General features: G+C 60.6%; 54 protein-coding genes and 2 tRNA genes (1 of these 56 running past the window's edge). 26 read left to right on the top strand and 30 right to left on the bottom strand.

Translation table 11 applies throughout. The annotated features are described in order from the left end of the window. Positions 1-141 precede the first annotated feature (141 nt). From PMI35_RS22885 to PMI35_RS22850, 8 genes are all read right to left on the bottom strand, one after another. Entirely contained in the window at positions 142-1101 is a 960-nt protein-coding gene (locus PMI35_RS22885; protein ID WP_008057152.1) for a nucleoside hydrolase, read from the bottom strand. Continuing rightward, on the bottom strand, positions 1101-1505 hold the full coding sequence (rbsD, locus tag PMI35_RS22880; protein WP_008057156.1) for a D-ribose pyranase: 405 nt from the start codon (positions 1503-1505) through the stop codon (positions 1101-1103). The genes PMI35_RS22885 and rbsD overlap by 1 nt, the downstream gene beginning before the upstream one ends. Further along, positions 1502-2419 carry a ribokinase gene (rbsK, locus tag PMI35_RS22875; protein ID WP_008057158.1) on the bottom strand — a complete coding sequence of 306 codons (918 nt, stop codon included), beginning with the start codon at positions 2417-2419 and terminating at the stop codon, positions 1502-1504. The genes rbsD and rbsK overlap by 4 nt, the downstream gene beginning before the upstream one ends. Positions 2420-2460: 41 nt before the next feature. Further along, complete coding sequence (locus tag PMI35_RS22870) at positions 2461-3480, bottom strand: LacI family DNA-binding transcriptional regulator (RefSeq protein ID WP_008057160.1); 1020 nt, start codon at positions 3478-3480, stop codon at positions 2461-2463. Between the two features lie 3 nt (positions 3481-3483). Then, positions 3484-4461, bottom strand: a complete 978-nt coding sequence (locus PMI35_RS22865; RefSeq protein WP_008057161.1) for an ABC transporter permease — start codon at positions 4459-4461, stop codon at positions 3484-3486. Next, the gene (locus PMI35_RS22860; protein WP_008057163.1) at positions 4458-6011 is read right to left on the bottom strand and encodes a sugar ABC transporter ATP-binding protein; all 1554 of its coding nucleotides are present in this window, start codon (positions 6009-6011) and stop codon (positions 4458-4460) included. Before PMI35_RS22860 ends, PMI35_RS22865 begins: the two co-directional genes overlap by 4 nt. 54 nt (positions 6012-6065) lie before the next feature. Further along, the gene (locus tag PMI35_RS22855) at positions 6066-7022 is read right to left on the bottom strand and encodes a sugar ABC transporter substrate-binding protein (protein ID WP_008057164.1); all 957 of its coding nucleotides are present in this window, start codon (positions 7020-7022) and stop codon (positions 6066-6068) included. Positions 7023-7182: 160 nt separating this feature from the next. Next, entirely contained in the window at positions 7183-7614 is a 432-nt protein-coding gene (locus PMI35_RS22850; RefSeq protein WP_008057166.1) for a hypothetical protein, read from the bottom strand. Positions 7615-7939: 325 nt separating this feature from the next. Here PMI35_RS22850 and PMI35_RS22845 point away from each other — a divergent pair, with 325 nt between their 5' ends. The 3 genes from PMI35_RS22845 to PMI35_RS22835 all read left to right on the top strand — a co-directional run bounded on the left by PMI35_RS22845 (position 7940) and on the right by PMI35_RS22835 (position 10145). Then, a complete protein-coding gene (locus tag PMI35_RS22845; RefSeq protein ID WP_008057168.1) occupies positions 7940-9028 on the top strand; it encodes an asparaginase in 1089 nt (362 codons plus the stop codon). A gap of 132 nt (positions 9029-9160) precedes the next feature. Beyond that, the gene (locus tag PMI35_RS22840; protein WP_008057169.1) at positions 9161-9451 is read left to right on the top strand and encodes a DUF1654 domain-containing protein; all 291 of its coding nucleotides are present in this window, start codon (positions 9161-9163) and stop codon (positions 9449-9451) included. Between the two features lie 4 nt (positions 9452-9455). Further along, a complete protein-coding gene (locus PMI35_RS22835) occupies positions 9456-10145 on the top strand; it encodes an endonuclease (RefSeq protein WP_008057171.1) in 690 nt (229 codons plus the stop codon). 75 nt (positions 10146-10220) lie between these two features. Here PMI35_RS22835 and PMI35_RS22830 read toward each other — a convergent pair whose 3' ends face one another. Continuing rightward, a complete protein-coding gene (locus PMI35_RS22830; protein ID WP_008057172.1) occupies positions 10221-10586 on the bottom strand; it encodes an SPOR domain-containing protein in 366 nt (121 codons plus the stop codon). A 251-nt stretch (positions 10587-10837) separates the two neighbouring features. Here PMI35_RS22830 and csrA point away from each other — a divergent pair, with 251 nt between their 5' ends. Next, complete coding sequence (csrA, locus tag PMI35_RS22825) at positions 10838-11029, top strand: carbon storage regulator CsrA (protein ID WP_008057174.1); 192 nt, start codon at positions 10838-10840, stop codon at positions 11027-11029. Positions 11030-11126: 97 nt separating this feature from the next. On the opposite strand, the gene PMI35_RS22820 is transcribed toward csrA, so the two are convergent. Next, on the bottom strand, positions 11127-11582 hold the full coding sequence (locus tag PMI35_RS22820; RefSeq protein WP_008057175.1) for a DUF2214 family protein: 456 nt from the start codon (positions 11580-11582) through the stop codon (positions 11127-11129). A 182-nt stretch (positions 11583-11764) separates the two neighbouring features. Between PMI35_RS22820 and PMI35_RS22815 the strand changes: the two genes are divergently transcribed. After that, positions 11765-12517: a carbonic anhydrase gene (locus PMI35_RS22815; RefSeq protein ID WP_008057176.1), complete on the top strand. Its 753-nt coding sequence runs from the start codon at positions 11765-11767 to the stop codon at positions 12515-12517. A gap of 63 nt (positions 12518-12580) precedes the next feature. On the opposite strand, the gene PMI35_RS22810 is transcribed toward PMI35_RS22815, so the two are convergent. Then, positions 12581-12775: a hypothetical protein gene (locus PMI35_RS22810; protein ID WP_008057177.1), complete on the bottom strand. Its 195-nt coding sequence runs from the start codon at positions 12773-12775 to the stop codon at positions 12581-12583. A 378-nt stretch (positions 12776-13153) separates the two neighbouring features. Here PMI35_RS22810 and PMI35_RS22805 point away from each other — a divergent pair, with 378 nt between their 5' ends. Further along, positions 13154-13450, top strand: coding sequence for a hypothetical protein (locus PMI35_RS22805; RefSeq protein ID WP_008057179.1), 297 nt, complete (start codon positions 13154-13156; stop codon positions 13448-13450). A 46-nt stretch (positions 13451-13496) separates the two neighbouring features. Here PMI35_RS22805 and PMI35_RS22800 read toward each other — a convergent pair whose 3' ends face one another. The 3 genes from PMI35_RS22800 to PMI35_RS22790 form a co-directional block, all read right to left on the bottom strand. Beyond that, the gene (locus PMI35_RS22800; RefSeq protein ID WP_008057180.1) at positions 13497-15458 is read right to left on the bottom strand and encodes a hypothetical protein; all 1962 of its coding nucleotides are present in this window, start codon (positions 15456-15458) and stop codon (positions 13497-13499) included. A gap of 372 nt (positions 15459-15830) precedes the next feature. After that, positions 15831-15907: transfer RNA gene (locus PMI35_RS22795), tRNA-Val, on the bottom strand. Positions 15908-16295: 388 nt separating this feature from the next. After that, a tRNA-Val gene (locus tag PMI35_RS22790) sits at positions 16296-16372 on the bottom strand. Positions 16373-16555: 183 nt separating this feature from the next. Between PMI35_RS22790 and PMI35_RS22785 the strand changes: the two genes are divergently transcribed. Continuing rightward, positions 16556-17839, top strand: a complete 1284-nt coding sequence (locus PMI35_RS22785) for an NAD(P)/FAD-dependent oxidoreductase (RefSeq protein ID WP_008057182.1) — start codon at positions 16556-16558, stop codon at positions 17837-17839. Positions 17840-17900: 61 nt separating this feature from the next. On the opposite strand, the gene PMI35_RS22780 is transcribed toward PMI35_RS22785, so the two are convergent. Both PMI35_RS22780 and PMI35_RS22775 read right to left on the bottom strand, forming a co-directional pair. After that, a complete protein-coding gene (locus tag PMI35_RS22780; RefSeq protein ID WP_008057184.1) occupies positions 17901-18335 on the bottom strand; it encodes a DoxX family protein in 435 nt (144 codons plus the stop codon). A 103-nt stretch (positions 18336-18438) separates the two neighbouring features. Further along, on the bottom strand, positions 18439-19860 hold the full coding sequence (locus tag PMI35_RS22775) for a transglycosylase SLT domain-containing protein (RefSeq protein ID WP_008057186.1): 1422 nt from the start codon (positions 19858-19860) through the stop codon (positions 18439-18441). Positions 19861-20096: 236 nt separating this feature from the next. On the opposite strand from PMI35_RS22775, the gene PMI35_RS22770 reads away from it, so the two are divergent. Then, entirely contained in the window at positions 20097-20903 is an 807-nt protein-coding gene (locus PMI35_RS22770; protein ID WP_008057188.1) for a TatD family hydrolase, read from the top strand. 38 nt (positions 20904-20941) lie between these two features. Here PMI35_RS22770 and PMI35_RS22765 read toward each other — a convergent pair whose 3' ends face one another. Beyond that, positions 20942-22171, bottom strand: a complete 1230-nt coding sequence (locus tag PMI35_RS22765; RefSeq protein WP_008057192.1) for an acyl-CoA dehydrogenase — start codon at positions 22169-22171, stop codon at positions 20942-20944. 154 nt (positions 22172-22325) lie between these two features. Here PMI35_RS22765 and PMI35_RS22760 point away from each other — a divergent pair, with 154 nt between their 5' ends. From PMI35_RS22760 to PMI35_RS22750, 3 genes are all read left to right on the top strand, one after another. Continuing rightward, the gene (locus PMI35_RS22760) at positions 22326-23261 is read left to right on the top strand and encodes a LysR family transcriptional regulator (protein ID WP_008057194.1); all 936 of its coding nucleotides are present in this window, start codon (positions 22326-22328) and stop codon (positions 23259-23261) included. 147 nt (positions 23262-23408) lie between these two features. After that, positions 23409-23807, top strand: a complete 399-nt coding sequence (locus PMI35_RS22755) for a MerR family transcriptional regulator (protein WP_008057197.1) — start codon at positions 23409-23411, stop codon at positions 23805-23807. A gap of 146 nt (positions 23808-23953) precedes the next feature. Then, positions 23954-24853, top strand: a complete 900-nt coding sequence (locus PMI35_RS22750; protein WP_008057198.1) for a hydroxymethylglutaryl-CoA lyase — start codon at positions 23954-23956, stop codon at positions 24851-24853. Positions 24854-25535: 682 nt separating this feature from the next. Here the strand turns inward: PMI35_RS22750 and PMI35_RS22745 are convergent. Beyond that, positions 25536-27233 (bottom strand): AMP-binding protein, encoded by a 1698-nt coding sequence (locus PMI35_RS22745; RefSeq protein ID WP_008057199.1) that lies wholly within the window; start codon positions 27231-27233, stop codon positions 25536-25538. Positions 27234-27425: 192 nt separating this feature from the next. Here PMI35_RS22745 and PMI35_RS22740 point away from each other — a divergent pair, with 192 nt between their 5' ends. The 4 genes from PMI35_RS22740 to PMI35_RS22725 all read left to right on the top strand — a co-directional run bounded on the left by PMI35_RS22740 (position 27426) and on the right by PMI35_RS22725 (position 33106). Further along, a complete protein-coding gene (locus tag PMI35_RS22740) occupies positions 27426-28589 on the top strand; it encodes an isovaleryl-CoA dehydrogenase (RefSeq protein WP_008031893.1) in 1164 nt (387 codons plus the stop codon). 12 nt (positions 28590-28601) lie between these two features. Then, positions 28602-30209, top strand: a complete 1608-nt coding sequence (locus PMI35_RS22735; protein WP_008057200.1) for a carboxyl transferase domain-containing protein — start codon at positions 28602-28604, stop codon at positions 30207-30209. 126 nt (positions 30210-30335) lie between these two features. Then, entirely contained in the window at positions 30336-31151 is an 816-nt protein-coding gene (locus tag PMI35_RS22730) for a gamma-carboxygeranoyl-CoA hydratase (RefSeq protein ID WP_008057202.1), read from the top strand. Beyond that, positions 31151-33106 carry an acetyl/propionyl/methylcrotonyl-CoA carboxylase subunit alpha gene (locus PMI35_RS22725; protein WP_008057204.1) on the top strand — a complete coding sequence of 652 codons (1956 nt, stop codon included), beginning with the start codon at positions 31151-31153 and terminating at the stop codon, positions 33104-33106. The genes PMI35_RS22730 and PMI35_RS22725 overlap by 1 nt, the downstream gene beginning before the upstream one ends. Positions 33107-33145: 39 nt before the next feature. On the opposite strand, the gene PMI35_RS22720 is transcribed toward PMI35_RS22725, so the two are convergent. Beyond that, positions 33146-33784, bottom strand: coding sequence for a LexA family protein (locus tag PMI35_RS22720; protein ID WP_008057206.1), 639 nt, complete (start codon positions 33782-33784; stop codon positions 33146-33148). Positions 33785-33913: 129 nt separating this feature from the next. On the opposite strand from PMI35_RS22720, the gene PMI35_RS22715 reads away from it, so the two are divergent. After that, positions 33914-34255: a DUF6124 family protein gene (locus PMI35_RS22715; protein WP_008057207.1), complete on the top strand. Its 342-nt coding sequence runs from the start codon at positions 33914-33916 to the stop codon at positions 34253-34255. Positions 34256-34663: 408 nt separating this feature from the next. Here the strand turns inward: PMI35_RS22715 and PMI35_RS22710 are convergent, their stop codons facing one another. From PMI35_RS22710 to PMI35_RS22690, 5 genes are read right to left on the bottom strand one after another with little or no spacing between them, the layout of a single operon-like run. Further along, positions 34664-36274, bottom strand: coding sequence for a gamma-glutamyltransferase family protein (locus PMI35_RS22710; protein ID WP_008057209.1), 1611 nt, complete (start codon positions 36272-36274; stop codon positions 34664-34666). A 31-nt stretch (positions 36275-36305) separates the two neighbouring features. Further along, a complete protein-coding gene (locus PMI35_RS22705) occupies positions 36306-37085 on the bottom strand; it encodes an amino acid ABC transporter ATP-binding protein (RefSeq protein ID WP_008057211.1) in 780 nt (259 codons plus the stop codon). Between the two features lies 1 nt (position 37086). Further along, a complete protein-coding gene (locus PMI35_RS22700) occupies positions 37087-37854 on the bottom strand; it encodes an amino acid ABC transporter permease (protein ID WP_008057212.1) in 768 nt (255 codons plus the stop codon). A gap of 11 nt (positions 37855-37865) precedes the next feature. Continuing rightward, positions 37866-38672 (bottom strand): ABC transporter substrate-binding protein, encoded by an 807-nt coding sequence (locus PMI35_RS22695; RefSeq protein WP_008057220.1) that lies wholly within the window; start codon positions 38670-38672, stop codon positions 37866-37868. A gap of 42 nt (positions 38673-38714) precedes the next feature. After that, the gene (locus tag PMI35_RS22690) at positions 38715-39383 is read right to left on the bottom strand and encodes a GntR family transcriptional regulator (RefSeq protein ID WP_032831472.1); all 669 of its coding nucleotides are present in this window, start codon (positions 39381-39383) and stop codon (positions 38715-38717) included. A gap of 318 nt (positions 39384-39701) precedes the next feature. Between PMI35_RS22690 and PMI35_RS22685 the strand changes: the two genes are divergently transcribed. Beyond that, positions 39702-40850 carry a M14 family metallopeptidase gene (locus tag PMI35_RS22685; protein ID WP_032831470.1) on the top strand — a complete coding sequence of 383 codons (1149 nt, stop codon included), beginning with the start codon at positions 39702-39704 and terminating at the stop codon, positions 40848-40850. A 70-nt stretch (positions 40851-40920) separates the two neighbouring features. Here PMI35_RS22685 and PMI35_RS34590 read toward each other — a convergent pair whose 3' ends face one another. The 4 genes from PMI35_RS34590 to PMI35_RS22675 all read right to left on the bottom strand — a co-directional run bounded on the left by PMI35_RS34590 (position 40921) and on the right by PMI35_RS22675 (position 44130). Continuing rightward, positions 40921-41598: a hypothetical protein gene (locus PMI35_RS34590; RefSeq protein ID WP_008057223.1), complete on the bottom strand. Its 678-nt coding sequence runs from the start codon at positions 41596-41598 to the stop codon at positions 40921-40923. Further along, complete coding sequence (locus PMI35_RS34595) at positions 41552-42196, bottom strand: hypothetical protein (RefSeq protein WP_162135906.1); 645 nt, start codon at positions 42194-42196, stop codon at positions 41552-41554. The genes PMI35_RS34590 and PMI35_RS34595 overlap by 47 nt, the downstream gene beginning before the upstream one ends. 315 nt (positions 42197-42511) lie before the next feature. Continuing rightward, a complete protein-coding gene (locus PMI35_RS22680; protein ID WP_008057226.1) occupies positions 42512-43057 on the bottom strand; it encodes a cytochrome b in 546 nt (181 codons plus the stop codon). Then, positions 43054-44130: a catalase family peroxidase gene (locus PMI35_RS22675; RefSeq protein ID WP_008057228.1), complete on the bottom strand. Its 1077-nt coding sequence runs from the start codon at positions 44128-44130 to the stop codon at positions 43054-43056. Before PMI35_RS22675 ends, PMI35_RS22680 begins: the two co-directional genes overlap by 4 nt. Positions 44131-44288: 158 nt before the next feature. Here PMI35_RS22675 and PMI35_RS22670 point away from each other — a divergent pair, with 158 nt between their 5' ends. Both PMI35_RS22670 and PMI35_RS22665 read left to right on the top strand, forming a co-directional pair. Then, positions 44289-44795 (top strand): RNA polymerase sigma factor, encoded by a 507-nt coding sequence (locus PMI35_RS22670; RefSeq protein WP_008057230.1) that lies wholly within the window; start codon positions 44289-44291, stop codon positions 44793-44795. After that, positions 44792-45544, top strand: coding sequence for an anti-sigma factor family protein (locus PMI35_RS22665; protein ID WP_008057232.1), 753 nt, complete (start codon positions 44792-44794; stop codon positions 45542-45544). Before PMI35_RS22670 ends, PMI35_RS22665 begins: the two co-directional genes overlap by 4 nt. A gap of 132 nt (positions 45545-45676) precedes the next feature. Here the strand turns inward: PMI35_RS22665 and PMI35_RS22660 are convergent, their stop codons facing one another. Then, positions 45677-46513, bottom strand: a complete 837-nt coding sequence (locus PMI35_RS22660) for an IclR family transcriptional regulator (protein WP_008057234.1) — start codon at positions 46511-46513, stop codon at positions 45677-45679. Between the two features lie 245 nt (positions 46514-46758). Here PMI35_RS22660 and PMI35_RS22655 point away from each other — a divergent pair, with 245 nt between their 5' ends. The 7 genes from PMI35_RS22655 to PMI35_RS22625 all read left to right on the top strand — a co-directional run bounded on the left by PMI35_RS22655 (position 46759) and on the right by PMI35_RS22625 (position 53430). Further along, positions 46759-47784, top strand: a complete 1026-nt coding sequence (locus PMI35_RS22655) for an ABC transporter ATP-binding protein (protein ID WP_008057235.1) — start codon at positions 46759-46761, stop codon at positions 47782-47784. Next, positions 47781-48650, top strand: a complete 870-nt coding sequence (locus tag PMI35_RS22650; RefSeq protein ID WP_008057237.1) for an ABC transporter permease — start codon at positions 47781-47783, stop codon at positions 48648-48650. The genes PMI35_RS22655 and PMI35_RS22650 overlap by 4 nt, the downstream gene beginning before the upstream one ends. Before the next feature lie 6 nt (positions 48651-48656). Continuing rightward, positions 48657-49451, top strand: coding sequence for an ABC transporter permease (locus PMI35_RS22645; RefSeq protein ID WP_008057238.1), 795 nt, complete (start codon positions 48657-48659; stop codon positions 49449-49451). A gap of 7 nt (positions 49452-49458) precedes the next feature. Continuing rightward, positions 49459-49749, top strand: coding sequence for a (2Fe-2S)-binding protein (locus tag PMI35_RS22640; RefSeq protein WP_008057245.1), 291 nt, complete (start codon positions 49459-49461; stop codon positions 49747-49749). Between the two features lie 154 nt (positions 49750-49903). Then, positions 49904-51259: an FAD/NAD(P)-dependent oxidoreductase gene (locus PMI35_RS22635; protein ID WP_008057246.1), complete on the top strand. Its 1356-nt coding sequence runs from the start codon at positions 49904-49906 to the stop codon at positions 51257-51259. Beyond that, positions 51256-52371 (top strand): NAD(P)/FAD-dependent oxidoreductase, encoded by a 1116-nt coding sequence (locus PMI35_RS22630; protein ID WP_008057247.1) that lies wholly within the window; start codon positions 51256-51258, stop codon positions 52369-52371. Before PMI35_RS22635 ends, PMI35_RS22630 begins: the two co-directional genes overlap by 4 nt. A gap of 18 nt (positions 52372-52389) precedes the next feature. After that, entirely contained in the window at positions 52390-53430 is a 1041-nt protein-coding gene (locus tag PMI35_RS22625) for an ABC transporter substrate-binding protein (protein WP_008057248.1), read from the top strand. Positions 53431-53548: 118 nt separating this feature from the next. Here the strand turns inward: PMI35_RS22625 and PMI35_RS22620 are convergent, their stop codons facing one another. Then, positions 53549-56021: the 3' portion of a translocation/assembly module TamB domain-containing protein gene (locus tag PMI35_RS22620; protein ID WP_032831471.1), read on the bottom strand. It continues 1202 nt past the right edge of the window; only the last 2473 of its 3675 coding nucleotides appear in the window; its start codon lies off the right edge, out of view; it ends in the stop codon at positions 53549-53551.

Consider the following 56021-nt stretch of genomic DNA (forward strand, 5'->3'; position numbering starts at 1 on the left):
GTAAGGGCGAAACCATAAGTGGTCGTTACCGCAGCAATGGATATGTACTCAGACAAAAATCTCCCAAAGGCTTTGACGCGGCATGGATCAACGTTCCCGCTCCTACAGGGGGATGCATTCAATGGCCCTTGGGTTCGAGCGCTATTGCAGGCGCGCCAGGCGCTCGGTCAACAGATCGAAGAAGCCCTGGGCGTCACCGCTTTCAACCCAGAAGGCATTCTTCGGAGCCTTGAGGCTGTCATACCAGTCGACGATGGTCTGGCCAAACGTCGGACCTTCGCGGCTGTCGACCACCACATTGACCGAACGGCCACTGAACAGCGCCGGCTTGAGCAGGTAGGCGATGACCGAGGCGTCATGCACCGGGCCACCGGGAATGCCATAGCGCGCCATGTCACCGCCGATGCATTCCTGCAGGATATCGCCCACCAGTTTGCTGGCCTTGTTGTTCAACGCCGCTATCTTCGCGAGGCGCGCGTCACTGGTGAGGATCTTGTGGGTCACGTCCAGCGGCAGGTAGACCAGGTCCAAGCCACTCTTGAGCACCACCTCGGCCGCGTGCGGATCGGCGAACAGGTTGAATTCGGCCACCGGCGTGATGTTACCGCCGTTGAAGTGCGCACCGCCCATGATCACCACTTGCTTGATGCCCCGGACGACTTGTGGCTCGCGCATCAGCGCCAGGGCAAGGTTGGTCTGCGGCCCCAGCATGGCGATGGTCACGCTATGGGGCGTGGCAGCCAGCAACGTGTCGATCAGGAAGTCGATCGCACTGCCTTCGGCCAGGCCTTGCCTGGGCTCATACACCGCAACACCCGGCAAACCTTCCTCGCCATGGACGTGCTCGGCATAGATAGGCGTGCGCACCAACGGCTTCGACGCCCCGGCGTACACCGGCACCTCTTCGCGATCAGCCCACTCAAGGGCAAGCCGTGCATTGCGCGAGGTTTTGTCCAGGGACACGTTGCCGGCGACGGTGGTCAAGGCGCGCACCTTCAATTCTTGTGGCGACGCCAAGGCAAACAGCAAGGCAATCACATCATCGGCACCCGGATCGGTATCGATGATCAAGTCGATCGGTTGCTCCAACTGGGCGCCCATCAGAACGTCACCCCGGCCACCAGCACGATATTGCAGTAAGGCTGACATTCGCCGGTGCGCACGATCGCCCGCGCCTGTCGACTGAGGAGCTTGAACTGCTCATGGCTGAGCAGTTCGCGCCGCCCCAACGCCCCCTCGGCCTCCAGCGCGTCCAGGGTCGCCAGTGCCGGCGGCCGCTTCTCCAGGATCTCTTGCGCCAGTACATGGCTTTCGACCTGCATTTCGCTGAGCACCACTTTCAGGGTGCTGACGAAATCCGGAATGCCCTGGGTCAAGGCCAGGTCGATCAGTTCGACACCTGGCGGTACCGGCAGGCCCGCATCGCCGATCACCACCTTGTCGCCATGGCCCAGGGAAGCAATCAGCCGCGACAGCGCGACATTGAGCAAAGGGGTCTTTTTCATGGTGTTTTAAACGCCTGTACATCGACCAGAGTGGGAATCGAGGGTTGCGCGCCAGCCCGGGTGACCGACAACGCCGCAGCGACCTGGCCGAATCGTATCGCCTGCGCTTCGCTCATCCCGGCCACCAGGGCCGCGGCGAAACCGCCAACGAAGGTATCGCCGGCCGCCGTGGTGTCGAGCGCCTTCACGCTCGGCGCCGGAAAATGTTCGAAGCCCTTGCCATCGGCAAACAACGATCCCTGGGCGCCGAGGGTGATGATGACCTTGCCGGCCCCCATCTCGATCAGTCGAGTGGCGGCGATCTGCGCCGTCTGCAGCGAGTCCACCGGCAAGCCGCTGAGCGTTGCCGCTTCACTCTCGTTGGGGATCAGGTAGTCGATGGACGCATACCAGTCCTGGGGCAGCGGTCGACTGGCCGGCGCGGGGTTGAGGATCACGGTCTTGCCCAGTTCACGACCGCGCTTGAGTGCATGGCCGACCGTGGCATCCGGCACTTCCAGCTGACAGATGATCACATCCGCCTCCTGCAGCACGGCATCGAAACAGCCGAGCACTGCCGGCGTCAGTGCGCCGTTGGCCCCGGCGACGATCACGATGGCGTTCTGGCTGTTATCGTCGACCACGATCAACGCCACGCCACTGCTACCCTCCACGGCACTGACCGCCCGACAATCGATGCCCTCGTCCAGCAACGCCTGGCGCAACACCTGGCCGTAGGCATCGCTGCCCACGCAGCCCACCATCGACACCTGCGCACCAAGACGCGCGGCCGCCACGGCCTGGTTCGCGCCCTTGCCGCCACAGACGGTCGCGAACGACTGGCCGATCAGGGTTTCTCCACCACGGGGCAGACGCGGTGCCCGGGTCACCAGGTCCATGTTCAAGCTGCCGACTACCACTACTTTTGCTGACATAAATTACTACTCATCAAGACGGTTACAGCGCTGCCTGGGATTTAGCGATATTGGTCGAACACCCCGGCCAACGGCGCGGTCGATTCGCGCATGACGATGCTGGGGGTGACGATCCGTTGTTCGGTCGCCAGGTCCGGCCTGGCAATCCGGCGCAGCAGGACCCCGGCCGCCATTTCGCCTAGCTGCAGGATCGACTGGCCGACGGTGGTCAATGCCGGATAGACATAGCGGCTCATCTGGATGTCGTCGAAGCCGATGACCGACAGGTCCGTCGGCACGCGGATATTGCGCTCGGCGGCGGCACGCAGCACGCCGATGCCGATCATGTCGTTGGCGGCGAAAATCGCGCTGGGGGGATTTTTTTCCAGAAGCAGAGCCGCGGCGCTGTAGCCGCCGGTGCTGGTGAAATCGCTTTCCAGCATGCGCCCGTGCGCCACACGGATGCCCGCCTCTTCAAGGGCCCGGCGAAACCCGGCGAGGCGCATCTGCGCCACGCTGGTGGTCGCCGGGCCGCTGATGGTGGCGATGTCCCGATGCCCCAGCTCCAGCAGATGCCGGGTCGCGAGGTAAGCGCCGTACTCGTGATCGATGCGCACCAGGTCGGCGTCGACGCCTTCGAGCCCACGGTCGACGATCACCATCGGCGTGCGCACGCCCGCCAGGCCCTCGGCCAGCCCGCTGTCACCACCGGCCGAGGCGACGATCAGCCCGTCGATGCGTTTCTCCAGCAGTACCCGCAGGTAGCTGCGCTGCTTGTCCGGGTTGTCGTCCGAATTGCACAGGATCACGCAGTAGCCATTGCGCTCACAGTAATCCTCGATGCCCCGTGCCAGCTCGGCGAAATACGGGTTGAGGCTGTTGGGCACCAGCAGGCCGATGGTCGCCGTGGTCTTGGCCTTGAGGGACCGGGCTACGGCGCTGGGCACGTAGTCGAGGGTCTTGATCGCCGCCTCGACCTTGACCCGCACTTCTTCACTGACCGGCCGGGTCTTGTTCACCACATGGGACACCGTGGTGTAGGAAATCCCCGCCAGTGCTGCTACATCCTTGATCGTTGCCATGACTCAGGTCCGCCGGCTTGCGCGCTGACTGCGATAAGTATCAAGCACCACCGCCACCACGATCACCGCGCCAGTGATGATGCGCTTGGTCGGCTCGGTGGCACCGATCTGCGCCAGACCAGCCGCCAATACCGAAATGATCAGCACGCCGAAGAAAGTGCTGATGACCGAGCCGCGCCCGCCCATCAAACTGGTGCCGCCAATCACCACGGCAGCGATCACTTGCAGTTCCAGGCCGGAGCCGGCATTGGGGTCCGCCGCTTCCAGGCGAGAGATCTGGAACAGCGCGGCAACACCGGCCAGCAACCCCATCAGGCTGAACACCAGGATCTTGTAGGGCTTGGGGTTGATCCCCGCCAGGCGCACCGCTTCCTCGTTAGTGCCGATGCCGATCAGGTAGCGTCCGAACACGGTACGGGTCAACACGGCCTGGGCGATGAAAATGATCAGCAAAGCAATGATGAACGATGGCGAAATCCCGAAGGCGATCGGATTGGACAGCCAGGCAAAGGCGTCGCCGATGTAGGCGGTGCGCGAACCGGTCATCTGGTACGCCACGCCACGGGCCATTTCCAGCACACCCAGGGACACGATGAACGATGGAATACGCCAGGCCACGGTGATCGAACCGGTGACGGTCCCCGCCAGCGCGGCAGCCGCCATGCCGAGCAATGCCGCTGGCAGCACGCTCCAGCCCCAGCCGAGAATCGCCACGCTGACGGTCGACGCGGCCAGCGCCAGCACCGAACCCACCGACAGATCGATGCCGCCGATGATCAGCACGAAGGTCATCCCGACCGCCAGGACCATCAGGTCCGGAATCTGGTTGGCCAGGGTGCTGAAGGTGTTGTAGGAAAGGAAGTGACTGCTCAGCACCGAGAACAGCACGATCATGGCCAGCAAGGCACCGGCCAGCCCCAGATACGTGCCCAGCCCGTAGAAATTGCCGCTGCGTTGGCCGGCCGAAGATGCGGTTTTCATTGAAGATCCCTAGGCGCCGCTGCTTTGAGCTGCGCATCACGTTTTTGGTAGCCGGCGAACGCGGCGGCAAGCAAATCATCCTGGGTCCAGCTGTCGCGCTCGAAGGTGTCGATCAGGCTTCCTGCCGAGAGCACGCCGATGCGGTCGCAGATCAACATCAACTCGCGCAGGTCGCTGGACACCACCACCAACGCCTTGCCCTGGCGCGTCAGCTGGCCGAGCAGCGCGTAAATGTCGAACTTGGCGCCGACATCGATGCCGCGCGTAGGCTCGTCGAACAGCATTACCGAGCAATCACGCTCCAGCCAGCGACCGATGACCACCTTCTGCTGGTTGCCACCGGACAACTCGGACACCAACTGCGCCGGCCCGGAACTGCGGATGCGCATCGCATCGATCTGCCGCTGGGCCAGTTTCGCCTCATCGCCAGGGTTGACCAGGCCGCCGCTGGAAATAGCGGGCATGTTACCCAGCGCAATGTTCGCGCTGATCGATTGTGTCAGCAGCAGGCCCTCGCCCTTGCGGTCTTCGGTGATCAGGGCGATGCCATGCCCCACCGCGTCCACCGGCGAACGGATACTCACCACCTGCGCCGGTGAACCCAGCGCCACCGTACCGCTGTCCGCAGTGTCGGCACCGAAGATCAAGCGCAGCAACTCGGTGCGCCCTGCCCCGATCAAGCCGGAAATGCCGAAGATCTCGCCAGCGCGCACTTCGAAAGACACGTCATGCACCTTGTCGGCACGGCTCAGCCCCTTGACCGTCAATGCCGCCGAGCCAATGTCGCGCGGCCCCATGTCGATGCGCTCGCCCAGTTCGCGCCCGACCATCAGCGTGACCAGTTGCTCACTGTTGTAGTTGGCCATGGGCTCGACACACACCAGGTTGCCGTCACGCAGGACCGCAATGCGCTGGGCCACCCGTGCCAGTTCTTCGAGGCGGTGGGAAATATAGATGATCGACACGCCACGGGCCTGCAGGCGCGTGATCTGCTCGAAGAGCATTTCGACTTCGCGGGCAGTCAGCATCGCGGTCGGCTCATCGAGGATCAGCACGTGGCAATCACCGATCAGGTTGCGCGCGATCTCGACCATCTGCTGATGGCCGATGCCCAGCTCGCCCACCAGCGTGTCGGGGTCGATCGCGTCCAGCCCTACCTGAGCCATTGCTTCGATCGCCGCCAGGCGCAGTTGCTTGCGCTTGATCCAGCCGCCGCTACTGGGCAGCTTGTGCAGGAACAGGTTTTCTGCCACCGACAGGGTCGGCAACAGGTTGAGCTCCTGCATCACCATGCGGATCCCCAGGTCTTCAGCCTGGGTCCGACTGCCCGGGCGGTAATCCTGCCCTTGAAACTGCATCTGGCCGGTGGTCGGCGTGACCAGCCCACCGATGATTTTCGACAGTGTGCTTTTGCCAGCGCCGTTCTCGCCGGTCAGTGCCAGCACCTCGCCGCGCATGAGCGTGAGGTCGATGCCGGCCAGGACGGGCTGCGCGTAAGTCTTGCCAATGCCGCTGACCGAGAGGACAGCGTGCGGGGCGCTAACAGACATAAATCTCTCCATGCGCTCGCCGGGACGGGCGAGCGTCATTGTGTCGCCGGAAAATTACTGTGTAACCAGCTCTACCGGAGTTTCGATCACGCCGTTGGTGCCGCTGTCGACTTTCTCGCCCTTGATGATCTTCAGCGCGGTCTCGATGCCGAATACCGCCTGCTTGGCGGCAAACTGATCGGCGGTGGCCAGGACGCGGCCATCCTTGAGCATCGGTTTGATGGCGTTGATGTTGTCGTAACCGACCACCTGCACCTGGCCGGCCTTGCCCGCGGCACGTACCGCAGACACCACGCCCACCGCCATGCTGTCGTTGCCGGCCAGCAGGGCCTTGATGTTCGGGTATTCGCTGAGCATCGAGGAGGCCACCTGGTTGCCCTTGTTGATTTCCCAGTCGCCCGATTGCACGGACACGACCTTGATCTGCGCCGCCTCCATCGCATCCTTGAAGCCTGCGGTGCGGGCCTGGGCATTGGTGGTGGTGGACACGCCTTCGATGATGCCGACTTCATCACCGGCCTTGAGCTCTTTGGCCAGGTACTCACCGACCAGGCGCGCGCCCTTGCGGTTATCCGGGCCTACGAACGGCACGCTGATGTTCTTGCTCTTGACCACGGCCGGGTCGAGCTGATTGTCGATGTTGATCACGGTGATGCCGGCGTCGACGGCTTTTTTGATCACCGGCACCATGGCCTTGGAATCAGCGGGTGCGATCACCAGCGCATTGACCCTGGAAACGATCATTTGCTCGACGATGCGGATCTGGTTGGCGGTATCGGTCTCGTCCTTGATGCCGTTGGAGATGAGCTCGAACTCGCCGGAGTGGTCTTTCTGGTAAGCCTTGGCGCCGTCTTCCATGGTCAGGAAGAATTCGTTGGCCAGGGACTTCATCACCAGCGCGACCTTGGGCTTTTCAGGCGTCTGGGCGAACGCCGAAGAAACAGGCAGCACGGCGGTTGCACCAGCCAGTATTGCGACAGCAAGAAGACGTCCAGCGAATGGCAGCTTCATGGGTTCACTCCGATCTTATGATTATTGTGAGCAACGTCGAGGCGGCATCCAGGGGTGTCGCAAACGTTTGCGAACCCTGACTATGCGAATCTTGCCGGAATTTGTCAACGACCGTCATACCCCGTTCGCAGGTTGCGCGCATGCCCAACGGCAGGCCCGATCACGCCGAGGTGCTGACAATATTGCCGGAACCGGTCAACTCTTTCGCCAGGCTGGCGGCCACCTGCATCAATGCCGCTGACGTATCGGCAATCTGTGCCTGGATCGACATCACGGCCGTGGCCTTGGCCTCTTCAGACTGATAGGACGCGGCCTGGGCAGCCGCCAGTTGTTGCTGTTGCTCACGCAGTTGCTCTTGCAGTTCCTGCATGCGCTTGAGCAGCAATTGCACCGCAACGCTTTGCTGGCTGCCCGCGCCTTCGGCGCTTTCACCCGCCTGCGCGCCCTGCCCCATGCGGACAGACTTTTCATCTTTTACGGACGCACCGAGCTGTTGCGCCGAAGTCGCGTCGCTCTGGGTGTCGACGGCAGCCGTGGATTTCCCGCCAATAATGATAACCGCTGAATTGTTTAAACCGACCGACAACGACATGTGAACTCCCTGTAGATGATTCTTCACTGAAGCATCGACCTGCCAGCAGGTTTCTTTAATGCCGATATTTAAATGAGAGTCGTAATCCTTTCGGAAAGCCGAATGAAAAATCCACCGAGAGTCGGAAAGCCGGACAAAAGAGCATAATCGCCGATCAACACTGCGTTTAAATAACTAAACAATTCAACAGGTTAAGCGTTTTTTCTGATTCTGGTTGTAACTGGTACGAGTCCTGCTCTTTCTCCAGCACCCCAAAGGTTCAGATCCGTTTGGGGCGCATCTAGATGAACCTGCATCGGCACCGTCACTACTAGAGAGAAAAATAATGACATCTGCTTTGAAAAATCTTATTCCGGGCACCTTGGCCCTCCTGCTGCTCCTGCCCGCCGCCCTTCAGGCAAAAGAAGTCGAAACACAACAGAAACTGGCGAATGTCGTGGTCCTGGCGACCGGCGGCACCATCGCCGGTGCAGGCGCCAGCGCCGCCAATAGCGCCACCTATCAAGCGGCGAAAGTCGGCATCGAACAATTGATCGCCGCGGTTCCGCAGCTCAGCCAACTGGCCAATGTTCGCGGCGAACAGGTCATGCAGATCGCCTCCGAAAGCATCACCAACGACAACCTGCTGCAGTTGGGCCGTCGCGTCGCCGAGCTGGCGGACAGCAAGGACGTCGATGGCATCGTGATCACCCACGGCACCGACACCCTGGAAGAAACCGCCTATTTCCTCAACCTGGTGGAAAAAACCGACAAGCCGATCATTGTCGTGGGCTCCATGCGCCCGGGCACGGCAATGTCGGCCGACGGCATGCTGAACCTGTACAACGCCGTCGCCGTCGCCAGCAGCAAGGACGCGCGCGGCAAAGGCGTGCTGGTGACCATGAACGATGAAATCCAGTCAGGTCGCGATGTCAGCAAAATGATCAACATCAAGACCGAGGCGTTTAAAAGCGCCTGGGGCCCCCTCGGGATGGTGGTCGAAGGCAAATCCTACTGGTTCCGCCTGCCTGCCAAGCGCCACACCATGGACTCGGAATTCGACATCAAGACCATCCAGAGCCTGCCTGACGTCGAAATCGCCTACTCCTACGGCAACGTCGGCGACACCGCTTACAAGGCACTGGCCCAGTCGGGCGCCAAGGCCATCATCCATGCCGGTACCGGCAATGGCTCGGTCTCTTCCCGGGTCGTTCCTGCCTTGCAAGCCCTGCGCAAGGACGGGGTGCAGATCATCCGCTCTTCCCACGTCAATGCCGGTGGTTTTGTCCTGCGTAACGCCGAACAGCCTGACGACAAATACGACTGGGTCGTGGCGCATGACCTGAACCCGCAGAAAGCCCGGATCCTGGCGATGGTCGCGCTGACCAAGACCAATGACAGCAAAGAGCTGCAACGAATGTTCTGGGAATATTGATTCACCCCTCGCCCGACCGACTCCGGTCGGGCACCCTTCGCCTCTCGCCTGACAAAAAAACTCTCATCGCCCTACACCAATCGGCAAAAAACACTGTCAGAGGATTCTCTTGAATTTTAAGCAGTTGCGAAAATGCCTACAGTTAAATACTGTATGCACGTACAGCTTAATAAGGATAATCCTGTGGACACTACCTCCGCCGCACCAGACGCCTATGTACGCATGGGCCTGCGCGTTCAGAAAATCATCAACAGCCCTACCGCCCAAAAAGCCAGGGCCGCCCTGATCTTTCGCCTTCCGGACGAGCCCGTGGACGAGTGGGAACGCCTGCTCGAAGAAATCGACGAGAACGACAACGTTACCCTCGCCTATCGCGACGATGGTGGCGTGCAGATTTTCTGGGTAGTGCCGAAGGAAGACTGAGTCGATGAGTGTCCGTTGTTTTGCTTTGCTGTTCCTGGTGTTTGCCACGGGCGCCCAGGCTGATGCGCCGCGCACGTTCAGCGAAGCCAAGAAAGTCGCCTGGAAGCTGTATGCACCGCAATCCACCGAGTTTTACTGCGGCTGCAAATACACCGGTAACAAGGTGAACCTCGCGGCGTGCGGTTATGTGCCGCGCAAAAACGCCAAGCGCGCCGAACGCATCGAGTGGGAACACATTGTTCCGGCCTGGCAAATCGGGCATCAGCGTCAGTGCTGGCAGGAGGGCGGGCGTAAAAACTGTACGCGATACGACCCGACCTACCAGAAGGCCGAAGCCGACCTGCACAACCTGGTGCCCAGCATCGGCGAGGTCAATGGTGACCGCAGCAACTTCAGTTTCGGCTGGCTGCCGGAGCAATCGGGCCAATACGGTTCGTGCCTGACCCAGGTCGACTTCAAGGCGAAGAAAGTCATGCCCCGCCCTTCCATCCGCGGCATGATCGCCCGGACGTATTTCTACATGAGCAAGCAATATGGCTTGCGCCTGTCGAAACAGGACCAGCAGCTATACCAGGCCTGGGACAAGACCTACCCGGTGCAAGCCTGGGAACGCCAACGCAACCAGAGCGTGGCGTGTGTCATGGGGCGCGGCAACGAGTTCGTCGGCCCGGTCGACATGAAAGCCTGCGGCTAAACGCTCGCTGTAAATAAGAAGGCCTGGGGTTTAAACACCCCAGGCCTTCGTTATTTCAGCCACCTGATAGAGTCTTTATCGAGCCGTCGGGCGCTCCAGCACCAACACTTCAATGTTCTGCTTCTTCGCCTTGATGAGCGCGGCATTCACCTGCGCCTGCTTGGCATCAGCTTCTTCCCTGGAGCTGTAAGGCCCCATCAGGATGCGGGTCTTGCCATTTTCCCTGATCACGTTGGACATGAAGCTATGCTCGATCAGCCAGCCGCTGAGATCGCTGACGGCCTGGGGGGTTTCACCCCGCACTTCGAGATCCCACTGTGGCCCCGCGACCTGTGCCGACGTCGCCGTTGCTGCAGGCTGCGGCCTGGATGCCTCCTCGCGCTTGCCTTCACCGCATCCCGCCAGCGCCAATACCGCAATTGCCAAGACCATTTTGCGCACAGCGTTTCCCTCTGAATGCTTAAAGCGGGGGATTTTAGCATTCATGAATACATCGCGAGTGCCGCAAAATGGGCGCAAAACAACGAGAATGATAGTGGCGGCCTCTGTATAGTTACGCCTTGGGAATTAATGCTGTATCTGCGCGTCAGAAAGAGGCACCCAAACTGTGAGACTTCGCACTAATCTATACATAACACCGACCTCTGCACTGTCCGAATCAGGTGCCCCACGAAGCAATCAAGGAGAAGACCATGCTGATACTCACCCGCAAAGTCGGTGAAAGCATAAACATTGGTGATGACATTACGATCACCATCCTGGGCGTAAGCGGCCAGCAAGTCCGGATTGGCATCAACGCCCCCAAAGACGTTGCAGTGCACCGCGAAGAAATCTATCAGCGTATTCAGGCCGGCCTGACCGCCCCGGAAAAGCCACAAACCTGAATCCTGTCGCAGTCAGTAGCCAGCCCGTTCGCCCCGCAACGACGGCTGGCTAAAGATTCCAGCGCACTATTGCCTGCGCTCCCCCCGCACCCCTCCGTCAGCCAAATGTGATACCGCGCGCCATGCCGCTGGCCGCCACCATCATCAGCAACACCAGCCCCGCTTCAATATGACTGATGCGCGCAAACAGCGTTGCACGCCAGGTATCGATAGCCACGCCACGCGACCGCGCAACCCGCCATTTGATCAACGTCACCATGGGCGCAATTTCCAGTAGCAGGATGAGGACCAACAACGTCATCTTGAGATGGAACAACGGCTGGTGCAGGTAGTAGTCCGTGCCCTTTTCAAAACCGCCAAAGGCGCGCATGCCGCCGGTTACGAGCAGCACAAGGGCAGAAATGCCCCAAATGTTGTCTGCGACCAATACATCGCGAGCCTCTCCCGCGCCGACTGCCAGGCGCCGAAAGGCCGTGCCACGCACCAGGACAGCCCAGAATCCAAGCGCAAAAGCCAAAAGATGAATCGCTGCAAGCAGCCAGTGAGTCAGCATCGGGAAACTCCTGTAAGGACGAAGTCGAATCAGCCTGTCAGTAGTAGTCCATGAACCACGGGTTTGCCCGCAAAACATAATGTTACAGACCTACTAGACTCCATCACTCCAGTGCCGAAGCTCTTCAAGGCACTACCCCAACAGCAGTCATTCCCACCGAATTGACCTGAGTACACAACATCATGTGTGAATCATGTGATTCAAACTCCGCAACAACTATCCATGAGCGTCGTCGTTTCCTGCGCCTTGCCGGATTGGGAGCAGGTGCCCTGCTATTGGCCGGCACCCTGCCGAGTCGAATAATCCAGGCAGCCGAGACAACCTCCGCGCCGCCAAAACCCAAAAACGTCATCAGCCCGGATGAGGCCCTGAAAAGATTGATGGCGGGCAACGAACGCTATGTCAGCGGCAACTCCGAAACCCACGACTTCAAGGACGAACGAGAAGCATTGGTTTCCGGTCAGAATCCTTTCGTGGCGGTGCTGAGTTGCTCTGACTCGCGCATCGCCCCGGAATACGCTTTCGATACCGCACGGGGCGATCTTTTCGCCGTACGCCTGGCCGGCAACTTCGTCACGGACGAAGGTCTTGCAAGCCTTGAATACGGCGTGGCCGTGCTCGGTGCACCGCTGATCCTGGTATTGGGCCATGAGCGCTGCGGTGCCATCGAGGCTGGCGTGAAAGCCGTCAAGGACCACACGGTATTCCCCGGCAAGATCCCTGCCCTTACGGACGCACTCAAACCCGCTATCGAGCAGGTAAGCAGTCAACCAGGCGACCTGGTGGAAAACGCGACCGTGCAAAACATCAAGAACTCGATCGAACGCCTCAAGCAAGCCACGCCCTTGCTGACGGATGCGCTCAGCAAGGGCCAGTTGAAAATAGTGGGGGGCATTTATCGCCTGGCGACAGGTAAAGTCGAGCTGGTTGCCTGAATCATCCAGCTACGGCTGCCACGCCGCCGATGTGAAGAGCCCAGCGCGAAGGCTGGGCTCTGGTTATTTCCTGCATTCCATCATCTTGTCCGCGAGCGCCTTGGCCCTTTCAATCAACAGATTCTGCCGGTCTTCATGCGTGGCCCCGCCGACGACGGGGGCCGTCAGATTGCTTTCGGCAATCAACGCGGCGCAGAAATATTGATCCCACACAGCCTTGTGATCGGATGCCTGTCTGTTCATTTGGTCGGAGATCATATGCGACTCCTTCAGATGAGGTAACACTGCCTATTTTACGCCTCAATCGCCGCTTCAAGGCACGACGCCCACTTGCAGATGCGCCGCTACAGAATCCACCGCAGCAGCACATGGCTGGCAATCCAGGGAGACGCCTCGACCACCGTCCACTCAAGCAAAAGGCAAATGGACAGGTAAGCCGCAAAGAACTTGATCATCGCCCGCCTCCCCATCATCGCTCTCCCGCCTCAATGAACCCACGAAACGCCCGGTTGCCTGTCCTGCTTTGATGCAATTGGCTGCTTGCAGTTCAACCCAAGACGAACTGATTTTCATTCGGTCTTGCCCGAACATCGCTCTTAAATGATAATATTTCTCATGTGAGAATGAGTGGCGGGGATGCCGAAATCAATGAGGGAGCGTTACGAGATCCATTTTGTGGCCAACGGATCCAAGGAAGTCATCATCATCGAACGCTCAAGCATGTGCGACCTTGAAGCCTGGAAGGCGGCCCTGCTGCATCATGGAGAGTGTGTGGGCAGTATGCTCAATACCCGGCGCATCGCTGACGCCATTGAAAAAGCCGCAGGTCGCGACATCAGGAAAGTGCGATGGAACAAGGCCAGCCACACCATCGCCTGGAGCGAGCGCGCCAGATTAGCCAGGAATGTGGTGGGGTTGAAAAATATCGGGTAGCTGCGCAGACAGACGCCACCCCCGAACCCGACGCTGGTGAAATCAATCAGTAGCCGTGCGACTCGCGGTATTTCTGGTACTTGTGATACTCAATCCACTCGACCACATCGTAAGGAAGGTAAAGCTGCTGCCTGGCGCGGGAGATCGCGATGTACACGGCACAGATCCGCTGATCGAACTCATAGGCATCTTTGAACTGCACGTTGGTGAGCAGCCCGCGCGTCAGCAGGACCCGATCGAACTCCATCCCCCCCGCTGCTTCTGCCATCATCAGCATGCAGCTCTTGGCGGAGCTACCAATCATCCTGTTCAACCGAGTTACCCCGGCGACATTGAAACCTTTTTCCAACTCGCTCTCGACCCAAAGAAACGACTCGTCGAATAGGTTCGCCTCACGCACCTGCTGCCAGTCTGCCATCTCGCTAAAATATGAGTGCGCCCCATCCGCGCCGCTCTCGGCACCGTAGTAGTCTGGTTTGAACAGCGCGATGGCAGTGGTCATGAAATCCTTGAGATCCGACTCCGCCTTTTTGTCCGGGAAACTGAATAGACAGCTGGCATGTTGCAGCTCGATCATCCACTTCATCGTGTCCCAGCGAGACGCAGTCAGCACCACGCAGCCCTCGGGCGGCACGAAGCCTTCCGGATAATGCTCGATACCGACATCTGCATCACGAGCACCTTCGAAGGGAACCTTGCTCTTCTCTGAGTGCAGGCAGATCAACGGGTTGACCAGACGCTCGACATTGCGACCTGAGCGAACGGAGTAGCTAACATCGCTTTGCCGCACCACCCGCTTTCTTTTGACTATCTCGCCACTGGCCTGCTGGTACTCATCACCCAACGTAATCAACACCTGGCGCCCCCTCTCGAGGATCTGTAGCAGTGAGGCGGGAACATCCTGACTTTCATCAATGAGGACGTGCGTATAGCGGGCAGGTACCGCGCAACCCGCCAGGCTTGCCCGCTTTATCATCAACAATGTTTCGAACCCGGTCCGACCGCCCCAAGCCGGGCTTGCCTCAAGGTACGACCACAGGCGGCTCGAATACTCAAGAAGCACCCTGGCATCCAGGCTGGACAAGGATTGCTTGAAATGAGGCAGATGCCTGGCCGACAAACTGTGGTCCCTGGAGCGGCAATAGCGCTCGAGCACCCTGAGACAGGCATCAAGTGTCGCCTGCCCATCGTAGCCACGAAAACCGAGGATGTTCAGCTCCTGCGACATTGCCTGCTTGCTCGGTCCCCTGGCCGGCTTACTGGCGGGTTTAGGCCTGGGACCGTGCAACAGGGCTCTCGCAAAGGCCTCGAAGGTTGTGCCCGTGTTCCGATCGCGCGCAGCCCCCATGCGCTCGTTAAGCGTTGCCAGTTTTTCCGGCGTGTGCGCCAGTATCAGTGTCCCACCCGGTCGCAGGCACTCCACCAAGACCCCTATAAGGTGACTTTTGCCTATCCCGGCGTAACCTTGCACATGCAGGTCTTCGTCCAGATTGGCACGAAAGGTTCTGACAAGCTTGTCTTGTGCAGCACTCAACCAACGCTCGCGATGCCTTGGCGTCACCATCTGCTGACTAAAGGGATTGTTGTCACTTTGGTGGCGAATCTTGAAACCGACATCCCACCTGCCATCGGGCAGCAGGTAATCCCGCGCCGAAACTTCATCGGCGAGAAGAAAACGCAGGTCCAGACGTTTGATCGCATTTAGACCGAAGTACAACTTGCGTGGATCGAACAGCCGTTGCGCCTCTGACAACAAACCTGCGGCTGTTGACTGCCGCGAGTCGACCGCCCATGCAATGAGCTTGGCCAGAACCTTCTCTGCCGCATTGGCATTAAGGTCTTTATCCGTCGCCTGGGCCAGATTCTGGATGACCAACATCGCCGCCAGCTCCGGATCCGTCAGCACATCAAGCGCTGTTGCGCCATCGACGAGCAACAAGCCTGCACAGGTTTCATCTGTAATGGGCAAGAACACAGGGCTGGATAAATCAAGATGTTCCGGGTGCATATAACCTCATAGCCAAGACAGCGCACATCAAAAGATCAATCCTGGTCATACTCTTCATTCGATCCAGGGTCATCCTCCGGCGGGGGCTCTCCTGTCCTCGCCTGTCATTCCAGCACCTTTCGCACTGATTTGCTTCTGCAACTCATGAACTGATGTTTCGAGGAGCCGACGCAGGTCCTCGCAGCCGACTGGCAGAACGACAACGGCAATGCACCTGCATCGCCTTGAAGATCGGTATCAGTACGTGGGCGACGATCACCCAGTGTGAGCGAAACCTGAAGCTTGTGAACGCCCTGAAAAAATTCAGGACAACAAAAAAGGGCCCACCTTTCGGTGAGCCCTTCCAGACCGCCCAGCAGAGCGGATTTTGTTTGGTAGGCGCGATTGGACTCGAACCAACGACCCCCACCATGTCAAGGTGGTGCTCTAACCAACTGAGCTACGTGCCTGCTGTGAGGCGGCATTTTACGGAATTCCGGGAGGGTGTCTACTGAAAAGTGAAAAGGGGGCCGATTTAATTTTCCTTCCCTTTTTGGACTGAATGGAAAATAAATCAGCTCCCTTTTTCTCTCCCTTTTTCTCTCGTGCATTCAGTGGGAGAGGTCGGGAACAGCAAGCTGCAAATGCGTATGTCGTCAGAAGTGCTCGCACCAACCTAGGAATGCTTCGTCATTACTGAGGAAGATGAATGGTTTTTTGGCATCCTCTTCGTATTGCACAATGCCCAGTGTGAACGAACCCGATACTTTGTGAACGTTATGCAAAAATTCAAAGCAACAAAAAAGGGCTCACCTTTCGGTGAGCCCTTCCAGACCGCCCAGCAGAGCGGATTTTGTTTGGTAGGCGCGATTGGACTCGAACCAACGACCCCCACCATGTCAAGGTGGTGCTCTAACCAACTGAGCTACGTGCCTGCTGTGAGGCGGCATTCTACGGAATTCCGGGAGGGTGTCAACAGCTTTTTTCGAGCTAACCCTATGAAAATGCGAAATATTTAATTTTTCTGTGGGGAAGAAGATTTTCCGCTGGCTGGCGGCGGTTTTTCAACTCGGGTAGGATCGACGCACTCGTTAAATTTATTAAACAGAGGCTGCAGGATGGCGAACACCCCTTACCCAGAGTCCTATTACGCCGCATCGGCCAATGCGGTACCGCCGCGCCCGTCTTTGCAGGGTGAGGTGGAGACTGATGTCTGCGTGATCGGCGCCGGTTATACCGGGCTGTCCTCGGCCCTGTTCCTGCTGGAGCACGGCTTTCGGGTGACGGTCCTGGAAGCGGCCAGGGTGGGTTTCGGTGCGTCGGGGCGCAATGGCGGCCAGATCGTCAACAGCTACAGCCGCGATATCGATGTGATCGAGCGCAGTGTCGGCCCGCGGCAGGCTCAGTTGCTGGGGCAGATGGCGTTCGAAGGCGGACGGATCATTCGTGATCGGGTGGCCAGGTACAACATCCAATGCGACCTGAAGGACGGCGGCGTGTTTGCCGCCATCACGGCCAAACAGATGGGCCATCTGGAATCCCAGAAGCGCCTATGGGAGCGTTTCGGGCATACGCAGCTGGAGTTGCTGGATCAGCGCCGCATCCGCGAGGTCGTGGCGTGCGATCAATACATCGGTGGCACGCTCGATATGAGCGGCGGGCATGTCCATCCGCTCAACCTGGCGCTGGGCGAAGCGGCGGCCGTGGAGTCGTTGGGCGGCACCATTCATGAGCAGTCGCCGGCAGTGCGCATCGAGCGCGGCGCCAGCCCGGTGGTCCACACACCACAGGGCAAGGTCAGGGCCAAGTTCGTTATCGTGGCGGGCAACGCCTACCTGGGCAATCTGGTGCCGGAGCTGGCGGCCAAGTCGATGCCTTGCGGCACGCAGGTGATCACCACCGAGCCCCTGGGCGATGAGCTGGCGAAAAGCCTGCTGCCCCAGGACTATTGCGTCGAAGACTGCAATTACCTGCTCGACTACTACCGCCTGAGCGGCGACAAGCGCCTGATTTTCGGCGGCGGCGTGGTGTATGGCGCACGGGATCCGGCGAACATCGAAGCGATCATCCGTCCGAAGATGCTCAAGGCGTTCCCGCAGCTCAAGGATGTGAAAATCGACTACGCCTGGACCGGAAATTTCCTGCTGACCCTGTCGCGTCTTCCTCAGGTCGGGCGACTGGGCGACAACATTTATTACTCCCAGGGTTGCAGCGGCCACGGCGTCACCTACACGCACCTGGCGGGCAAGGTCCTGGCCGAAGCATTGCGCGGTCAAGCTGAACGTTTCGACGCCTTTGCCGACCTGCCCCACTACCCCTTCCCGGGCGGACAAATGCTGCGCACCCCGTTTGCTGCACTGGGCGCGTGGTACTACGGATTGCGCGACAAACTCGGGTTCTGATGCGCAAACAAAAATGCCCGTATCTGCTGATACGGGCATTTTTTTGTCTGCTCGCAAACCGTTAGCCGGCGATGGCGCGGTCCGCCGACAGCTTGCCGGCGCCTTCGATCAGCACCGCGATACTGCCGCCCAGCAACGCCAGGGCGAATTCATAGCCGTTGTTGGCCATGAACAGGCCGTTACTGATGTGAACGGTAAAGATCGCCACCAGAGAAAGGAAGGTCAGTCCCAGGGCCGCCGGACGTACCAGCAAGCCGATGATCAAGGCCAGGCCGGCAAAGAACTCGGTACCGCCCGCCAGCGTCGCCATCAGGTAACCCGGTGCCAGGCCGATGCTTTCCATATACTGCGCGGTGCCCGCCAGGCCATAGCCACCGAATGCCCCGAAGAGTTTTTGCGAACCGTGGGCAGCGAAGATGATGCCGACGAAAATCCGCAAAACGGTCAGGCCGTAGCCAGCGCGGGTAAACAATACCTTGTTGATCAGTGAGCTCATGTTGTGTCGTCCCTAGAGAGTGTGTGTTGGTTGGCCGCTATATTAATCAGTAAATCTCATGTTAAAAGCGCAAAAAATCCGCCATAACAATCAGTTTATTCGATCATTTTCGAAGGGCAACTTTTTGCCCCTGGGGCTCCAACGACTCCCGCTCCCGATCGAACGCCAAGTAGTACTTGTTCACGCTATTAACATAGCTGACAGGTCCCATTCCCACCTGCTCCATGGCAATGCGCTCAACCTGAAAAAACCACTGGTTGGGGTTCAGCCCGCGGCGCCGGGCTTCCGCGCGCATCCCCTGTACCCGCTCCGGCCCGATGTTGTAGGCCGCCAGCACAAAGGCCATGCGCTCGCGCTCATTGAGCTTGGGGCTGGCGAAGAACTTGCGGCGAATCATTGCCAGGTACTTGGCCCCGGCCTGCACGTTGGCATCCAGCTCCTGGATGTTGCTCACGCCCACACGTTGCGCCGCTGACGGTGTGATCTGCATCAGCCCGGTCGGCGCACCGCCGCTGCGCGCCGAGGGCTGCAGGCCGGACTCCTTGAACGCCAGCGCCGCCAGGTTCAGCCAGTCCATGTCCTGGGCGCTCGCATGCTTTTGCAGCACCGGCCGCAGCTTTTCCAGACGCTGGCGGTCAGCCTTGGCCAGGGGATAGTGAACCTGGTACTGGCGTCGATAGATGCGCAGAAACGCGGCATCCTGGTCCGACGGCTTTTTATAGCCCGCCAGGAAACGATCGATGCTGGCCCGCAGCATTGACGCGTCGCGGCGCACGAACCAGTACTCTTCGCCTGGCTCGCTGATGAGCACCTGGCGATCGACACGCAATTTCGGCAGGATCTTGCCCCAGCGCTCGGCAATCGGTTGTTCGACGATGGTCAGGTGAAAGATCCCGCCCTGGACCATCTCCAGCACGTCCTCGACCGCCAGGCTCGGGTCGACCCACTCGATCTTCACGGGCGGCAGTTTGTGCAGCGCCAGCTTCTGATTGATTTGGCTGATGGCGTCACCGGCGGCGCTGCCGTTGGGCAACGCCAGGGTTTTACCCGACAGTTGTTCCAGGCGGGTGTAGCGACGCTCGCCCTTGATCCCCACCAGAACCAGCGGAATGTTACTGGCAACCGGTTCACTGCTGCTGACCGCGAAGCCCGGCTGCAGATCCAGCAACTCGCCGGGGGCCACCAGGTCGCCCTCCCCGCGCTGCAACGCGCCGAGCAGTTGATCCTTGGCCCGGGGAATGATCTTGAGGGTGATTTCCTGGCCGTCGCGGGCGTGGCCGTTGAGGTATTGCTCGAAAGCGCGCAAGCGATGGTATTCGACGCCGATGGCCTGGCCCTGGACTTCGCCGGAGCTGTTGCGGCTCTGGTTGACCAGTACGCGCAGCACGCGACTGCTGCGGATGTCCGTCAGGTCACGAACCTTGGCTGCCGGCACGGCTTGCAGCGGCCCGGGCAGCCGCGCTACCGCCGACATCGGCAGCAGCAGCGAGCAACACAGCAGTAGCAAAACCGAGGGACGAATCATCCACTCTCCGCAAAGAATTCAGGTCGACCGCATGAATGGCTTCACGCAATCAAGCGACAGAAACAGAGCGCCCTGAAGCGCTGGCAACGCGCGAAAGACTGGCACAATGATGGCAACGCCACCACCCAATCGTCTTCGCGGCATTAAGAGACAGCGATAACCTGTTGTAGTTCTTGGCTTTTCTTATAAATCCGGCGCTCTGGTATGCTTTGCAGCCCTGGGCCCGAGGTAGCACCATGCAACTCATCGATATTGGCGTCAACCTGACCAACCCCAGTTTTGCCGACAAGCACCAGGCTGTGCTGGACCGCGCCTATGCCGCCGGGGTCTGCCAATTGGTGCTCACCGGCACCAATGTCGAGGGCAGCGAGCAGGCGCTCAAGTTGTGCCAGCAACTGGACGAAACAGCGCAGCGACTGTTCGCCACCGCCGGTGTGCATCCCCATGCGGCCAGCGACTGGAATGCCGACAGCGCAGGTCGCCTGCGCAGCCTGCTGAAGGAAACGAACATCGTGGCGGTGGGTGAATGCGGCCTGGATTTCAACCGCGATTTTTCACCGCGTACGCAACAGGAGAAGGTCCTCGAGGAACACCTGGCGCTGGCGGTCGAACTGCAAATGCCGGTGTTCCTGCACGAACGCGATGCCAGCCAGCGCCTGCTGGAAATCCTCCGTGACTACCGCGATCAATTGCCAGCCGCCGTGGTGCACTGCTTCACCGGCGAAAAGAAAGACCTGTTCAGTTACCTGGACCTGGATTTGCACATCGGCATTACCGGCTGGATTTGCGATGAGCGCCGGGGTACGCATTTGCACCCGCTGGTCAAGGAGATCAAGCGCGGGCGTTTGATGCTGGAGAGCGATGCGCCGTACCTGTTGCCGCGCAGCCTGCGCCCCAAACCAAAAAACGGGCGCAACGAGCCGGCGTACCTGACGGAAGTGTTACGTGAGGTGGCCCTGCACCGCAGCGAAAGCCAGGAAGACCTGGCTGCCCACACTACGGCTTGCGCGCGGGCGTTCTACGGGTTGCCCAGCGTGGATTGAACGCGGGCCCGGATCGGGCCCGCGCAACGCATGCCGTCTTAGTGACTGCTGCGCAACATTTCTTTTGGCACGTACTTGCCGATCTCGAACTTGCCGATCGCCGCGCGGTGCACTTCATCCGGACCGTCAGCCAGGCGCAGGGTGCGTTGCATGGCATACATGTAGGCCAGCGGGAAATCGTTGGACACCCCTGCCCCACCATGGATCTGGATCGCCCGGTCGATCACGCGCAAGGCCACGTTCGGCGCCACCACCTTGATCTGTGCGATCTCACTCTTCGCCACTTTGTTGCCGACGGTGTCCATCATGTACGCCGCCTTGAGTGTCAGCAGGCGAGCCATGTCGATCTCCATCCGCGAATCGGCGATCTTGTCGATGTTACCGCCCAGGCGCGCCAGGGGTTTGCCGAACGCGGTGCGGTTCACCGAGCGTTTGCACATCAGTTCCAGCGCACGCTCTGCCATGCCGATCGAACGCATGCAGTGGTGAATCCGCCCCGGGCCCAGACGACCCTGAGCAATTTCGAAGCCGCGCCCTTCGCCCAACAGGACGTTTTCGTAGGGCACCCGAACATTTTCAAACAGCACTTCGGCGTGACCGTGGGGCGCGTCGTCGTAACCGAACACCGGCAACGGACGCAGGATTTTCACACCGGGGGTATCCACCGGCACCAGAATCATCGAGTGCTGCGCATGGCGCGGCGCGTCGGGATTGCTCAGGCCCATGAAGATCAGGATCTTGCAGCGCGGATCGCAGGCACCGGAGGTCCACCATTTCTTGCCGTTGATCACCCACTCGTCACCGTCGCGCACGGCACGGGCGGCCATGTTGGTGGCGTCGGAGGACGCCACGTCCGGCTCGGTCATGGCGAACGCCGAGCGAATCTCGCCACGCAGCAAGGGTTCGAGCCAGCGTTGTTTCTGTTCTTCGTTGGCGTAGCGCACCAGTACTTCCATGTTGCCGGTGTCCGGTGCCGAGCAGTTGAACGGCTCAGGCCCCAGGAGCGAGCGCCCCATGATTTCCGCCAGCGGAGCGTATTCGAGGTTGGTCAGGCCGGCGCCGAGCTCGGACTCAGGCAGAAACAAATTCCACAGGCCTTCAGCCTTGGCCTTGAGTTTGAGTTCTTCCATGATCGCGGTCGGCTGCCAGCGGTCACCCTCGGCGACCTGGCGCTCGAAAACCGCTTCGGCGGGATAAACATAAGTGTCCATGAACGCGGTCACGCGCTCACGCAGTTCTTGCACCTTGGGCGAATAAGCGAAATCCATGGGCAGCTACCTTCTTGCGGGAGGTTGTTTAGGTCATGCAATCGATGCTAGAACAGCCATGAAAATTTACCTAACCTATTCTCGGCGTGTATAAACATTCATCACCGATATATGATCGACTGATCGAGCCCACCTAAAACAAGAGAGCCGCGTAATGAATCTGAGCAAGGTCGACCTCAACCTTTTCATCGTCTTCGACGCGATCTACACCGAGGCCAACCTGACCCGCGCCGGGCAGATTGTGGGGATTACCCAACCTGCGGTGTCCAACGCGCTGGCCCGCCTGCGCGAGACCTTCAACGATCCATTGTTCGTGCGCACCGCCCAAGGGATGGTGCCAACGCCCATGGCGCAAAACATCATCGGCCCGGTGCGCAACGCGCTTTCGCTGCTGCGCGTTTCGGTGCAGGAAAGCCGCATCTTCAATCCATTGCAGGCGGTCAAGACCTACCGCATCAGCATGACCGACCTCACTGAAGCGGTGATCCTGCCGCCGCTGTTCCAGCGCCTGCGCCGCCTTGCGCCGACGGTGATCATCGAAAGTTTTTTGTCCAAGCGCCGCGAGACCACCAAGGAGCTGGCCGCGGGCCGACTCGACTTCGCCGTGGATGCACCACTCAACACCGACCCGCAGGTGCGCCACGTCAAATTGATGGAAGACCGTTACGTGTGCGCCATGCGCAAGGGGCACCCGCTGGCGGGCAAGGAAAAACTCACCCTCGATGATTATCTGGGCCTGACCCACATCCACATTTCCAGCCGTCGCAGCGGCCTGGGCTATGTCGACCTGGCCCTGGGCAAAATGGGCATCCAGCGCAAGATTGCCCTGCGCTCCCAGCACTACCTGATGGCCTCGCAAGTGCTGCAGCAGACCGACATGGTCATGACCGTGCCGGAACGCTTCGCCCGTCGCAACGATTTGCACGCCTTTTATCTGCCGGTCAACGATGTGCCGCCGGTGGAAACCCACCTCTACTGGCACGAAAGCACCGACCAGGACCCGGCGAACCGCTGGATGCGCGAGCAGATGATCGAGTTGTGCCAGCAGGTGACGGCGCAGGAGAAGAAGCTGGACAAGCAATTGGTTTGAAAAGATCAAAAGATCGCAGCCTGCGGCAGCTCCTACAGGTTGAATGCGTACCCATGTAGGAGCTGCCGCAGGCTGCGATCTTTTCTTGCTTGACGTATACGTCAACCTGCCATTAGCTTAGCGCCATGACCCTTTGCGAGCGCGCCCATGAGCAGCCAGACCTACAGCATTTCCGACCTCGCCCGCGAGCTCGACATCACCACCCGGGCCATTCGCTTCTACGAAGAACAAGGCCTGCTCAGCCCCGAGCGGCGTGGCCAGGAACGCATCTACTCACCCCGCGACAAGGTCAGCCTGAAGCTGATCCTGCGGGGTAAGCGCATCGGCTTTTCCCTGGCCGAGTGCCGCGAGCTGATTGAGCTCTACGATCCCTCCAGCGGTAACACCAAGCAACTGCACAGCATGCTGGCGAAAATCAGCGAGCGCCGGGAACAGCTGGAACAGCAGATGCTGGACATAGAACAGATGAAACTGGAGCTTGATACGGCTGAAGAGCGCTGTGTTCAGGCGCTGGAACAAACCATCAAGAACCAACAGATTCAGTAGATCTACACAATCCCCTGTGGGAGCGAGCCTGCTCGCGATGGCGGTAGCACATTCAAACTGAGGTCGATTGACCCGGCGCCATCGCGAGCAGGCTCGCTCCCACAGGGTTCTCAGCGTATTCAGACAATCAGCACAGGTCGAATCCCATGTCCCTCCCCACCCACGTACGCATTGTCGAAGTCGGCCCCCGCGACGGGCTGCAAAATGAAGCCCAACCCATCAGCGTCGCCGACAAGGTGCAACTGGTCGATGCACTGACGGCGGCGGGCCTTGGCTATATAGAAGTCGGCAGTTTCGTTTCGCCCAAGTGGGTGCCGCAGATGGCGGGCTCTGCCGAGGTGTTCGCGCAGATCCAGCGCAAACCCGGCGTGACCTACGGCGCCCTCGCCCCCAACCTGCGCGGCTTTGAAGATGCCCTGGCCAGCGGCGTCAAGGAAGTCGCAGTGTTCGCCGCGGCGTCGGAAGCGTTTTCCCAGCGCAATATCAACTGCTCGATCAGCGAAAGCCTGGAGCGCTTCGTGCCCATCATGGAAGCTGCCAAACAGCATGGCGTCAGCGTGCGCGGCTACGTGTCCTGTGTGCTGGGCTGCCCCTATGAAGGTGACGTCGCCCCCCAGCAAGTCGCCCGGGTCGCACGGGAGCTTTATGCCATGGGCTGCTACGAGGTGTCGCTGGGCGACACCATCGGCACCGGCACCGCTGGCGCCACGCGCAAGATGTTCGAGGTGGTCTCGGCTGATGTACCACGGGAAAAACTGGCCGGGCACTTCCACGACACCTACGGCCAGGCCATGGCCAACATCTACGCCAGCCTGCTGGAAGGTATCTCGGTGTTCGACAGCTCTATCGCCGGTCTCGGTGGCTGCCCTTACGCCAAGGGCGCCAGTGGCAACGTCGCCACCGAGGACGTGGTCTACCTGCTCAACGGCCTCGGGATCGAAACCGGAATCGACCTGGATGCGCTGATCCAGGCCGGCCAGCAAATTTGTAGCGTGCTGGGACGCCCCACTGGCTCCCGTGTGGCGAAGGCGCGTAGCGCACACTGAGTGTGCGGATGTGTCGGGGTGTTACCGCTGCCGCGGAAAAGTGGGCGGAAGCGAGTAACACGGAAACAAAAAATAGGGTTTTCCCTGAGGCAGAAAACCCTACAAAAACATAAGTGCTTGTTTTTTAAGGATTTTTAAAAGTTGGCACGGCTTCTGCTATATCTATCGCATAACAAGAATAAAAAAATTGCGGCAAACCCAATAAAAACAAGACGTAACGACTCTGACATAACAAAAACAACACGGCAGAGACGCAGCTAACAGATTTTTTTGGAGAGGATGTGCTTTTCAGGGTGCTTTTCGGAGTTACCCGCAACCGGACAGAGAACAATAAAACTACCTTCAGGTAGCTCCAGAACTGGTTGGATCGCTCAGCGAAAAAGTAGATCAGCGCTCAAAAAAATACGTTTGCTCTTGATCCCGGATGGGGATCGACAAAAACAGCGGTAAAGGGCCACGGTCACCAAAAACAACAACAGACCGCCCCTCAATAATAAAAAAAGAGCACGCGCAACGAAAATTAAAGGGGAGCTTCGGCTCCCCTTTGTGCTGTCTGGCATTTGTGTTTCCACCACATCATTCTGTGGGAGCGGGCTTGCCCGCGATGGCGGTGGGTCAGCCGACAAATATATCGGTTGTGCTGCCGTCATCGCGGGCAAGCCCGCTCCCACAGGGTTAATCACTAACCCTGCTTGCTACGCAGCTCCTCGATGCTGATCTCGCGCATCCTGAATTTCTGGATCTTGCCAGTCACGGTCATTGGAAACTCTTCCACGAACTTGAAGTAACGTGGTGTCTTGAAGTGCGCGATGCGCTCCTTGCACCAGGCTTGCAGCTCCTGCTCGGTGGCACTATGGCCGGGGTGGAACTTGATCCAGGCAACGATCTCCTCGCCATAACGCGAGCAAGGAATGCCGATCACCTGCACGTCGGCCACCGCCGGGTGGGTGAAGAAGAACTCTTCCAGTTCGCGTGGATAAATGTTCTCGCCGCCGCGGATGATCATGTCCTTGTTGCGCCCGGCAATGCACACGTAACCCTCGTCATTCATGCTGGCCAGGTCACCGGTGTGCATCCAGCCCGCCTGATCGATGGCCTCCGCCGTGCCTTGCGGGTTATTCCAGTAACCGAGCATCACACTGTAACCGCGCGTACAAAGCTCACCGATGGTGCCACGAGGCACCGGGTTGCCCGCTTCGTCGATGATCTTGCTTTCCAGCTGCGGCTGGGTACGGCCGACGGTGGTCACGCGCAACTCCAGGTCGTCCGAGGGACCGGTCTGCAACGACACCGGGCTGGTTTCCGTCATGCCGTAGGCAATCTGCACTTCGCTCATGTGCATTTCATTGATGACGCGACGCATCACCTCGATCGGGCAAGTCGCCCCGGCCATGATGCCGGTGCGCAGGCTCGACAGGTCGAATTCGGCGCGTTGCGGCTGATCGAGCATGGCGATGAACATGGTCGGTACACCGTAGAGTGCGGTGGCTTTTTCTTCGGCGACGGTGCTGAGGGTCAGCAGCGGATCGAACGCGTCGTTGGGGTAAATCATGGTGCTGCCGTGGGTGATGCAACCGAGGTTGCCCATGACCATGCCGAAGCAGTGGTACAACGGCACCGGGATCACCAGACGGTCGGCGGCGGTCAGGCCCAGGCTTTCGCCGACCATGTAGCCATTATTGAGAATGTTGTAGTGGCTCAGGGTTGCGCCCTTGGGGAAGCCGGTCGTGCCAGAGGTGTACTGGATGTTCACCGCCTGATCGAAGTGCAGGCTGTCCTGCCGCTCCTGCAGTTGCTCGACCGATACGCTGCCCGCCAGCCCGGTCATTTGCGCCCAGGGCAGGAAACCCTTTGGCGGCTGCGCGTCGAGGCTGATCACCCCGCGCAGTTCCGGCAGGCGCTCGCTGTGCAGTTTGCCGACGGATTGCTCTGCCAGTTCCGGCACCAGGCCCTGCAGCATGGCGTGATAGTCGGAGGTCTTGAAAGCGCCGGCGCTGACCAGCCATTGGCAGCCGGACTGCTTCAACACGTATTCGAGTTCGGAACTGCGATAGGCCGGGTTGATGTTGACCAGGATCACGCCGATCTTCGCGGTCGCGACCTGTGTAATGCACCATTGAGCACAGTTTGGCGCCCAGATTCCGAGGCGGTCGCCGGCCTGCAGGCCCAGCGCCAATAGTGCCCGGGCCTGCAGGTCTACTGCATCCGCCAGCTGCCGCCAGGTGTAGCGCAGCTGTTGATGGCGCACCACCAGCGCCTCCCCGGCCGGGTACTGCGCGACCGTATTGTCGAAGGCCTGGCCGATGGTCATCGCCAGCAAGGCTTTGTCCTGGGAACCACGGGTGTAACTGCGTTGCGGGCTTGCACTGGGTTGATCCATGACGACCCCTATTGTCTTTATTGATGGGCTACCGACGCTTTCGCGTTCTATCTTGAACTGCCTCTACTCTCGCTCAAGTTGACGTTAACGTAAAGGGCGATTGACAGCCTTTCGTCACAGGTTTACGTTAACGTAAAGGTGAGAGCCGAACCATTGCCCTCTCCGCCCAACAAAAAAGCCAAAAGGTGACCCATGAGCTACCCATCCCTGAACTTTGCCCTCGGTGAAACCATCGACATGCTGCGCGATCAGGTTCAGTCCTTCGTCGCCAAGGAGATCGCCCCGCGCGCCGCCCAGATCGACATCGACAACCTGTTCCCCGCTGACCTGTGGCGCAAATTCGGCGACATGGGCCTGCTGGGCATTACCGTGCCGGAAGAGTACGGCGGTGCCGGCCTGGGTTACCTGGCGCACGTGGTCGCGATGGAAGAAATCAGCCGTGGCTCGGCCTCTGTGGCCCTGTCCTATGGCGCGCACTCCAACCTCTGCGTCAACCAGATCAACCGCAATGGCAACCACGAACAGAAATCCAAATACCTGCCGAAGCTGATCAGCGGCGAACACATCGGCGCCCTGGCCATGAGTGAGCCGAACGCCGGTTCCGACGTGGTCTCGATGAAGTTGCGTGCCGACAAACGCGGCGATCACTACGTGCTCAACGGCAGCAAGACCTGGATCACCAACGGTCCGGATGCCAACACCTACGTGATCTACGCCAAGACCGACCTGGAAAAAGGCCCCCACGGCATCACCGCCTTCATCGTCGAGCGCGACTGGAAAGGCTTCAGCCGCAGCAACAAGTTCGACAAGCTCGGCATGCGCGGCTCGAACACCTGCGAGCTGTTCTTCGATGACGTGGAAGTGCCAGAAGAGAACATCCTCGGCGTGCTCAACGGCGGCGTGAAGGTGCTGATGAGCGGCCTCGACTACGAGCGCGTCGTCCTCTCCGGCGGCCCGACCGGGATCATGCAGGCCTGCATGGACCTGATCGTGCCGTACATCCACGACCGCAAGCAGTTCGGCCAGAGCATCGGCGAGTTCCAGCTGATCCAGGGCAAGGTCGCCGACATGTACACCCAGCTCAATGCCAGCCGTGCCTATCTGTATGCCGTGGCCCAGGCCTGCGAGCGCGGCGAAACCACGCGCAAGGACGCCGCCGGCGTGATCCTCTACAGCGCCGAGCGCGCCACGCAAATGGCCCTCGACGCGATCCAGATTCTCGGTGGCAATGGCTACATCAACGAGTTCCCGGCCGGTCGCCTGCTGCGTGACGCCAAGCTGTACGAAATCGGCGCGGGCACCAGTGAAATCCGTCGCATGCTGATCGGCCGCGAACTGTTCAACGAAACCCGCTAAACGGAGCTGTCCATGGCTATCCTGCATACCCAGCTCAACCCCCGCTCGGCGGAGTTCGCGACCAACAGCGCGGCGATGCTCAAACAGGTCGACGCCCTGCACACCCTGCTGGCCCAAGTGGCACAAGGTGGCGGCCCGAAAGCCCAAGAACGCCACACCTCCCGGGGCAAACTGCTGCCCCGCGAGCGTATCAATCGTCTGCTCGACCCGGGTTCGCCGTTTCTGGAGATCAGCCAGCTGGCGGCCTACGAGGTGTACGGCGAAGACGTTCCCGCCGCTGGCGTGATTGCCGGGATCGGCCGCGTGGAAGGCGTCGAGTGCATGATCGTCGCCAACGATGCCACGGTGAAAGGTGGCTCGTACTACCCGCTGACCGTGAAAAAGCACCTGCGCGCCCAGACCATCGCCCAGCAGAACCGCCTGCCGTGTATCTACCTGGTGGATTCCGGCGGCGCCAACCTGCCGCGCCAGGATGAAGTGTTTCCGGACCGTGAGCACTTCGGGCGGATCTTCTTCAACCAGGCCAACATGAGCGCCCAGGGCATCCCGCAGATCGCCGTGGTCATGGGCTCTTGCACTGCGGGCGGCGCCTACGTGCCGGCCATGGCCGACGAGGCCATCATGGTGCGCGAGCAAGCGACCATCTTCCTCGCCGGCCCACCGCTGGTGAAAGCCGCCACGGGCGAAGTGGTCAGCGCCGAAGACCTGGGCGGGGCCGATGTGCACTGCAAGATTTCCGGTGTGGCCGACCATTACGCCGAGAGCGATGAACATGCCCTGGCCATCGCCCGCCGCAGCGTCGCCAATCTCAACTGGCGCAAGCTCGGTGAAGTGCAGCAACGCACGCCGATCGCCCCGCTCTATGCCAGCGACGAGCTGTACGGTGTCGTGCCGGCCGATGCCAAGCAACCGTTCGACGTGCGCGAAGTCATCGCGCGACTGGTGGACGGTTCGGTGTTCGACGAGTTCAAGGCCTTGTTCGGGACTACGCTGGTGTGCGGATTTGCTTACCTGCACGGTTACCCGATCGCCATCCTCGCCAACAACGGCATCCTGTTCGCCGAAGCTGCACAGAAAGGCGCGCACTTCATCGAGCTGGCCTGTCAGCGCGGCATCCCGCTGCTGTTCCTGCAGAACATCACCGGCTTCATGGTCGGCCAGAAATACGAAGCCGGCGGCATCGCCAAGCACGGCGCGAAACTGGTGACCGCCGTGGCCTGCGCCAAGGTGCCGAAGTTCACCGTGATCATTGGCGGTAGTTTCGGTGCAGGCAACTACGGCATGTGTGGCCGGGCCTACGATCCGCGCTTCCTGTGGATGTGGCCGAACGCGCGCATTGGCGTGATGGGTGCCGAACAGGCGGCCGGCGTGCTGGTGCAGGTCAAGCGCGAGCAGGCCGAGCGCGGTGGCCAGGTTTTCAGCGCCGAGCAGGAAGCCGAGATCAAGCAACCGATCCTCGACCAGTATGAAGAGCAGGGCCACCCTTACTACTCCAGCGCTCGCTTGTGGGATGACGGCGTCATCGACCCGGCCCAGACCCGCGATGTCCTGGGACTGGCCTTGTCCGCGTCGTTGAACGCGCCAATCGAACCGAGCCGCTTCGGCGTGTTCCGGATGTGATCTCGAACCTGTAGGAGCGAGGCTTGCCCGCGAACAGGCATAACGCGGTGCAACAGGGACACCGCGGTGCTTCCTTCGCGGGCAAGCCTCGCTCCTACAAGGACAGAGTTGTGGAGACGGATGAATATGAGCGACTTCAACACCCTCGAACTGCTGACCGACCCCCGTGGCTTTGCCACGCTGTGGCTCAGCCGTGAAGAAAAGAACAACGCGTTCAATGCCCAGATGATCCGCGAACTGATCCTCGCCCTGGACAAGGTAGCGAGTGATGCGAACCTGCGTTTCCTGCTGGTACGTGGCCGCGGCAAGCACTTCAGCGCGGGCGCCGACCTGGCCTGGATGCAGCAATCGGCCGAACTCGATTACGCCACCAACCTCGACGACGCCCGTGAACTGGCGGAATTGATGTACAACCTCGCCAAGCTGAAAATCCCGACCCTGGCCGTGGTGCAAGGCGCGGCGTTTGGCGGTGCCCTGGGCCTGATCAGTTGCTGTGACATGGCCATCGGCGCCGATGACGCGCAGTTCTGCCTGTCGGAAGTGCGTATCGGCCTGGCGCCGGCCGTAATCAGCCCGTTCGTGGTGCAAGCCATGGGCGAGCGCGCCACGCGACGTTATGCCTTGACCGCCGAGCGTTTCGGCGGGCAACGGGCCCGGGAACTCGGCCTGTTGTCGGAGAGTTACCCGACGGCCGAGCTGGAACAGAAAATCGAGCAATGGATCGACAACCTGCTGCTCAACAGCCCGGCCGCCATGCGCGCCAGCAAGGACTTGCTGCGTGAAGTCGGCGACGGCACGCTGACCCCGTCCCTGCGTCGCTACACCGAGAACGCCATCGCCCGCATCCGCGTCAGTCCCGAAGGCCAGGAAGGCCTGCGCGCCTTTCTGCAAAAACGTCCGCCGAGCTGGCAAGCCGCAACCACCACCAAGGAGCCGCGTTGATGAGCGCACCTGTCCTCACTACCCTGCTGGTGGCCAACCGCGGCGAAATCGCCTGCCGGGTGATGCGCACCGCCAAGGCCCTGGGCCTGACCACCGTGGCCGTCCACAGCGCCACCGACCGCGATGCCCGGCACAGCCGCGAAGCCGATATCCGTGTCGACCTCGGCGGCAGCAAGGCCGCCGACAGTTACCTGCAAATCGACAAGCTGATCGCTGCCGCCAAGGCCAGCGGTGCCCAGGCGATCCATCCCGGCTACGGTTTCCTCTCCGAAAACGCCGGGTTCGCCCGCGCCATCGAAGCCGCCGGCCTGATCTTCCTCGGTCCGCCCGCCTCGGCCATCGACGCCATGGGCAGCAAGTCCGCGGCCAAGGCCTTGATGGAAACCGCCGGCGTGCCGTTGGTACCGGGCTATCACGGTGAAGCCCAGGACCTCGAGACCTTCCGCGATGCCTGCGAACGCATCGGCTACCCGGTGCTGCTCAAGGCCACGGCCGGTGGCGGCGGCAAGGGCATGAAAGTGGTCGAGGACGTCAGCCAACTGGCCGAAGCCCTGGCCTCGGCGCAGCGCGAAGCACAATCGTCGTTCGGCGATTCGCGGATGCTGGTTGAGAAGTACCTGCTCAAACCCCGCCACGTGGAGATCCAGGTGTTCGCCGATCAACACGGCAACTGCCTGTACCTCAACGAGCGCGACTGCTCGATTCAGCGTCGGCACCAGAAAGTCGTCGAAGAAGCGCCAGCGCCCGGCCTGAGCCCTGAACTGCGCCGCGCCATGGGCGAAGCGGCCGTGCGTTCGGCACAGGCCATCGGTTACGTCGGTGCCGGCACCGTGGAATTCCTGCTGGATGCCCGCGGCGAGTTCTTCTTCATGGAGATGAACACGCGCCTGCAGGTCGAACACCCGGTGACCGAAGCCATCACCGGCCTCGACCTGGTGGCCTGGCAGATCCGCGTGGCCCGCGGCGAAGCCTTGCCGATGACCCAGGACCAGGTGCCGCTGAACGGCCACGCGATTGAAGTGCGGCTCTATGCCGAAGACCCGAGTAACGACTTCCTGCCGGCGACCGGTCGCCTGGAGCTGTATCGCGAATCCGCGCCGGGTGCGGGTCGCCGCGTGGACAGCGGCGTCGAGGAAGGCGATGAGATTTCGCCCTTCTACGACCCGATGCTCGGCAAGCTGATTGCCTGGGGCGAGGACCGCGAACAGGCGCGCCTGCGCCTGCTGGCCATGCTCGATGAATTCGCCATTGGCGGGCTCAAGACCAACATCAGTTTCCTGCGGCGCATCATCGGCCATCCGGCGTTTGCCCAGGCCGAGCTCGATACCGGGTTCATTCCCCGTTACCAGGAACAGCTGCTGCCACAGCCTGTGGCGCTCAGCGACGAGTTCTGGCAAGCCGCCGCCCAGGCCTTCGCCCAGAGCCTGCACAGCCCGTCGCGTAGCGATGACCCGAGCTCGCCATGGGCCATCGGCAACGGCCTGCGCGCCGGCTTGCCCGCGCAAATCACCCTGCACCTGAGTTGCGAGGGCCAGGACCGCGCGTTGACGCTGGGCAACCCCCAGTCCCACAGCGCTCGACTCACAGGCGAGTATTTGCTGACCGAGCACGAGGGTGTGCGTCGCCAGCACCGGGCAATCCGCCGTGGCGATTTTGTCTACCTGCAATGGGAAGGCGAACTGCGGCGCATCGAGACCTACGACCCGATCACCGCCGTTGAAGCCAGCCACGCCCATCACGGCGGGCTCACCGCCCCCATGAACGGCAGTATCGTGCGGGTGCTGGTGGAGGCCGGGCAAACGGTCGAGGCCGGGGCACAACTGGTAGTCCTGGAGGCCATGAAGATGGAGCACAGCATCCGCGCACCCCACGCCGGCGTGATCAAGGCGCTGTATTGCCAGGAAGGCGAGATGGTCGGCGAAGGCAGTGCACTGGTCGAACTGGAAGAAGCCTGACAGGCAGGCCGGTCCCGCGCATGGCGCGGGCCGGCCTGGCTAGAACTTGACGGTCGCCTGGACTACCACGCCGATGATTCGGCACTCATCGGTGAACAGGCTTTTCGGATAGGTCGGATTGAGCGGGACCAGGTAACGCTGCCCGCCCTCTTCGCTCAACTTGCGGAAAATCGCTTCGCTGCTGTCGGGCCATTGCGCGATCACCAGCTTGCCCGGCACCGCGTCCACGTCCGGGTCCACCAGGATCAACATGCCCTCGGCAACGCTGGGGCCGCTGGGTGCGGTCATGGCATCGCCAACCACCGTCAGCCAGAACGCCGCGCCTCGGGCATGGTAGTCCGACAGTTCGAAGCGGTACGGCGCCCGCTCTCCATCGCGCACCTGCGCGGTGTCCCGCCAGTCACTGACCGGGTAGCGAAAGTACGGGTTGTACTTTTGCGTCAGGCAAACCTCGTCGTCCTGTTCCTGCGCCGGCTCGCGAATCACCAGCGCCACTTCGAGGAAATCCAGGCCCAGGGCCTGCAGCACCCGATTCATGTCATCGATGCCGGGCTGACGGCGTTTTGTCAGCCAATGCCCGATACCACCCTGGGACATCCCGAGGCGGTCGGCGAGTATTTCCTGAGTGATCTTGAGCTCACTCATCTTGGACTTGACCAACGCTATCCATTTATCCATGTGCGGCACGATACGTGGCGAGCCTCGCCCGACAAAACACAAAATGTAGTATTAATACAATTGTCATAAATACATAACGTATTAGGATGGATTCACGGATCTGAATTTATCACGGAGCACGCCTTGACCATGAATCCACCCAGCAACGACTTGCCCGACATACAAATCGATACGTCCCTCAACTCACCGCAGGGTTCTGCCGCCGCACAGCGAGCGCTGGATTACTACTTGAAACCAGCTGTTGCAGAGGAAGCGGTACAAGCGCATCTCTTTGACGTAAACCGTAACATCGGCATCGAGGAAGCCCTGGTGCATGCTTCGGGGCTGCTGCGTTGTGCGGCCGCCACCGCCTACGAGTCAGCCAACCACCTGCACGGTGCGCATCGGGATTTGGCGCTCTCGACCGTGCATATGATCGACATGGCAAAGGCCATGGTGAACCGCTCCCTGGAGGGCGGCAAGAATGGGTAGGAGGAAGGTGCGGAACAGAAGGACAGGAAAGAGTTTTCCCGACGCGCAGACGAAAACGTTTGACTTGCAAACGAGAATGATTATTATTGCATCAACTGATCGCGAGATCAGTCGATGGACCAGGTGACCTTAGGTCGGTCTCCTGGACTATCTCCTCATCAGGCTAATCACGGTTTTTGACCCGGCTTTTTGCCGGGTCTTTTTTTGCCAGTTTTCTGGCTTATGGCTTCAGGCTAATGAAGTCTTGATGTGTCGCAAATTCGATGGCGCGGATCATATCAAAACAATGTTAGTTGGCAAGAGAAGCCTTAAACCATTGGGGCAAACTAATGGCAAATAGCACTTGAGAATCAATCGCATAATCTCTAAGCTGCGACGGCGTCAGGGAGGACGCCCCCCCTCAGATTATCAATACACGGCTATATGTGAGTCCGCTCGCGGCTCGGTCCCGCCACACAACACGCCGGTGACAGGGTCGCGCAAAATGATTTGCCCACGCCCGTAACTCGTGCGATCGCACACCACCTCGACTTCGTGCCCACGACGAGCCAGTGCCGCCGCCATGTCTCGCGAAGTGTCCTGTTCGATGCCAACCTTCATTTCGCCCAACCACTGCCAGCGCGGCGCATCCAGGGCCGCTTGTGGGTTGAGCCCGAAATCCACCAGGTTCATGACCATCTGCACATGCCCCTGGGGCTGCATGTAGCCGCCCATCACGCCGAAAGGTCCCAGCGCCTGACCGTCCTTGCTGAGAAACCCGGGAATGATGGTGTGGAACGTCTTTTTCCCGGGTGCCAGGCAATTGGCGTGAGCGGGATCGAGGCTGAACTCTTCACCGCGGTTTTGCAGGGCAATACCGCTATCGGGCAACACCACGCCAGACCCAAAACCGTGATAATTGCTCTGGATGAATGAAACCATGTTGCCGTCGGCGTCGGCGGTGGCCAGGTAGACGGTGCCACTGGCATGGGGATCGCCCGGTTTGGGTGCCACCGCGCGGTCGCCGATCTGTGCCCGACGCTGGCTGGCATAGGCGTCGCTGAGCAAATCGTCCACGGCGACCCGCATGTGCTGTGGGTCGGTGATGTAGTGCAGTCCATCGCTATAAGCGAGCTTCATGGCTTCGAGCTGACGGTGCCAGGTCTGTTGGCTGTCACGGTGGTCGAAAGCAAATCCTTCGAGAATCTTCAGCGTCATCAAGGCCACCAGTCCCTGGCCGCTGGGCGGAATCTCCCAGACGTCGACACCGCGGTAATTGACCTTGATCGGCTCGACCCACTGGGCGCGGTAGTCTTGCAAATCGCTGGCGCGCAGATAACCGCCCGTGGCGCGCGAATGGGCGTCCAGGCGTTGCGCCAGCGCCCCGCGATAAAAGCTTTCACAACCGGTGGCCGCCAGTTCACTCAAGGTGCGTGCCTGGGCCGGGTTACGAAACAGTTCGCCTGCGCGCGGTGCGCGGCCGTCAATCAGAAAGGTTTCGAACCAGCTGTCGAGCACGTCGCTGCGATCAGGGGTGAAGTCCTCCAGCGCGGTTTGCCACTGCAACGCAACCACCGGCGACACCGGAAAACCATCGCGCGCCAAGCTGATTGCTGGCTGCAACAGATCGGCAAAGGGCAGGCGACCAAACCGCGTGGACAACTCTGCCCAGGCGGATGGACAACCCGGTACGGTCACAGGCGTCCAGCCATGCAGGGGCATTTTTTCATGACCGGCCGCCTTCACCGCCTCGATGCTCAAGGCTTGCGGGGCTGCACCGTTGGCGTTCAGACCGTGCAGTTTGTCTTGGGTCCAGACCAACGCAAAGGCGTCGCCGCCAATCCCGCAGCCGGTGGGCTCGACCACCGTCAGGGCCGCCGCCGTGGCAATCGCCGCATCGATGGCATTGCCACCGCGACGCATCATTTCAATCCCGGCTTCGGCGGCCAATGGCTGTGAGGCGGCGACCATGCCGCGTTTGGCGAAGACACTTTGACGTTGTGAGGCGTAGGGATACTCATGGGCAGAAAACTTGAACATGGCAGGACTCACACAAATGGGTTGGACGGACTCAAAGCACGCGACTGAGAAACGCTCGGGTACGGGCATGCTTCGGCTGGCTGAAGATCTGTTCGGGCGGCCCCTGCTCGATCAGTTCACCTTGATCGAGCACCACCACCCGGTCGGCCACCTCGCGGGCAAAACCCATCTCGTGGGTGACCACGACCATGGTCATGCCCTCCTCGGCCAGTTCCTTCATCACTTGCAGCACTTCGCCGACTGTCTCCGGGTCCAGGGCGCTGGTGGGCTCGTCGAACAGCATCGCCTGGGGTTTCATCGCCAGCGCCCGGGCAATGGCAACCCGCTGCTGCTGGCCACCGGACAACATCGACGGATAGTGATCGGCTTTCTCCGCCAACCCGACGCGCTTGAGCAGCGCCCTCGCCTGTTCCACCGCCGCCGCACGAGACACGCCCAAGACCTGGATCGGCGCTTCGATGATGTTTTCCAGGGCCGTCATGTGCGGAAACAGGTTGAAGCGCTGGAACACCATGCCGATGTCCCGGCGCTGGCGCGCGATGTTGCGTTCCGAGTCGCGGGCCAGGCTGCCATCGGCCCGGGTGCGGTAGCCCATCGGCCGACCGCCGACACGAATCTGCCCGGACTGGATATCTTCCAGCAGGTTGATGCAGCGGATAAAGGTGGTTTTGCCGGAACCGGAAGCGCCGATCAGCACCACCACTTCACCGCGCCTCACTTGCAGTGAAATGCCCTTGAGAATTTCCAGGTCACCGAAAGACTTGTGAATATCCAGCGCCTCGATGACCAGCTCTTCACTCATGTGTGCCATCTCAACGCCCCCTCAACAGTTTCATGGTGTTGCGCCCGAACATCCGGCTGGCGGCCGGTGCCGGACGATCGGACTGACCGAAGCGTTTTTCCAGCCAGCGCTGGAAGAAGCCCCACAGCGTGGTCAGTGCCAGGAAGTAGATGGCCACGACCAGGTACAACTCGAACACGCGGAAAGTCGCCGAGGTCACCATTTGCGTGCTGAGCAGCAACTCCTGTACCCCGATGACGCTGACCAGCGTGGTGTTTTTCAACATCACGTTGAACTCGTTGCCCAGCGGCGGCACGATCACCCGGAATGCCTGGGGCAGGACGATGCGCCGCATCAACTTGGCGAAGGTCATGCCCAGGGAGCGCCCGGCCTCGTATTGGCCCTTGTCCACCGCACCGATACCGGCACGGATGATCTCGGCCATGTACGCGCCTTCGTTCAGGCCCAGGGCGATGATCGCGGCCTGGATGTTGCCGGGCACGACGATCCAGCCGAGATCCAGGTCCTCAAAGCGGAAAATGCCCCCCGCCGCCAATGCCGTGTACAGGAACACGATCTGCACCAGCAACGGCGTGCCGCGCATCAGCCAGACATAGAAACGCACCGGGTACTGCAACAGCGGGTTACTCGACAGCTTCATCAACGCCGCGATCAGCCCCAGGACGCAACCGAGCAACATCGCCGACACGCTGATCAGGCAGGTCAGCCACAGCCCCGTCAGGTAGACATCGCTGGGCTGCAACAGGTACTGCCAGAACACATCCCAATTGAAATTCATCCGCTTTGCCCTCAGTCCAGTTTGTCACTGTCGACATGCCATTTACTGAGTAGCGCGGCGTAACTGCCGTCGGCGCGCATGCCTTGCAACACCTCGGTCAATGCCACGGTCAGCTGCGGGTCGCTTTTGCGCACGCCGAAGCCGGTGAGGATGCGGTTGAACGCCGGCACCGCCGACTGGAACAGGTCAGGCGCGAGTTGCTGATAGTGGCCGGCGGACTCGACCGTGGTGCCGAAAGCGTCCACCTGATTGATGCGCAAGGCCTGGAACGCATCGGCGTCGACGTTGTACACCACCAGTTTCATCGGCGCCTTGCCGGCGGCTTCGAGCTTTTCGTTTTCCTTGCCCAGCAGCACCCGGATGGTCGAACCGTTACTGACCGCGACCTTGAGTCCGGACAGATCCTCCAGGGTGTTCACCGCTTTCGGGTTGCCCTTGGGCACGACAATGGATTGGCTGGAATACATGAAGTTGACGATGTCGATCACTTCGCGGCGTTCGGGCTTGTCGAACAACTGATCGACGATCATGTCGCACTGCTGCGCCAGCAGCGCCGGAATCAGCCCGGCAAAAGGCGAGATGCGCCACTCGACCTTCTTGTCACCCAGGCGCTGGGCAATTGCCTCCCCCATGTCGACCTGCAGCCCCACCGGTTTCTGCTTCACGTCAAAGGACACCAACGGTGGTGAGTCCATGCCGGAGCAATAGACGATCTTCTCGCTCTTGCTCAATCGCTCGGGTAACTCGGGGGCGGCAAGCGCCCATTGCGAACACAGACTCAAGGTGAACACGGCAACTAACGCGCAAGGCTTGTGCATGGTGCATGACTCCAGTTGGCTGCAACGAAGGGGGTTGTTCTTCTAGGGGTGGGCTTCGAGAAACTGAATGAGTCGCGGGATGGTGCCCTCGATGTGTTCGCACACCACGGCGGCGGCTTTGTCCGGGTCGCCGCAGCGCAATGCTTCAATAATCGAGGCGTGTTCGTCCCGGGCGCTGCGGGGTTTGTCGGCGTGTTGCAGCCACAGGCGCATGTGCGGTTCGATCACCGAATACAGCGCCGAAATCTGCCGCATCAGGCGCGGCCGTTCACTCAGGCTGCACAGGTATTCATGGAAGGCACGATGGCGGCTGACCCACTCGGCGCCGTCCTCGCGGTAGTCGTCCATCTCATCGAGCAGGCGCTCGAGATGGCTGAAATGACGCTCGGTGAGTTTGGTCACGGCCACACGGATCGCGAGACCTTCAAGGGCGCTGCGCATCTCGAACACTTCACGCATTTCCTCGATGTTCAGGCCTCGGACGATGGCGCCGCGATTGGGCCGCAGCGTCACCAGGCCATCGGCATCCAGGCGCCGGAAGGCTTCGCGCACCGGCATGCGGCTCATGCCGATTTCCCCGGCGATGTCCTCGGCAATCAGTCGCTCTCCGGTGCGGTAGCGCCCTTTGCAGATGGCCTCCAGCAGAAAGTTGTAAGCCTCTTCCTCGGCGGTGACAGGTTGGCGCTCGGTATAGGCAGGGGCGAATTTCATCGGGTGCACCTTTTGCATTTTTGTATCCAATTATCCATAAAGCCAAAAAAGCACGTTGCGTGCCAAATTTCGCTTAGCGGCGACAGGTGTTTGATTAGATTGATGTATTGCCATCACAAGGGGGCCTGCTCAAGGCATGAAGCGTCGACGCAAGCGAGTTGAAATGCCCCAATCTGTAACCTTTCGGCCACATTAAGGTGCGCGTGGTAACACGACTGATCGTTATCAGGCGGCTGCCGGGTGAAACGTTTTATCTGCGCTGCCAGCCCTCTTCGCTTGCGTGTAAAGTAGCCGGCATAAAAATCTCAATCAGGAACCCTGACCGTGGCTAAAACTCTCGACATCAGTGCCAATTTCGACAGCGGCAACATCCAGGTCATCGATGTCAGTGACCCGCTCAAACCCCTGCTGGCCATCCGCCCCGATACCAAAAGCAACCATTTCCAATGGTTCCACTTCAAGGCCAGCGGCCTGCATGTCGGCCAGGACCACTGGTTTCGCCTGAACAATGCCAGCCAGTCCTCGTACAACAAGGCTTGGACCGGTTACCAGGCGGTGGCGTCCTACGACCACGTCAACTGGTTTCGTGTGCCGACCATTTTCGAGGGTGACTGCCTGCGTTTCAGCCTCGAAGCCGAACAGACCCACGCCTGGTTCGCCTACTTCGAACCCTACAGCCGCGGCCGCCACGACTGGCTGATCGAGCAGGCACTGACCAAGGCCGGCACCGAACTGCTGGCCACCGGCAAGAGCGTCGAAGGGCGTGACATCCAGCTGCTGCGCAAAGGTACCGGTGCCGAAGGCCAGCGCAAGGTGTGGATCATTGCCCAGCAACATCCCGGCGAACACATGGCGGAGTGGTTCATGGAGGGTGTGATCGAGCGCCTGGAGAAACACGACGACCCGGTGCTGAACAAACTGCTGGCCAGCGCCGACCTGTACCTGGTGCCGAACATGAACCCGGACGGTGCCTTCCACGGCCACCTGCGCACCAACGCCATGGGCCAGGACCTGAACCGCGCCTGGCAGAGCGCCAGCCAGGAGCTCAGCCCGGAAGTCTTTTTCGTCCAGCAGCAAATGGAACAGTACGGCGTCGACCTGTTCCTCGACATTCATGGTGACGAGGAAATTCCACACGTGTTCACCGCCGGTTGCGAAGGCAACCCGGGCTATACGCCACGGATCGCCGAACTTGAAGAACACTTCCGCAGCCACCTGAAACACACCACCAAGGACTTCCAGACCAAACACGGCTACACCCGCGACGAACCGGGGCAGGCGAACATGACCCTGGCGTGCAACAGCGTCGGCCAGAAGTACGATTGCCTGTCGCTGACCCTGGAAATGCCGTTCAAGGACCACGACGACCATCCGAATCCGTTGACCGGCTGGTCGGGCAAGCGTTCGAAGCAGTTGGGCAAGGATGTGCTAACGACTGTCGCGGAAATGATCGAAGCTTTACGCTAGCAAAACTTTCAAGACATGACCTCATTGAGGTCATGTTCGTATTCAACCCATGTAAAAGAGGTTGATGATGTTATGGACTCACTTCTATCTGAAGATAGACGCTTCTTTTTGAAAGATTGCCTTGTGCATCGACTCCTTCTACGCTGTAAGTACCTGATGTCGCCTGGCGGCCCTCAAGCAAAAAACTCGAGTTTTCGGTTGAACCAACCGTGGGTGGAATCCCAAACCTCTTGATCACATCATAACGAATTGCATTGGGTACCGGATCCCAAGAAAATTGAATACGTCCCGGACCTGGAACTCCCTTGAAATTTTCCGGCGCCAACTCATAAAACTCAGGCTGTGGCGGATAAGGTGGCGCGTAGGAAGCCAGTCGGTACTTTTGCTCCAACCAGGTTCTTGACATGTCGGCATCAGCCCAACTACCACGAAGCTGCATACCAGGCTCCCACCCAATCATCCCGGAATACCAAAACTCTCTATCGCTGCACTGAACACCTTGTTCATATCCATTTTTGTAACCAGGTTGACTACGCATACAATGAAGACCTCCAGCGTTGTGGCCTATTTCATGAGCAAAGGTAAAGTTATTCGTAACAGTGCTAATGCTCAATCTACCCGGCATTTGAGCCTTTCCAAGTACATAGCCATTCCAAATATCTCCCACATGAGAGTCACTGCCAACAAAAAGAGCTACCAAATCACATATTTGATATCGTATCGTTGGTAATTTTAGGGCTTGGCTCATGAATAAGCGTCTTGACCAACCTTAGAGAAATACTTCCTATGCGGGAGTTTCGAAGTGACAGATTCACCGTTTCCAATCTTGCTCTAGCGTCAGCGTTAAGGTCTGCGCCAACATATCCTGAGTTAACTGCGCTTCTGGTATAGGCAGCCAAAACATCAATGACTACGGGAGCGCGTGATGAAAATGTGGCACTCTGCGTCGGCGAACCTGGTTTTTTTTCGATGATGCCTTCAACTATGTCATTTCGAACAGGCTTATCAAATTCAGGCGGTAAAGGCACAAATGTACGTTCTCCACTTTTGGTGGTTTTTAACACTCCGTTTTTACCTATGCCCCCTATAAGAGCAAAATGGCTTCCATCTGGCGATCGAACATCAACAAGGTAACCCTGCGAACGATCCGGCATCCGTAGGTTCGCGCTTTCAACTGTGTATCCATCACTTTCATAAGATGCCGACAGCTCATAAACCGCCAAACCAATCAAATCAGAATACAACTGCTCACTGGTCTTACTGGCGAAATCAGCGATGAAGGTTTGACTTGGGTCACCAGAATCAGGAGGGCGTTGGTGCGTGCACGCGCCGACCAATAAAGTCATTGATATAGCACACATCATGGATGCAACCCGCCGTGAAAAACGTATGTATATAGTCTTCGACACGATAGTTCTCCCTGAGTAAACCATGTTGCTGCTATTCGATTGGCCGGACCTGACAACTGCAATCTCTTTGCATTTAACATGTGTTTTTGGGATATCGATACTGTCAAAGTTGACAGGTAGTGGCATTACTTCGGCGATTCAGTGAATCCAATATTCAGTACTGGCATCGAGCTGTTGTTTACCTTCGCTCGCAGACATACCTTGGCACGGTTGCGTTGGTCTATTCCTCCAAAGCAACCGCCAAGCTTTCGATCAACAGCGATCCTTACCCCGCAACATGCTGTCCAGCACCTCATCGCGCCGCACCCAACCGTGAAACAACGCCGCGGCCAGATGCAGCAGCACCGTCAGAAACAGTAGATACGCCAGATACCCATGCGCCTTGCGCAAGAACGCAAACACCTGCGCATTCGCCGGCACAATCGACGGCAACTGCAACGAACTGCTGAGCATCACCGGTTCGCCCGACGCGGAAATCATTGCCCAGCCCAACAACGGCAAAACCAGCATCAGGGCGTACAGCAGCACATGGGACGCCTTGGCCGCCAGCGCTTGCCAACCCGGCAGGTCGGCGGGCAGCGGTGGCTGCTGCGTGGAGAAGCGCACGAGCAGTCGCACGATCACCAGCAACAGAATCGCCACGCCTAACGGCTTGTGCAGGTGAATCAGCCATTCATGACGCTCGGACACCGAGGCGACCATGCCTGCGCCGATAAACAGCATGGCGATGATCATCAGCGCCATCAGCCAGTGCAGCAGGCGCGCCAGGGGAGCGAAGTGCTTGGGTTGGGTGCTCATTGCTGGGCCTCCTGTTTGGCGGCGGGCAACTGGCTGACTTCGCTGGTGCGACGCAGGTAGGAATTGGCGTAACCGGCTGAACGAGCGGCGAGCAGTGGGTCGTCGGAACCCTCGATGCCGGCGGGCAATACCAGCGGGTCATAGTTGATGTCGCGGCACTCGCCGCTGAGTTGCGGCTGGGTGCTTTCCAGCACCAGGGTGCCTGCGTTCAACACCTTGCGCCCGTCGGGCCAGGCCTTGCTGGCGTCGTTGACCGGATCACCGGGGTTGGCCAGGGTGATGTTCAATTGAAAGCGCAACGGGCCGGCGGCGATGCGCTGAACCAGATCTTTCTCGAGGAAATCGTTGCCTTGCGGTGCCGTGGCACCAGGCGCGTCCTGAACCAGCGGCGCCATGCTCCAGCGCACCGCTTGGCGCTGTCCGGCGGCGTTGACCAGATAGAACGCATTGACGCTGTTGTAGGTTTCCGTCACGTAACTGGCCGAAGGTTTGGCAGTCTTGATCCAGGCCAAAAACGGTGCGGCTTCCGGGTGCGAACCAAAGAACGCCGGCACCGCCGCGGGGTCCGGTTTGCCGGTAGCGGGCACCGGCGACTGGGCTTGCTGCAATTGGTAGAACGCCTCGGGCGTACCCACCGGAAACACCGGCATGCTGTTCATTCCAGTACGCCATTGCTGCCCGTTGGCCTGGGTGAAGCGCAACGCCAGGCTGCGGATCGGCACAGCGCTGTCTGGCGCGTAAGGATTACCCGCCGGCAAGGCGAAACGGCCAACCACCGGCGTGCGCGCCTCGTTGAACACCTGTGCGGTGGAATAACTGCGAGCCTCACCACTGCTCTCGAAATGGCCGATCACGCACACGCCTTTGGCATGATTGCGGCGAAATCCCGGATGCACGCCGTTGTTGGTTTCCAGCACATTGACCAGCTTTTTCGGGGTCAGGCGCTGTGGGTCAAAGGTGCCGTTGACGTAGGCAAACGCCCCGGCCACTGCGGCCACGACCACGGCAATGCCGGCCAGACGCAATGTCAGGCTGGCGGCACTCAAGGGTGGCGGTGATGATCGATCTACCATGAAAGACTCCAGGGCCATCGGCCACAAGTGAGAAGAATCAGGCAGACGAACCCCACGGCGGTTTATTCCATCACCCGGTATTTATTTTTCCGGGCGTGGAATAACCTTCAATCCCATGCGTCTTCCTGGTTCAAAGCGTAGTGAGTAACCAGAAATTCATGAACGATATCGACGAACAACTGCGAGAAATCATTCCCAGGTTGCGCCGCTTCGCCGTATCGCTGACGCGCAATCCGAGCAGCGCCGACGATCTGGTGCAGTCGTGCCTTGAGCGTGCGCTGTCGAGTTGGGGCGACAAGCGTGTCGAGGGCGACTTGCGCGCCTGGTTGTTCTCGATTCTGTATCGACAGTTTCTCGATGCTCACCGCCGTACCCGACGTTATGCGCGAATGCTCGAATTTTTCACCGGACGCGACGATGCGCAGCCTTCGGTGGAGCGAACCGTGATCGCGCAATCGACCCTCAATGCCTTCGATCAGCTGCCCACTGAACAGCGCGCACTGCTGCTGTGGGTGTCGGTGGAAGGCTTGAGTTACAAAGAGGTCGCCGAGATTCTCGACGTGCCCACCGGTACCGTGATGTCCCGCCTGTCCCGGGCCCGCCAGGCCCTGCGCCAACTCAGCGATGGCGAAATCAACCGCCCTGCCCTGCGGAGACTCAAATGATCAGCATGCCCCCCAGCGAGCGCGACCTGCACGCTTTCGTCGACCATCAGCTCGGCGAGGAAGACCGGCGTCTGGTGGAGACTTTCCTGGCCAGTAACCCGGAAATTTCCGCACAAGTGCGTGCCTGGCAGCAGGACGCCCAACAACTGCGTGCTGCCCTGAGTGGTGCCTTGCAGCAGCCGGCCAATCCGCACCTTGATCCTGTGCAGATCCGCCGACGCTTGAAAAGCCAGACCCGACGCCACCTGGCCAGCGCCGCGGTATTGCTGATCGCTGTCAGCATCGGTGGGGTCAGCGGCTGGCAGGCTCGGGAAATGACCCTCCTCAGCGCAGCGCAACCGATGGCCGATGCCATGCAGGCTTACCGTCTGATTGCCCAGCAAGGCATCCTGCCGGCCGACTACAAGGCGGGTGACGACGGTGACATGCAGGGCTGGCTCGACCGTTATTTCACCCAGGCCAATCGCCTGCCTGATTTGTCGGGCGCAGGCTTCAAACCGGCCAGCGGGCGCTTGCTCAGCACTGAGCAAGGACCGGCGGCGATGGTGGTCTACGAGGACTCGCGCGGGCAGAAAATCAGTTTTTACGTGCGCCCGCCGGGACCGAAAAACTATCTGCTGCCCAGGGGCAGTCGCAGTGATGGCGGCTTGCAGGCCGAGTATTGGTCGGGAGGCGGCTACAACTACGCGATGGTCAGCCCGGCGGATACGCCGGCGGCGCAGATGCTCAGACATACAGTGAACTTCTGATCGCCATCAAATCCCTGTGGGAGCGGGCTTGCCCGCGATGGCGGCCTGGCAGCAATAAAGATGTCGCCTGAAAGATCGCTATCGCGGGCAAGCCCGCTCCCACAGGGTTCAGTGCGTCTCCAGAGATTGCGTTCAGCCTTGCCCGAAGACTTGCGAAGGCCGCCGCAACAACGGATCAAACGGATTGATCCGCGGCCCGATCAGTGCCGCTTCGCGCTTGAGCATTTCCACCACCGTCGGCAAGCGATCCGGGCCAAGCCGATCACTCACGGTCGCCACGCTCAACGCCGCCACCGCGCGCCCTTCGCGATCGAGGATCGGCACCGCCACCCCGGCCATGCCCTGTAAAACGCCGGTATTGCGCCCGGCGTAACCGAGCTTGCGCACGTTCTCGACTTCCGAGCGCAGGAACACCTCGTCATACAGGTGGAAATCCTTGAGCCGTGGCAAGTTGTAATGGATCACCGTGTCGCGCTCCTCTTCTGGCAGGAACGCCAGGATCGCCAGGCTGCCCTGGCCCACCCCCAATGCCACGCGCCCGCCGATATCACCGGTGAAGGTGCGGATCGGAAACGGCCCTTCGCTGCGGTCCAGGCAGATCGCATCGAAGCCACTGCGCGCCAGCAGGAACAACGAATCGCCCAAGGATGCCGACAGCCGCAACAGCGCCGGACGCACCAGTTCGCGCAGGTTGCCACTATTGCCCGCGCGGGCCGCCAGGGCGAAAAAGTCCAGGCTCAGGCGATAGCGTTTGCTGCGCGCATCCTGCTCGACCATGCCCTCGTCCATCAGGCTGCGCAACAACCGGTGGGTGGTCGGTTGCGACAGGCCTATGTGCTGGGCCAGTTGTGTCACCCGCTCACCGCCCTCGACGGTATCGCCCAACGCACGCAGCACCGCAAACAGTCTTGAGACGGCGCCGACACCGACCTCATTTTTGTTTTCATTCCGCTCAATGGAATCTGACATGTGAATTCTCGACAATTAATTTACTGATCGAATAAAACTGAAAATAGTTATCGTCTCAGTGAAATAGACCATTGAGCCCATCCTAGTCTTCGCCCTAATCTGCGTCCAGACAGGGGCGATTCGAACAACAGCGGCAGCCGACTCAAGTCGAGCGCCAACGCACCCCGCAACAACCTTTCGTATCTGCCCATACAAAAAAGCGCGCCTTCTGGCGACGCATAACAATCCCAGGTGGAGGCGCAGTCATGGCTTTTGTGCAACTTGAAAAACTCGGCAAACGCTACGGTGAAATCGACGCCGTGGTCGCCACCGACCTGTCGGTGGAGAAAGGCGAATTCGTTTCCCTGCTCGGCCCTTCCGGGTGCGGCAAGACCACTACCCTGCAAATGATCGCCGGCTTCGTCGAAGTCACCAGTGGGCGCATCGTGCTCGACGGGCGCGACATCACCCACGCCAAACCCGCCAGCCGGGGCTTGGGCGTGGTGTTCCAGAGCTACGCGCTGTTCCCGCACATGAGCGTCAAGGACAACGTCGCCTTCGGCCTGCGCATGCGCAAGGTGCCGGGCGCCGAGATTGCACAACGGGTGGATCGGGTGCTCAAGCTGGTGCGCCTCAACCAGCACGCCGAGCGCTATCCGCGGGAGCTGTCCGGCGGCCAGCGCCAACGGGTTGCCCTGGCCCGGGCGCTGGTGATCCAGCCGCCGGTGTTGCTACTCGATGAACCGCTGTCCAACCTCGACGCCAACCTGCGCGAAGAGATGCAGTTCGAGATCCGCCGCATCCAGCGCGAAGTCGGGATCACCACGCTGATGGTCACCCACGACCAGTCCGAAGCGCTGTCGATCAGTGACCGCGTGGTGGTGATGCAGGCCGGACGCATCACCCAGATCGATGCCCCTTACACCCTCTACGAACACCCACGCACCGAGTTCATTTCCGGATTCGTCGGCAAGGCCAACCTGCTGCCCGGTGAACGCGACACGTCGGGTGAGGTTCAGGTGTGCACCTATGGCGCCGGCGAACTGACCCTGAGCCTGCGTCCGGAAAAAATCGATCTGCGCGAGGCAGGCCATGGGCGCTTGCAAGGCAAGGTCAGCAGCCGCTTCTTTCTCGGCAGCCAATGGCTGTACAGCGTCACGACCAGCCTCGGTGAACTCTGCGTGGTGCGCCGTAACGACGGCGCGGCACCCTTGAACGAAGGCACAGCGGTTGGCCTGGATTGGGACGCGGCACTGTTGCGAGTGCTGAGCGTCGACGAGGTGACGGCATGAGTACGCTCACCGCCATCCGCCAGGGCCGTCAGGGGTATCTGCTGTCCGCACCCGCCCTGGCCTTGTACCTCGGCTTGCTGCTCATTCCCCTGGCACTGACGCTGGTCCTGTCGTTCAACGTCTTCGACTACAGCTCGGGGATCGATGGCGACGCCTTCACGGTCGAGCACTACGGCAGCCTGCTGGGCGATCCCTACTTCTATGAAATCTTCCTGCGCACCTTGTGGATCAGCGCCCTGACCACCCTGCTCTGCGTACTGATCGGCGTGCCCGAGGCGTACATCCTCAGCCGCATGGGCACCCCCTGGCGCTCGATTTTCCTGATCCTGATCCTCACCCCGCTGTTGATTTCAGTGGTGGTGCGCGCCTTCGGCTGGAGTCTGTTGCTCGGTGCCGACGGCCTGGTCAACCAGACCCTGCAGGCCTTCGGTGGCTCGCCGATGAAACTGCTCTACACGCCGTTCGCGGTGGTGGTCGCGCTGGTGCACGTGATGCTGCCGTTCATGATCATTCCGGTCTGGACCTCACTGCAAAAGCTCGACCCCGCCGCCGAACAGGCCGCGCTGTCCCTGGGCGCCAGCCACTTCACGGTGATTCGAAAAATAGTCCTGCCGCAAGTCATGCCCGGCGTGTTGTCCGGCACCCTGATCGTGTTCGGCCTTGCCGCCAGCTCCTTCGCGATTCCCGGCCTGCTCGGCGGGCGCCGTCTGAAGATGGTCGCCACGCTGATCTACGACCAGTACCTGTCGGAGCTCAACTGGCCCATGGGCGCGGCCATCGCCGTGGCCCTGCTGCTCATCAACCTGCTGATCATGCTGTCGTGGAACCGCATGATCGAAGGCCGCTACAAGAAATCATTGGGATAATTCGCCATGTCCAGGAACGGTCCTTTCGCCCTGTTGTTTCATACCCTGGTGGTGCTGTTCATGCTCGCGCCGCTGGTGGTGGTGTGCCTGGTGGCCTTCACCCCGGAGAACACCCTGAGCCTGCCCACCACCGAGTTTTCCCTGCGCTGGTTCCGCGCGGTGTTCGAGCGCGCCGATTTTGTCGATGCGTTCTACAACAGCCTGATCCTGGCGTTCAGCGCAGCGACCCTGGCGACCCTGGTTGCGGTGCCGGCGGCACTGGCAATCACCCGTTTCGAATTTCCCGGCCGGGATTTTCTCAACGGCCTGTTCCTGTCGCCGATCATCATTCCGCACCTGGTGCTGGGTGTGGCGCTGTTGCGTCTGTTCGCCTTGCTGGGGGTCAACGGCAGTTTCGCCTGGCTGATCTTCGCCCATGTGCTGGTGATCACGCCGTACGTGCTGCGCCTGGTGCTGGCCTCGGCCATCGGCCTGGACCGCAGCGCCGAGCACGCCGCGCAATCCCTCGGTGCCGGGCGCTTCACGCTGTTCCGCCAGATCACCTTGCCGATGATCCTGCCGGGGGTGGCCGGTGGCTGGCTGCTGGCGTTCATCAACAGTTTCGATGAGGTCACGCTGTCGATCTTCGTCACCTCGCCGGCCACGCAAACCTTGCCGGTGCGCATGTACGTGTACGCCACCGAATCGATCGATCCGATGATGGCGGCGGTGTCGGCGCTGGTCATTGCGCTGACCGCCGTCACCATGATTCTGCTTGACCGGGTCTATGGCCTGGATCGGGTTCTAGTGGGCAAACAATGAGGGCGCCATGGCTCTGCTGAAACGACTGGCCGAAGGCGACCGCCCGGCCCTGGACTTCACCCTCGACGGGCAACCGGCCAGCGGCCTGCTCGGCGACACCCTGTTGACGGCGGTGCTGAGCTGCGACGAACACCTGCGCGGCAGTGACTTCAGCGCCGAACCCCGCGCCGGGTTTTGCCTGATGGGCGCCTGCCAGGATTGCTGGGTGCGCCTGGGCGATGGGCGTCGGGTGCGTGCGTGCTCGACGCTGCTTGAAGCCGGGCAGAACATCAGCCGCGAACCGGGGCGCTCGATATGAACATCCATTCAAACTGCAGAAACCAAATCCCCTGTGGGAGCGAGCCTGCTCGCGATGACGGCGAAACATTCAACAGATGTGGTGGCCGACAGATCGCTATCGCGAGCAGGCTCGCTCCCACAGGGGTTCAGCGGCGTTCACATATGAGGTGCGCATGAAGCCTGTGGTCATCATCGGCGCCGGCCCCGCCGGTATTCGAGCCGCACAAACCCTGGTCGCCCACGGTGTGCGTCCGGTGCTGGTGGACGAATCCGCACGCGGTGGCGGGCAGATCTATCGACGCCAGCCGGACAACTTCAAGCGCTCGCCGGTCAAGCTGTATGGCTTTGAAGCGCGCAAGGCCAGCGCCCTGCACCAGACCCTCGACGAGCTGCGCGAGCAGATCGATTACCGTCCCGACACCCTGGTGTGGAACGCCGAGGACGGTGCCCTCGACACCTTGCACGATGGGCGTGCCGCGCGGCTGGAGTTTTCCCGGGTGATCGTCGCCACCGGCGCCACCGACCGAGTTCTGCCGGTGCCGGGTTGGACCCTGCCCGGCGTCTACAGCCTTGGCGCGGCGCAGATCGCCCTGAAGTTCCAGGGCTGCGCCATTGGCGAGCGCGTGGTGTTCGCCGGCAGTGGTCCGCTGCTGTACCTGGTCGCCTATCAATACGCCAAGGCTGGCGCCAACGTGGTCGCGGTGCTCGACAGCTCGCCCTTCAGCGCCCAGGCCCGTGCCCTGCCCGGCCTGCTGGCGCAACCGGGCACGTTGGCCAAAGGCATCTATTACCGAGGCTGGCTGACCGCACATGGCATCCCGGTGCATCAGGGCGCGACCTTGAATCGCATTGATGGCCAGCGACGTGTGCAGTCGCTGACGTGGTCCAATGCCAAAGGCCAACACCGGTTGGACTGCGACGCCGTCGCCTTCGCCCACGGCCTGCGCAGTGAAACCCAACTCGCCGACCTGCTCGGCTGCGAATTCGCCTGGAACCCGCTCAACCGCGCCTGGCTACCCACCCGTGACCCTGCCGGCCGCAGCAGTGTCGCCGAGGTGTACCTGGCCGGTGACGGTGCCGGCATCATGGGCGCCGACGCCGCGGAAATGGCCGGTGAGCGCGCCGCCCTGGCATTGCTTGAAGACATCGGTTACCTGATCCCCTCGCAACGGCCCACACAGCTTGAACAGGCGCTGGAACGTATCGGTGATTTTCGTCAGGGGCTGGAGCGTGCCTTTGCCTTTCCCGAACACTGGGCTGCGGATGTCGCCGATGACGTCATGGTCTGTCGCTGCGAAGAAGTCCGCGCGGGAGATATTCGCCAGGTGGTGCGCGAGGGCCACTGGGAAATCAATCGGGTCAAGGCCCATTGCCGGGTCGGCATGGGTCGCTGTCAGGGCCGGATGTGTGGTGCTGCGGCGGCGGAAATCATTGCCTGTCAAAGTCAGCGCGCCGTGTCCGACATCGGCCGGCTGCGGGCCCAGGCACCGATCAAGCCGCTGCCTTTTGGCCTGGAGATAGGAGCATGATCGAAGTCGATGCAGTGATCATTGGCGGCGGCATCGTCGGGGCTTCGGCGGCGCTGTTTCTTGGCAAGGCCGGGCGCCGCGTGGCGTTGCTGGAGCGGGACTTTTGCGGGTCGCATTCCAGCGGTGTCAACTACGGCGGCGTACGTCGCCAAGGCCGTCCACTGTCGCAGTTGCCGCTGTCGCAACGTTCCCACGCCATTTGGGCGCAACTGCCACAGTTGATCGGCATCGACGGTGAGTACCAACGCAGCGGCCACCTCAAGCTCGCTCGCAGCCTCGACGATTTACGCGCCCTGCAAAACTATGAAGTCAGCAGCCAGGGCTTCGGCCTCGAGTTGCAGGTACTTGATCGTAAGGAGTTGCGCGCACGTTTCCCCTGGGTCGGCGATGTCGCGGTGGGCGCTTCCTATTGCCCCGATGACGGGCACGCCAACCCACGGCTGGTCTCCCCGGCGTTCGCCCGGGCCGCACGGCACCACGGCGCGCAGGTGCATGAGCAATGCGCGGTCACCGCTGTGGACCACGACGGCCAGCGCTTTCGCGTACGCACGCAAACCGGTCTGGAGCTGCACGCGCCCTGGCTGTTGAACTGCGCCGGAGCCTGGGCCGGCAGCCTGGCCGCGCAGTTCGGCGAGCCGGTGCCGATGCATTCCGGGCACCCGGCAATGCTGGTCACCGAGCCCTTGCCACTGGTGATGGATGCCAGCACCGGCGTCGAGGGCGGCGGCATCTATGCGCGTCAGGTGGCACGCGGTAATTGCGTGCTGGGTGGCGGCCAGGGCTTTGCCCTTGACGATGCCCGCGCCCGCCCCGGTCAAGGCGCTGTATTGGAGATCCTGCGCCAGGCCGTCGAGCTCTACCCGTTTCTTGAGGGCGCCCAGGCGATTCGCACCTGGAGCGGCACTGAAGGTTACCTGCCCGACCGCCAGCCGGTGATCGGGCACAGCCGTACCCAGCCTGGTCTGTTGCATGCGTTCGGCTTTGCCGGCGCCGGTTTCCAGATCGGCCCGGCGGTGGGCCAGGCGCTCACCGAGATCATCTGTAGCGGCGCGTCAAAGACGCCGCTGGATGCGTTTTCCATCACCCGGTTTCACTCCATCTCCGTAGCTTGATAGAGGAAGGTCGCGCCAATGAATAACATCAAACGCAGTGCACTGTTCTCCTGCCTGGGCGCCCTGCTCACGGTGACCCAGGCCCATGCCGAGCAGACGCTTTACCTGGGCATGAACGGTGGCACCATGGAGCGGCTCTACGCCGACAAGGTGCTGCCGGCCTTCGAGAAGGCCAACAACGTCAAGGTCGTCATCGTACCGGGCACCTCCGCCGATATCCTGGCCAAGGTCCAGGCCAGCAAGGGCAACCCGCAGATGCACGTGATGTTCCTCGACGACGGCATCATGTACCGCGCCATCGCCATGGGCCTGTGCGACAAGCTCGAGGACAGCCCGACCCTGGCGCAGATCCCGGCCAAGGGCCGGATCAAGGACCAAGCGGTGGCCGTCAGCCTCGGCGTCACCGGGCTGGCCTACAACACGCGCCTGTTCAAGGACAAAGGCTGGAGTGCACCGACCTCGTGGATGGACATGGCCGATCCGCGTTTCAAGGACAAACTGGTGTTCCAGTCGATGGCCTCCTCCACCTTCGGCCTGCATGGCTTCCTGATGTTCAACCGGATCCAGGGCGGCAGCGAAACCGACGTCGACCCCGGCTTCAAGGCCTGGCCGAACACCGTCGGGCGTAACGTGCTGGAGTACATTCCAAGCTCGGCGAAGATCTCTGAAATGCTGCAGACTGACGAAGCGGCGCTGTTCCCGCTGACGCCGACCCAGGTCACCGCCCTGAAGCTCAAGGGCATGCCGGTGGAATACGCGCAGCCGAAAGAAGGCGCGGTGGTGCTCAACGTGGCCGAATGCGCCATCGCCAACAACACCCAACCGGAACTGGCGCAGAAACTTGCCGCGTTCCTGCTGACACCGGACGCTCAGGCTACTGCACTTGAGGACGGCGACCAGATTCCTTCCAACCCCAATACCCCGACCACCGACCGTACCCGTGGCCAGGTCGAAGCGATGAAGCAGTACCTGGAGACGGCGATCGCGGTGGACTGGGACCAGGTCAACGAACAACGCCCGGCATGGAATGCCCGTTGGAACCGGAGCATCGAACGGTAGGCGTCTAACCCAACCTAAACCCCCGTAGGAGCTGCCGCAGGCTGCGATCTTTTGATCTTTAAAAAGCAACATCAAAAGATCGCAGCCTGCGGCAGCTCCTACAGGGAAGGTGGCCTGGTCAGAAATCCCGCTTATAGAAGATATCCAACGAACTGGCCACGCCACCAGCCGCTTCAAGGTAGACCTTCTTGCTCAGCTTGTAGCGCAAGGCAATGGTGTTGGCCGGTTCGAACACACCGACGCCATAACGCAGGCTGAGCTTCTCCGAAAGGTTGCCGCTGGCGACCACGCTGGTGGCGTTGCCACTGCCCTCGGTGTCGAGCTGGAAATCATCGATCCCCAGATTCTTCGCCAGGCTGCCGGTCACTCCGGAGCTGCCCATCAGGCCCAGGCCGAGCGCGGCCTGGGCGAGCATGTTGTTGTCTTCACCGTTGGTACTCAGCGGACGCCCCAGCACCAGATAGGACAACGCCTGTTCCTGGGCCAGGGCCGGTTCCGAGAAAATCTGCGTGGTCGGTTGCTCGGCGCTGCCACTCAAGCGGATGCCGGCGATCACATCGTCGGTCTGGCGAATCGCTTCGATGTCCAGGTAGGGCTGGTCGATGGGACCTGCGAACAGCAACCGCGCCCGGCGCACCGTCAGCCGCTGGCCGTAGGCGCGGTACCGGCCGTCGTTGAGCCATAGCTCACCACGGGTGTCCATGTTGTCACCGATGTGCACATGCCCCTGCACTTTGGCGGTCAGGCCAAACCCGGCAAAGCTCAGCTGGTCTTCGCCGACCACCACATCGATGTCCATTTTCATCGCCAGGGGCGGTTTGCCCTCCTCGGTTTGCTGCCCGACGATCACCGTGTCATCGGACACTTTTACCGTCGATGGCGGCAACTCGCGAATGGTGATGTCCCCCTTGGGCACCCATACTTTGCCAGCGATGGCCAGTTCATCACCCTTCATCGAGATTTTCAGGTCCGGCGCCACTTCGACCTTGGCGTAAGGTTCGACGCTGACCGGCAACTGCGAGCCCTTGAGCGCCAGGTCCACCACCAGCGCCTGGCCCCAGGCGATGTTGCCGTTGAGGCTGCCCTGCCCGGTCTTGCCGCTTTTCCAGCCGCCGTTGAGCTGCACGGATTCACCGGCGATCAGCGCCTGCAATTGCAGCGCTTGAATCTCCATCGGCAACTCGGCACCGGACACCTCGCCGTCGCTGAGCAACAGATTGCCATTGACCTGCGGCGCGAGCAGGCCACCGGCAATCGTGCCGCTGCCATTCAAGCGACCGGACAGTTTCTCGACCATGGGTACAAACGGCCGCGCCACTGACAGATCCAGGCCATTCAAGCGGAATGTACCGGTCAGCGGCTTGTTCTTCGGCAGCGGGTTGATCTGTGCCTGCACGTTCAATTCGCCGAGCTTGCCGCCGACGAAATTCAGCTCGCTATCGATGCGCTTGGGCGTCAGCTGGCTGGTGAGTTTCAGGGTCTGGTACGGAAAGTCCAGCCACTGATCTTTCTCGCGCACGCGCAACGTGCCGCCGCTGGCATCGATGCTGATCACACCATTCGGGCCGCTGGCCGGCAGGTCCAGTTGCACGTCGGCGTTGAGCCGGCCTTGCCAGGCGAAATCCTTCGGAAGCCACTGTGCAAGGCTGTCGATAGGGAACTGCTTGAGGTGATAACGCAGCTTCGGCTCGGGCATCAGGCGCTGGTCTTCACCGCACAGACTGGCCGGGCCAGACGCCCAGCAATGGGCGCCGAAATTGATTTTTCCGTCCGCCAGGCGTTCCAGCTTAGCCGGCCCTTGCAGCTTCCAGTCCTGGCCACCGGCCTGGATATCGCCGCTGGCCAGGCGCCCGCGCCAGTTGCCCTTGTCCAGTGCACCGTCGAGTCCGAGCGCGAGCTTGAGCTTGGGCCCTTGCAGGTCGAGGTTCAGCTTCTGGTTCCTGATGTCGCCCTGCCCGCTGGCGGTCAGCGTGCCCAGCGAGGTATCGCCCGCCTGGATACCGCTGCCCTTGAGGTCGATTTTCGCCCGTTGCGCGCTGTCGAGTGTCGCATCCAGGTTCAGGCTTTGCAGGCGATTGTCCTGGAAAGCCAGTTGCGTGCCCTGCAACCCGAGCTTGCCTTGCGGTGCCTTGAGCGTGCCGGCGACATCGACCCGGCCATTGACCTGGCCGCGCAATTGCGGCCAGAGCTGGGCCAGGCGCAGCAGCTTGATGTCGATCTGCCCGGTGAGTTTTTGTTGCAGGCTGCCCTTGCCATTGATGCTGTTGTCGCCGAGGCGAATCTGCAGGGCATTCAGATTCCATTGCTCGCCACTGCCATCAGCCTTGGCTTGCAGGACGGCCGGCTGGCCACGCAGCTTGCCTTTCAGATCCAGGTCGGCGCTCAGGCTGAGCTTTTCGTTCTTCATCTCGCCTTTGCTGCGCAACGGTCCGGCCAGGGTACCCGGCAGTTCCGCGACCCAGTACGCCGGGTCGATCGCAGAAAGATCCAGCGCGGTGTCCCAGGCGATGCCGTCGGCGAATTGCAGGTTCAGGTGCCCTTCGGCCTTGCCCTGCCCGGCGACCAGCTGGATCTGTTGCAGGTAGATTTTC

The organism is Pseudomonas sp. GM78 (assembly GCF_000282475.1).
Taxonomy (GTDB): Bacteria; Pseudomonadota; Gammaproteobacteria; order Pseudomonadales; family Pseudomonadaceae; genus Aquipseudomonas.

Bases quoted from the DNA above. Each gene is read 5' to 3' on its own strand.
- PMI35_RS22885 (WP_008057152.1), bottom strand. From the start codon at position 1,101: ATGGGCGCCCAGTTGGAGCAACCGATCGACTTGATCATCGATACCGAT.
- rbsD (WP_008057156.1), bottom strand. From the start codon at position 1,505: ATGAAAAAGACCCCTTTGCTCAATGTCGCGCTGTCGCGGCTGATTGCT.
- rbsK (WP_008057158.1), bottom strand. From the start codon at position 2,419: ATGTCAGCAAAAGTAGTGGTAGTCGGCAGCTTGAACATGGACCTGGTG.
- PMI35_RS22870 (WP_008057160.1), bottom strand. From the start codon at position 3,480: ATGGCAACGATCAAGGATGTAGCAGCACTGGCGGGGATTTCCTACACC.
- PMI35_RS22865 (WP_008057161.1), bottom strand. From the start codon at position 4,461: ATGAAAACCGCATCTTCGGCCGGCCAACGCAGCGGCAATTTCTACGGG.
- PMI35_RS22860 (WP_008057163.1), bottom strand. From the start codon at position 6,011: ATGTCTGTTAGCGCCCCGCACGCTGTCCTCTCGGTCAGCGGCATTGGC.
- PMI35_RS22855 (WP_008057164.1), bottom strand. From the start codon at position 7,022: ATGAAGCTGCCATTCGCTGGACGTCTTCTTGCTGTCGCAATACTGGCT.
- PMI35_RS22850 (WP_008057166.1), bottom strand. From the start codon at position 7,614: ATGTCGTTGTCGGTCGGTTTAAACAATTCAGCGGTTATCATTATTGGC.
- PMI35_RS22845 (WP_008057168.1), top strand. From the start codon at position 7,940: ATGACATCTGCTTTGAAAAATCTTATTCCGGGCACCTTGGCCCTCCTG.
- PMI35_RS22840 (WP_008057169.1), top strand. From the start codon at position 9,161: ATGCCTACAGTTAAATACTGTATGCACGTACAGCTTAATAAGGATAAT.
- PMI35_RS22835 (WP_008057171.1), top strand. From the start codon at position 9,456: ATGAGTGTCCGTTGTTTTGCTTTGCTGTTCCTGGTGTTTGCCACGGGC.
- csrA (WP_008057174.1), top strand. From the start codon at position 10,838: ATGCTGATACTCACCCGCAAAGTCGGTGAAAGCATAAACATTGGTGAT.
- PMI35_RS22820 (WP_008057175.1), bottom strand. From the start codon at position 11,582: ATGCTGACTCACTGGCTGCTTGCAGCGATTCATCTTTTGGCTTTTGCG.
- PMI35_RS22815 (WP_008057176.1), top strand. From the start codon at position 11,765: ATGTGTGAATCATGTGATTCAAACTCCGCAACAACTATCCATGAGCGT.
- PMI35_RS22810 (WP_008057177.1), bottom strand. From the start codon at position 12,775: ATGATCTCCGACCAAATGAACAGACAGGCATCCGATCACAAGGCTGTG.
- PMI35_RS22805 (WP_008057179.1), top strand. From the start codon at position 13,154: ATGCCGAAATCAATGAGGGAGCGTTACGAGATCCATTTTGTGGCCAAC.
- PMI35_RS22800 (WP_008057180.1), bottom strand. From the start codon at position 15,458: ATGCACCCGGAACATCTTGATTTATCCAGCCCTGTGTTCTTGCCCATT.
- PMI35_RS22785 (WP_008057182.1), top strand. From the start codon at position 16,556: ATGGCGAACACCCCTTACCCAGAGTCCTATTACGCCGCATCGGCCAAT.
- PMI35_RS22780 (WP_008057184.1), bottom strand. From the start codon at position 18,335: ATGAGCTCACTGATCAACAAGGTATTGTTTACCCGCGCTGGCTACGGC.
- PMI35_RS22775 (WP_008057186.1), bottom strand. From the start codon at position 19,860: ATGATTCGTCCCTCGGTTTTGCTACTGCTGTGTTGCTCGCTGCTGCTG.
- PMI35_RS22770 (WP_008057188.1), top strand. From the start codon at position 20,097: ATGCAACTCATCGATATTGGCGTCAACCTGACCAACCCCAGTTTTGCC.
- PMI35_RS22765 (WP_008057192.1), bottom strand. From the start codon at position 22,171: ATGGATTTCGCTTATTCGCCCAAGGTGCAAGAACTGCGTGAGCGCGTG.
- PMI35_RS22760 (WP_008057194.1), top strand. From the start codon at position 22,326: ATGAATCTGAGCAAGGTCGACCTCAACCTTTTCATCGTCTTCGACGCG.
- PMI35_RS22755 (WP_008057197.1), top strand. From the start codon at position 23,409: ATGAGCAGCCAGACCTACAGCATTTCCGACCTCGCCCGCGAGCTCGAC.
- PMI35_RS22750 (WP_008057198.1), top strand. From the start codon at position 23,954: ATGTCCCTCCCCACCCACGTACGCATTGTCGAAGTCGGCCCCCGCGAC.
- PMI35_RS22745 (WP_008057199.1), bottom strand. From the start codon at position 27,233: ATGGATCAACCCAGTGCAAGCCCGCAACGCAGTTACACCCGTGGTTCC.
- PMI35_RS22740 (WP_008031893.1), top strand. From the start codon at position 27,426: ATGAGCTACCCATCCCTGAACTTTGCCCTCGGTGAAACCATCGACATG.
- PMI35_RS22735 (WP_008057200.1), top strand. From the start codon at position 28,602: ATGGCTATCCTGCATACCCAGCTCAACCCCCGCTCGGCGGAGTTCGCG.
- PMI35_RS22730 (WP_008057202.1), top strand. From the start codon at position 30,336: ATGAGCGACTTCAACACCCTCGAACTGCTGACCGACCCCCGTGGCTTT.
- PMI35_RS22725 (WP_008057204.1), top strand. From the start codon at position 31,151: ATGAGCGCACCTGTCCTCACTACCCTGCTGGTGGCCAACCGCGGCGAA.
- PMI35_RS22720 (WP_008057206.1), bottom strand. From the start codon at position 33,784: ATGGATAAATGGATAGCGTTGGTCAAGTCCAAGATGAGTGAGCTCAAG.
- PMI35_RS22715 (WP_008057207.1), top strand. From the start codon at position 33,914: ATGAATCCACCCAGCAACGACTTGCCCGACATACAAATCGATACGTCC.
- PMI35_RS22710 (WP_008057209.1), bottom strand. From the start codon at position 36,274: ATGTTCAAGTTTTCTGCCCATGAGTATCCCTACGCCTCACAACGTCAA.
- PMI35_RS22705 (WP_008057211.1), bottom strand. From the start codon at position 37,085: ATGGCACACATGAGTGAAGAGCTGGTCATCGAGGCGCTGGATATTCAC.
- PMI35_RS22700 (WP_008057212.1), bottom strand. From the start codon at position 37,854: ATGAATTTCAATTGGGATGTGTTCTGGCAGTACCTGTTGCAGCCCAGC.
- PMI35_RS22695 (WP_008057220.1), bottom strand. From the start codon at position 38,672: ATGCACAAGCCTTGCGCGTTAGTTGCCGTGTTCACCTTGAGTCTGTGT.
- PMI35_RS22690 (WP_032831472.1), bottom strand. From the start codon at position 39,383: ATGAAATTCGCCCCTGCCTATACCGAGCGCCAACCTGTCACCGCCGAG.
- PMI35_RS34590 (WP_008057223.1), bottom strand. From the start codon at position 41,598: ATGAGCCAAGCCCTAAAATTACCAACGATACGATATCAAATATGTGAT.
- PMI35_RS34595 (WP_162135906.1), bottom strand. From the start codon at position 42,196: ATGACTTTATTGGTCGGCGCGTGCACGCACCAACGCCCTCCTGATTCT.
- PMI35_RS22680 (WP_008057226.1), bottom strand. From the start codon at position 43,057: ATGAGCACCCAACCCAAGCACTTCGCTCCCCTGGCGCGCCTGCTGCAC.
- PMI35_RS22675 (WP_008057228.1), bottom strand. From the start codon at position 44,130: ATGGTAGATCGATCATCACCGCCACCCTTGAGTGCCGCCAGCCTGACA.
- PMI35_RS22670 (WP_008057230.1), top strand. From the start codon at position 44,289: ATGAACGATATCGACGAACAACTGCGAGAAATCATTCCCAGGTTGCGC.
- PMI35_RS22665 (WP_008057232.1), top strand. From the start codon at position 44,792: ATGATCAGCATGCCCCCCAGCGAGCGCGACCTGCACGCTTTCGTCGAC.
- PMI35_RS22660 (WP_008057234.1), bottom strand. From the start codon at position 46,513: ATGTCAGATTCCATTGAGCGGAATGAAAACAAAAATGAGGTCGGTGTC.
- PMI35_RS22655 (WP_008057235.1), top strand. From the start codon at position 46,759: ATGGCTTTTGTGCAACTTGAAAAACTCGGCAAACGCTACGGTGAAATC.
- PMI35_RS22650 (WP_008057237.1), top strand. From the start codon at position 47,781: ATGAGTACGCTCACCGCCATCCGCCAGGGCCGTCAGGGGTATCTGCTG.
- PMI35_RS22645 (WP_008057238.1), top strand. From the start codon at position 48,657: ATGTCCAGGAACGGTCCTTTCGCCCTGTTGTTTCATACCCTGGTGGTG.
- PMI35_RS22640 (WP_008057245.1), top strand. From the start codon at position 49,459: ATGGCTCTGCTGAAACGACTGGCCGAAGGCGACCGCCCGGCCCTGGAC.
- PMI35_RS22635 (WP_008057246.1), top strand. From the start codon at position 49,904: ATGAAGCCTGTGGTCATCATCGGCGCCGGCCCCGCCGGTATTCGAGCC.
- PMI35_RS22630 (WP_008057247.1), top strand. From the start codon at position 51,256: ATGATCGAAGTCGATGCAGTGATCATTGGCGGCGGCATCGTCGGGGCT.
- PMI35_RS22625 (WP_008057248.1), top strand. From the start codon at position 52,390: ATGAATAACATCAAACGCAGTGCACTGTTCTCCTGCCTGGGCGCCCTG.